47 protein-coding genes and 1 riboswitch (1 of these 48 only partly in view) are annotated in these 56,490 nt (G+C 72.4%); of the genes, 35 read left to right on the plus strand and 12 right to left on the minus strand.

Annotation, left to right across the window (positions count from 1 at the left end; all coding sequences use genetic code 11):
• Positions 1–364: 364 nt before the first annotated feature.
• The 8 genes from D6B71_RS19410 (at position 365) to pcrA (ending at position 7,616) form a co-directional block, all read left to right on the plus strand.
• Positions 365–1,252 (plus strand): hypothetical protein, encoded by an 888-nt coding sequence (locus D6B71_RS19410; RefSeq protein ID WP_121258179.1) that lies wholly within the window; start codon positions 365–367, stop codon positions 1,250–1,252.
• Between the two features lie 155 nt (positions 1,253–1,407).
• Positions 1,408–2,547: a protein-glutamate methylesterase/protein-glutamine glutaminase gene (locus D6B71_RS19415; RefSeq protein WP_121258180.1), complete on the plus strand. Its 1,140-nt coding sequence runs from the start codon at positions 1,408–1,410 to the stop codon at positions 2,545–2,547.
• The gene (locus tag D6B71_RS19420; protein ID WP_121258181.1) at positions 2,544–3,383 is read left to right on the plus strand and encodes a CheR family methyltransferase; all 840 of its coding nucleotides are present in this window, start codon (positions 2,544–2,546) and stop codon (positions 3,381–3,383) included. Before D6B71_RS19415 ends, D6B71_RS19420 begins: the two co-directional genes overlap by 4 nt.
• Positions 3,368–3,760: a response regulator gene (locus D6B71_RS19425; RefSeq protein ID WP_121258182.1), complete on the plus strand. Its 393-nt coding sequence runs from the start codon at positions 3,368–3,370 to the stop codon at positions 3,758–3,760. Before D6B71_RS19420 ends, D6B71_RS19425 begins: the two co-directional genes overlap by 16 nt.
• Positions 3,757–4,200, plus strand: a complete 444-nt coding sequence (locus D6B71_RS19430; RefSeq protein ID WP_121258185.1) for a chemotaxis protein CheX — start codon at positions 3,757–3,759, stop codon at positions 4,198–4,200. Before D6B71_RS19425 ends, D6B71_RS19430 begins: the two co-directional genes overlap by 4 nt.
• Before the next feature lie 58 nt (positions 4,201–4,258).
• Positions 4,259–4,618, plus strand: coding sequence for a response regulator (locus tag D6B71_RS19435; protein ID WP_121258187.1), 360 nt, complete (start codon positions 4,259–4,261; stop codon positions 4,616–4,618).
• A gap of 7 nt (positions 4,619–4,625) precedes the next feature.
• Positions 4,626–5,102 (plus strand): hypothetical protein, encoded by a 477-nt coding sequence (locus D6B71_RS19440; RefSeq protein WP_121258189.1) that lies wholly within the window; start codon positions 4,626–4,628, stop codon positions 5,100–5,102.
• 69 nt (positions 5,103–5,171) lie between these two features.
• A complete protein-coding gene (gene pcrA, locus D6B71_RS19445; protein WP_121258191.1) occupies positions 5,172–7,616 on the plus strand; it encodes a DNA helicase PcrA in 2,445 nt (814 codons plus the stop codon).
• A 166-nt stretch (positions 7,617–7,782) separates the two neighbouring features.
• On the opposite strand, the gene D6B71_RS23205 is transcribed toward pcrA, so the two are convergent.
• Positions 7,783–8,775 carry a M23 family metallopeptidase gene (locus tag D6B71_RS23205; protein ID WP_206051862.1) on the minus strand — a complete coding sequence of 331 codons (993 nt, stop codon included), beginning with the start codon at positions 8,773–8,775 and terminating at the stop codon, positions 7,783–7,785.
• Positions 8,776–8,978: 203 nt separating this feature from the next.
• Here D6B71_RS23205 and D6B71_RS22945 point away from each other — a divergent pair, with 203 nt between their 5' ends.
• The 3 genes from D6B71_RS22945 to sucD all read left to right on the plus strand — a co-directional run bounded on the left by D6B71_RS22945 (position 8,979) and on the right by sucD (position 11,657).
• Positions 8,979–9,425 carry a cobalamin B12-binding domain-containing protein gene (locus D6B71_RS22945; RefSeq protein ID WP_164519747.1) on the plus strand — a complete coding sequence of 149 codons (447 nt, stop codon included), beginning with the start codon at positions 8,979–8,981 and terminating at the stop codon, positions 9,423–9,425.
• A 176-nt stretch (positions 9,426–9,601) separates the two neighbouring features.
• Entirely contained in the window at positions 9,602–10,762 is a 1,161-nt protein-coding gene (sucC, locus tag D6B71_RS19460; protein ID WP_121258193.1) for an ADP-forming succinate--CoA ligase subunit beta, read from the plus strand.
• A gap of 13 nt (positions 10,763–10,775) precedes the next feature.
• The gene (gene sucD / locus D6B71_RS19465; RefSeq protein ID WP_121258195.1) at positions 10,776–11,657 is read left to right on the plus strand and encodes a succinate--CoA ligase subunit alpha; all 882 of its coding nucleotides are present in this window, start codon (positions 10,776–10,778) and stop codon (positions 11,655–11,657) included.
• Between the two features lie 148 nt (positions 11,658–11,805).
• Here the strand turns inward: sucD and D6B71_RS19470 are convergent, their stop codons facing one another.
• The 3 genes from D6B71_RS19470 to D6B71_RS19480 all read right to left on the minus strand — a co-directional run bounded on the left by D6B71_RS19470 (position 11,806) and on the right by D6B71_RS19480 (position 15,786).
• Positions 11,806–13,206, minus strand: a complete 1,401-nt coding sequence (locus tag D6B71_RS19470) for a hypothetical protein (protein ID WP_121258196.1) — start codon at positions 13,204–13,206, stop codon at positions 11,806–11,808.
• Positions 13,199–13,711, minus strand: coding sequence for an RNA polymerase sigma factor (locus D6B71_RS19475; protein WP_121258198.1), 513 nt, complete (start codon positions 13,709–13,711; stop codon positions 13,199–13,201). The genes D6B71_RS19470 and D6B71_RS19475 overlap by 8 nt, the downstream gene beginning before the upstream one ends.
• 140 nt (positions 13,712–13,851) lie before the next feature.
• On the minus strand, positions 13,852–15,786 hold the full coding sequence (locus D6B71_RS19480; protein ID WP_121258200.1) for a sigma-70 RNA polymerase sigma factor region 4 domain-containing protein: 1,935 nt from the start codon (positions 15,784–15,786) through the stop codon (positions 13,852–13,854).
• A 135-nt stretch (positions 15,787–15,921) separates the two neighbouring features.
• On the opposite strand from D6B71_RS19480, the gene D6B71_RS19485 reads away from it, so the two are divergent.
• From D6B71_RS19485 to D6B71_RS19505, 5 genes are all read left to right on the plus strand, one after another.
• Positions 15,922–17,211 carry a cell division protein PerM gene (locus D6B71_RS19485; protein WP_121258202.1) on the plus strand — a complete coding sequence of 430 codons (1,290 nt, stop codon included), beginning with the start codon at positions 15,922–15,924 and terminating at the stop codon, positions 17,209–17,211.
• Positions 17,212–17,233: 22 nt separating this feature from the next.
• Positions 17,234–17,851 (plus strand): phosphoribosylglycinamide formyltransferase, encoded by a 618-nt coding sequence (gene purN / locus D6B71_RS19490; protein ID WP_121258204.1) that lies wholly within the window; start codon positions 17,234–17,236, stop codon positions 17,849–17,851.
• 51 nt (positions 17,852–17,902) lie between these two features.
• Positions 17,903–18,003: riboswitch (ZMP/ZTP riboswitch) on the plus strand.
• A gap of 35 nt (positions 18,004–18,038) precedes the next feature.
• Entirely contained in the window at positions 18,039–19,634 is a 1,596-nt protein-coding gene (purH, locus tag D6B71_RS19495; RefSeq protein WP_121258206.1) for a bifunctional phosphoribosylaminoimidazolecarboxamide formyltransferase/IMP cyclohydrolase, read from the plus strand.
• A 308-nt stretch (positions 19,635–19,942) separates the two neighbouring features.
• Entirely contained in the window at positions 19,943–20,797 is an 855-nt protein-coding gene (locus D6B71_RS19500; protein ID WP_121258208.1) for a bifunctional methylenetetrahydrofolate dehydrogenase/methenyltetrahydrofolate cyclohydrolase, read from the plus strand.
• On the plus strand, positions 20,794–21,171 hold the full coding sequence (locus tag D6B71_RS19505; RefSeq protein ID WP_240641580.1) for a DUF3017 domain-containing protein: 378 nt from the start codon (positions 20,794–20,796) through the stop codon (positions 21,169–21,171). The genes D6B71_RS19500 and D6B71_RS19505 overlap by 4 nt, the downstream gene beginning before the upstream one ends.
• A 192-nt stretch (positions 21,172–21,363) precedes the next feature.
• Here the strand turns inward: D6B71_RS19505 and D6B71_RS19510 are convergent, their stop codons facing one another.
• Complete coding sequence (locus tag D6B71_RS19510) at positions 21,364–22,347, minus strand: malate dehydrogenase (protein ID WP_121258210.1); 984 nt, start codon at positions 22,345–22,347, stop codon at positions 21,364–21,366.
• 161 nt (positions 22,348–22,508) lie between these two features.
• On the opposite strand from D6B71_RS19510, the gene D6B71_RS19515 reads away from it, so the two are divergent.
• On the plus strand, positions 22,509–23,201 hold the full coding sequence (locus D6B71_RS19515; RefSeq protein WP_126688329.1) for a hypothetical protein: 693 nt from the start codon (positions 22,509–22,511) through the stop codon (positions 23,199–23,201).
• Between the two features lie 10 nt (positions 23,202–23,211).
• Here D6B71_RS19515 and D6B71_RS19520 read toward each other — a convergent pair whose 3' ends face one another.
• Entirely contained in the window at positions 23,212–24,390 is a 1,179-nt protein-coding gene (locus D6B71_RS19520; RefSeq protein WP_121258214.1) for an MIP/aquaporin family protein, read from the minus strand.
• A 218-nt stretch (positions 24,391–24,608) separates the two neighbouring features.
• Here D6B71_RS19520 and D6B71_RS19525 point away from each other — a divergent pair, with 218 nt between their 5' ends.
• Together D6B71_RS19525 and D6B71_RS19530 are read left to right on the plus strand one after the other, a co-directional pair.
• The gene (locus D6B71_RS19525; RefSeq protein ID WP_121258216.1) at positions 24,609–26,798 is read left to right on the plus strand and encodes an NADP-dependent isocitrate dehydrogenase; all 2,190 of its coding nucleotides are present in this window, start codon (positions 24,609–24,611) and stop codon (positions 26,796–26,798) included.
• Between the two features lie 123 nt (positions 26,799–26,921).
• Positions 26,922–30,527, plus strand: coding sequence for an ATP-binding cassette domain-containing protein (locus D6B71_RS19530; protein ID WP_121258218.1), 3,606 nt, complete (start codon positions 26,922–26,924; stop codon positions 30,525–30,527).
• Positions 30,528–30,535: 8 nt separating this feature from the next.
• On the opposite strand, the gene D6B71_RS19535 is transcribed toward D6B71_RS19530, so the two are convergent.
• The gene (locus D6B71_RS19535) at positions 30,536–31,147 is read right to left on the minus strand and encodes a TetR/AcrR family transcriptional regulator (RefSeq protein WP_121258220.1); all 612 of its coding nucleotides are present in this window, start codon (positions 31,145–31,147) and stop codon (positions 30,536–30,538) included.
• Between the two features lie 118 nt (positions 31,148–31,265).
• Between D6B71_RS19535 and D6B71_RS19540 the strand changes: the two genes are divergently transcribed.
• From D6B71_RS19540 to D6B71_RS19550, 3 genes are all read left to right on the plus strand, one after another.
• Positions 31,266–32,654 carry a cytochrome P450 gene (locus D6B71_RS19540; RefSeq protein WP_121258222.1) on the plus strand — a complete coding sequence of 463 codons (1,389 nt, stop codon included), beginning with the start codon at positions 31,266–31,268 and terminating at the stop codon, positions 32,652–32,654.
• A 67-nt stretch (positions 32,655–32,721) separates the two neighbouring features.
• Positions 32,722–33,558: an SDR family oxidoreductase gene (locus D6B71_RS19545; RefSeq protein WP_121258223.1), complete on the plus strand. Its 837-nt coding sequence runs from the start codon at positions 32,722–32,724 to the stop codon at positions 33,556–33,558.
• 125 nt (positions 33,559–33,683) lie between these two features.
• Positions 33,684–34,922, plus strand: a complete 1,239-nt coding sequence (locus tag D6B71_RS19550) for an MFS transporter (protein WP_121258225.1) — start codon at positions 33,684–33,686, stop codon at positions 34,920–34,922.
• On the opposite strand, the gene D6B71_RS19555 is transcribed toward D6B71_RS19550, so the two are convergent.
• On the minus strand, positions 34,883–36,004 hold the full coding sequence (locus D6B71_RS19555; RefSeq protein WP_164519748.1) for a GNAT family N-acetyltransferase: 1,122 nt from the start codon (positions 36,002–36,004) through the stop codon (positions 34,883–34,885). The two genes, D6B71_RS19550 and D6B71_RS19555, sit on opposite strands and share 40 nt — an antisense overlap.
• 91 nt (positions 36,005–36,095) lie before the next feature.
• Here D6B71_RS19555 and trpS point away from each other — a divergent pair, with 91 nt between their 5' ends.
• Both trpS and D6B71_RS19565 read left to right on the plus strand, forming a co-directional pair.
• Positions 36,096–37,151, plus strand: coding sequence for a tryptophan--tRNA ligase (gene trpS, locus D6B71_RS19560; protein ID WP_121258229.1), 1,056 nt, complete (start codon positions 36,096–36,098; stop codon positions 37,149–37,151).
• A gap of 9 nt (positions 37,152–37,160) precedes the next feature.
• Positions 37,161–37,673: a 2'-5' RNA ligase family protein gene (locus D6B71_RS19565; protein ID WP_121258231.1), complete on the plus strand. Its 513-nt coding sequence runs from the start codon at positions 37,161–37,163 to the stop codon at positions 37,671–37,673.
• Between the two features lie 111 nt (positions 37,674–37,784).
• Here the strand turns inward: D6B71_RS19565 and D6B71_RS19570 are convergent, their stop codons facing one another.
• Genes D6B71_RS19570 through D6B71_RS19580 form a run of 3 tightly spaced genes read right to left on the minus strand, consistent with a single transcriptional unit; the run spans position 37,785 to position 41,252 of the window.
• Positions 37,785–38,528, minus strand: a complete 744-nt coding sequence (locus D6B71_RS19570) for a succinate dehydrogenase/fumarate reductase iron-sulfur subunit (protein WP_121258233.1) — start codon at positions 38,526–38,528, stop codon at positions 37,785–37,787.
• Positions 38,525–40,534: a fumarate reductase/succinate dehydrogenase flavoprotein subunit gene (locus tag D6B71_RS19575; protein ID WP_121258235.1), complete on the minus strand. Its 2,010-nt coding sequence runs from the start codon at positions 40,532–40,534 to the stop codon at positions 38,525–38,527. Before D6B71_RS19575 ends, D6B71_RS19570 begins: the two co-directional genes overlap by 4 nt.
• Before the next feature lie 16 nt (positions 40,535–40,550).
• Positions 40,551–41,252 carry a succinate dehydrogenase cytochrome b subunit gene (locus tag D6B71_RS19580; RefSeq protein ID WP_121258236.1) on the minus strand — a complete coding sequence of 234 codons (702 nt, stop codon included), beginning with the start codon at positions 41,250–41,252 and terminating at the stop codon, positions 40,551–40,553.
• A 168-nt stretch (positions 41,253–41,420) separates the two neighbouring features.
• On the opposite strand from D6B71_RS19580, the gene D6B71_RS19585 reads away from it, so the two are divergent.
• From D6B71_RS19585 to D6B71_RS19635, 11 genes are all read left to right on the plus strand, one after another.
• A complete protein-coding gene (locus tag D6B71_RS19585) occupies positions 41,421–43,238 on the plus strand; it encodes a methylmalonyl-CoA mutase family protein (protein WP_121258238.1) in 1,818 nt (605 codons plus the stop codon).
• Positions 43,235–45,433: a methylmalonyl-CoA mutase gene (scpA, locus tag D6B71_RS19590; RefSeq protein ID WP_121258240.1), complete on the plus strand. Its 2,199-nt coding sequence runs from the start codon at positions 43,235–43,237 to the stop codon at positions 45,431–45,433. The genes D6B71_RS19585 and scpA overlap by 4 nt, the downstream gene beginning before the upstream one ends.
• 40 nt (positions 45,434–45,473) lie before the next feature.
• On the plus strand, positions 45,474–46,466 hold the full coding sequence (gene meaB / locus D6B71_RS19595) for a methylmalonyl Co-A mutase-associated GTPase MeaB (RefSeq protein ID WP_121258242.1): 993 nt from the start codon (positions 45,474–45,476) through the stop codon (positions 46,464–46,466).
• Positions 46,467–46,506: 40 nt separating this feature from the next.
• Positions 46,507–47,736 (plus strand): amidohydrolase, encoded by a 1,230-nt coding sequence (locus tag D6B71_RS19600; protein ID WP_121258244.1) that lies wholly within the window; start codon positions 46,507–46,509, stop codon positions 47,734–47,736.
• A gap of 297 nt (positions 47,737–48,033) precedes the next feature.
• Entirely contained in the window at positions 48,034–49,074 is a 1,041-nt protein-coding gene (locus D6B71_RS19605; RefSeq protein ID WP_240641581.1) for a BMP family lipoprotein, read from the plus strand.
• A 154-nt stretch (positions 49,075–49,228) separates the two neighbouring features.
• On the plus strand, positions 49,229–50,767 hold the full coding sequence (locus D6B71_RS19610) for an ABC transporter ATP-binding protein (protein ID WP_206051863.1): 1,539 nt from the start codon (positions 49,229–49,231) through the stop codon (positions 50,765–50,767).
• The gene (locus D6B71_RS19615; RefSeq protein ID WP_121258250.1) at positions 50,764–51,927 is read left to right on the plus strand and encodes an ABC transporter permease; all 1,164 of its coding nucleotides are present in this window, start codon (positions 50,764–50,766) and stop codon (positions 51,925–51,927) included. Before D6B71_RS19610 ends, D6B71_RS19615 begins: the two co-directional genes overlap by 4 nt.
• Complete coding sequence (locus tag D6B71_RS19620) at positions 51,924–53,189, plus strand: ABC transporter permease (protein ID WP_121258252.1); 1,266 nt, start codon at positions 51,924–51,926, stop codon at positions 53,187–53,189. The genes D6B71_RS19615 and D6B71_RS19620 overlap by 4 nt, the downstream gene beginning before the upstream one ends.
• Positions 53,186–53,608: a cytidine deaminase gene (locus tag D6B71_RS19625; RefSeq protein WP_121258254.1), complete on the plus strand. Its 423-nt coding sequence runs from the start codon at positions 53,186–53,188 to the stop codon at positions 53,606–53,608. Before D6B71_RS19620 ends, D6B71_RS19625 begins: the two co-directional genes overlap by 4 nt.
• Positions 53,580–54,743, plus strand: coding sequence for a cytochrome P450 (locus tag D6B71_RS19630; protein WP_121258256.1), 1,164 nt, complete (start codon positions 53,580–53,582; stop codon positions 54,741–54,743). The genes D6B71_RS19625 and D6B71_RS19630 overlap by 29 nt, the downstream gene beginning before the upstream one ends.
• Complete coding sequence (locus tag D6B71_RS19635; RefSeq protein ID WP_121258258.1) at positions 54,740–56,050, plus strand: thymidine phosphorylase; 1,311 nt, start codon at positions 54,740–54,742, stop codon at positions 56,048–56,050. Before D6B71_RS19630 ends, D6B71_RS19635 begins: the two co-directional genes overlap by 4 nt.
• Before the next feature lies 1 nt (position 56,051).
• Here D6B71_RS19635 and D6B71_RS19640 read toward each other — a convergent pair whose 3' ends face one another.
• Positions 56,052–56,490: the 3' portion of a MaoC family dehydratase gene (locus tag D6B71_RS19640; RefSeq protein WP_121258260.1), read on the minus strand. 17 nt of this gene lie beyond the right edge of the window; 439 of the gene's 456 nt are visible here — the last part of the coding sequence; its start codon lies beyond the right edge, outside the window — the gene reads right to left on this strand; it ends in the stop codon at positions 56,052–56,054.

A 56,490-nucleotide genomic window follows, 5' to 3' on the forward strand; every position in this document is an offset into this window, starting at 1 on the left:
AACGTGGCGGAGGCCTCGACGGGCTCGAGCGAGATCGCGGTGAACATCGCCGGCGTCTCGTCCGCCGCCGAGAGCACCACCCAGGCCCTGGCCCAGACGACCTCCGCGGTCAGCGAGCTGTCGGCGATGGCGCAGCAGCTGCGCAGCCAGGTCTCGCTGTTCAAGGCCTAGACGCCGACGAACCGATCCGCACCGGCCCTCCACGGGCCGGTGCGGATCGGTGCACCGGCGGAGAACAATCCCCCCACGCGTCGGCAACTCCCTGGTCGCGATCAGGGACACCGCGCTAACGTCGATCCCGTCCGGAGTGTCTCCGGGCGGGGTCGTGCGATTTCGGACCTCGACGCCGACGGGAGCGTGAGCGATGTACTCCGTGCTGGGGGCCTCCACCATCGGCTTCGACCTGGCGCGGCTCGCCGGGGGAGCCCAGACCGCCACGGTGCTGCGCACCGCCCTGGCCGCCGACAGCGATCTGCTGCTCCGGCTCGCCGCCCGCCACCCCGGCGACGAGGTCCGCGAGACCTGGCGGCGTGCCCGCGACGAGGCCGTCGCGAGTGGACGAAGCCGGCTCGGCGAGCTGCTTCCCCGGGCCGGCGAGGCCCTGGTGGAGGCCAGCCACGGCGAGGTGAAGCTGCTGCGTCGGCTCGAACAGAGTCCGCTCGGCGACGTCGCCGCCCTCGACCGCCTGGTGCGCAGCGAGCTCCTCGACTGGACCTGGCTGCACAGCGGCCCGCTCGCGGTGCAGGACCCCCAGGCATCCCTGGCCGCCGACGTGCTCGCCGACGCCGCCGCAGCGGCGTTCCTGCGCGGCGTCCTGCCCGACGACGTCCGGCGGCCGATGACGGTGCCCTTCCTCGCGGTGGCCGGCTCCGATCCCGTCCCCGAGACCGGCACCGGGCTGCCCGAGGTCGACCGGCGGCTCGGCGTCCTCGCCGACTCCGACTCCGAGGTGCGTCAGGCCTGGCGCCGCGTCGTCGACGAGCAGCGGGTGCACACCGCCGCCTGGGCGCCCGCGATGCACCAAGCCACCTGGGCGCTCTCGATCAGCGAGCGCCTCCGCCCGTCGTGCGACGCGCAGCTCGCCGCGGTCGGCGCCTTCAGCAAGGCCGGCTTCACCGGCCGCGACGCCGCGTACGGCGTGTGGAACGCGCTGTCGGGCGTGCTGGCGGCGTCCGCGGTCGACGACCTGCTCTCCGCCGCGGAGGCCGACGCGCTGTTGCGACCCTGGCGCGCGGTCTACGGCTGCGACTGACCTCGACCCGCCACCCGGTCCTGGGGAGAACCCCCCCGGAGTCGCCCTCGCCGCCGATCCCCTCCGGTCGGTGATTTCGGGCCTCAGGTCGCCTCGGTCGCTGCCGATGATGGATGCGTCAGCCACCCGGCCGGCACCGACCGTGAGGATCCTTGATGCAGCCCATCCGTGTGCTCGTCGTCGACGACTCCGTGGTGATCCGGCGCCTGGTGACCGGTCTGCTGGCGGAGGACCCTCGCATCGAGGTCGTCGGCACGGCCATCAACGGCCGCGCGGCGCTGCAGAAGGTGGCGCAGTTCCAGCCGGACCTGGTCACCATGGACATCGAGATGCCCGAGATGGACGGCATCGAGGCGGTGCGCCGGTTGCGCGCCTCCGGCAGCCGGATGCCGATCATCATGTTCAGCACGCTGACCGAGCGTGGTGCGGTCGCGACGCTGGACGCCCTCGCCGCCGGTGCCAGCGACTACGTCCCCAAGCCGGCCAACGTCGGCAGCGTGGGGCGTTCGATGGAGCAGGTCCGCGAGGCGCTGATCCCGCGCATCATGTCGCTCGTCCCGCGGGTCTTCCCGCGGCAGGCCGACCGGCCCGGCGCCGTCGCTGCGCCCGCGGCCCGGGCCGCGCAGGCGGTCACCTGCCGGCAGCCGCGCCAGCCGGCCGGTGGCTACCGGCTGCTGGTGATCGGCAGCTCCACCGGTGGACCCGAGGCCGTGAACACCCTGCTCGCGAGCCTGCCGCCGCTGCCGGTGCCGGTGGCGTTGGTCCAGCACATGCCCCCGCTCTTCACCCGGCAGTTCGCGGCCCGCCTGGACCGGCAGTTCCCCTTCTCGGTGGTCGAGGCCGGCCCGGACGAGGCGCTGGTGCCCGGCAAGGTCGTGATCGCACCCGGAGACCACCACCTCGAGGTGGTGGCCGCCGCGGGCGGCTTCCGCGGCCGGTTGACCCAGGGCCCACCCGAGAACTACTGCCGGCCCGCCGTCGACGTGCTGTTCCGCACCGCCGCGCAGGCGGCCGGCGGGGCGGTGCTCTCGGTGGTGCTGACCGGCATGGGCTCCGACGGCTGCAAGGGCGCCAAGGTGCTGGTCGACGCCGGGGGCAGCGTGCTGGCCCAGGACGAGGCCACCTCGGTGGTGTGGGGCATGCCCGGGGCGGTCGCGACCGCAGGACTGACCGAGGCGGTGCTGCCGCTCAAGGAGCTGGCAGCCGAGATCATGCGCCGGCTGAGCCAGCCGGCCCTCAGGAGCACCGGGCCGGTCCCGGTGCGGACAGGTGGAGCGGCGGTGACACAGCGATGAGCATCAGTCGGGACGCCTTCAACTTCGTGCGCGAACTGGTGCACGCGGAGAGCGCGATCGTCCTGGAACCCGGGAAGGAGTACCTCGTCGAGTCGCGGCTCCTGCAGCTGGCACGACAGGCCGGCCACGACGGAGTGGACGGCTACGTCGCCCACCTGTCGGAGCGCCGTCCGTCCGCGGGTCTGCGGCAGGTCGTCGAGGCGCTGACCACGAACGAGACCTCCTGGTTCCGCGACGTGGATCCGTTCAACACCCTCAAGAACACCGTCTTCCCGGCGCTGGCCGCCAACCGCACGGACCGGCGGCTGCGGGTCTGGGCCGCCGCATGTTCGAGCGGTCAGGAGCCGTACAGCATCGCGATGACGGCGAATGACACGCCGGCGCTCGCGGGCTGGAAGGTCGAGATCCTCGCGACCGACCTGTCGGAGGAGATGCTGACCAAGGCCCGGGCGGGGGAGTACTCCCAGCTCGAGGTCAACCGCGGGATGCCCGCCTCCTCCCTGGTGCGGCACTTCACCCGCAGCGGGCTGAACTGGCGGCTCAACCCGGCGATCACCCAGCAGGTGACGTTCCGCCAGCTCAACCTGGTCCGTCCCTTCCCGCCCATGGGCCGTTTCGACGTCGTCTTCCTGCGCAACGTGCTCATCTACTTCGACCTGCCCACCAAGCGGGACATCCTGCGCCGCGTGCGCCAGGTGATGGCTCCCGACGGCCACCTCTTCCTCGGCGCGGCCGAGATGACCATGGGCGTCGACGACGCCTGGGAGCGGGTGCCGGCCGGGCGGTCCTCGGTGTACCGGATACGAGAGGAACAGCGCGCATGCGTGCCCTGGTAGTCGACGATTCGAGAGCGATGCGCAGGATCGTCGGGCGCATCCTCACCGATGCCGGATTCGAGGTCCAGGAGGCCGGTCACGGCCAGGAGGCGCTCGACCTCCTGACCGAGCACGACACCCCTCCCGACCTGGCCTGCATCGACTGGAACATGCCGGTGATGGACGGCCTGGAGTTCGTCACCGAGGTGCGCAGCCGTCCCGAGTGGCGCTCGATCACGCTGATGATGGTGACCACCGAGAGCGAGCAGAGCCGGATCGTCCGCGCGTTGGCCGCAGGCGCCCACGAGTACCTCATCAAACCCTTCACCGCCGACGCCCTGCAGGAGAAGCTCGATCTGCTGGGGCTGGTGCCGCTGACCGCAGGAGACCTCGCATGACCGTCGAGACCCCGGACCAGGCCCTGGTCCGCGCCGCAATGGAGCAGGTGTGGGAGTCGATGCTGTACGCCGTCGCCGAACCCTGGGCGCCGGGCGACCATCCCGACTTCCGCAACGGGCTCCAGGCCCAGATCGCGCTCACCGGCGAGTGGAACGGTGAGCTGCGGCTGACCCTCGACGGCACGGTCGCCGCCGAGATCGCCGGCGCCATGCTCGGTGCCGACGAGGACGAGGAGCTGCCCGAGCTCGACGTCCACGACGCCGTGGGCGAGGTGCTCAACGTGGTCGGCGGCAGTGTCAAGGGCGCGCTGGGTGGAGCCACCGCCCTGGGGCTTCCGGGCGTCACCCCCGTGACCGTGGCGCCCGACCACGACGACTGTGTCGTCGTGGCCTGGCGCGGCTCCCCGGTCTATGTCCAGGTCGTGCCTGCCGCCGGCTGAGCCCGGCATCGACCGCGTGGACGCTCCCTCCACACCGACGAGACGAGAGAACAGAGAAATGAAGATCCTGATCGCCGACGACAGCCGGGTGATGCGCCAGATCGTGCTGCGCACGATGCGCCAGGCCGGGTTCGGACACCACGACTTCGTCGAGGCCACCGACGGTGCCGACGCGCTGGACAAGGTGGCCGCGGAGTCACCGGACCTGGTCCTGTCGGACTGGAACATGCCGAACAAGACCGGCATCGAGCTGCTGCGCGCCCTGCGCGGCAGCGGCTCGACCGTGCCGTTCGGGTTCGTCACCTCCGAGGGGTCCGACGAGATGCGGCAGACGGCTCAGGCGGCCGGGGCTATGTTCTTGATCGCCAAGCCGTTCACCCCCGAGTCCTTCTCCGACGCCCTCTCCGGGGTTCTGTGAGGTCGAGATGAGCATTCCGAACCGCAAGCAGATCCGAGACCTGTTCGAAGGCCTGCTCGGTCGCGACGTCGACGTCAGCGACGGGGCGCCGCCGCCGCTGGACGTCGTCCCGCGACCGCTGGTGGCCTCCTACATCGACGACGTGCACAACCTGTCCTCGGTCGTGGTCATGGACTTCGAGCTGGCCGCCTACTCCGCGGCCGCCCTCGCGCTGGTTCCCCGTGGCGGCGCCGAGGCGGCCATCGACGACGGCGTGCTGCCGCCGAGCCTGTTCGAGAACGCCTCCGAGATCCTGAACATCGTCGCGGGCATCATCAACGACTCCGGTGAGGTGCACCAGCGCCTGCAGGAGGTCTACGGGCCCTCTGACCCGATCCCGGGCAGCGTGGCCTCGTGGGCGGCGACGCTGGGCTCCCGTGAGGATGTCACCGTCGACATCCAGGGCTACGGCGAGGGCGTCATCGGGGTGGTCTCCACCCTCTGACGCCCCGCGGCGTCCGGGGATGCCGTCGAGGGTGGGCGGCGGCACCGGAGCACGTACGCTGGCCGCAGCATGTCCAGCCCCTTCCCGATCCCCGGCCTCGAGCACCTCGCGCCCGCAGCGGACCCCTCACCACCCCGCCGCGGCCCCTCACCCGAGGAGCTGCTCGACGGGCTCAACGAGCCGCAGCGCGCCGCCGTCGTGCACGAGGGGGCGCCGCTGCTGGTCGTCGCCGGAGCGGGGTCGGGCAAGACCCGGGTGCTGACCCGGCGGATCTCCTGGCTGATCTCCCAGCGCCAGGCCCACCCGGGCTCGATCCTGGCCATCACCTTCACCAACAAGGCCGCGGCCGAGATGAAGGAGCGGGTCGAGGAGCTGGTCGGCAAGCGCGCGCGGATCATGTGGGTCTCGACCTTCCACTCCGCCTGCGTGCGGATCCTCCGCAAGGAGGTCACCCGGCTGGGCTACAAGTCGAGCTTCTCGATCTACGACGCCGCCGACCAGAAGCGGCTGATGACCCTGGTCTGCAAGGACCTCGACCTGGACGCCAAGCGCTACCCGCCCGCGGCGGTGCTGAACTGGATCTCGAACCAGAAGAACGAGCTGCGCGACGAGGACGAGGCCGCGAAGGACGCCCGCAACGGGCTCGAGGAGTCGTACGCCGCGGCGTACCGGCTCTATCAGCGGCGGCTGCGCGAGGCGAACGCGCTCGACTTCGACGACCTGATCATGATGACCGTGCACCTGTTCTCGGCCTACCCCGAGGTGCGCGAGACCTACCGGCGCCGGTTCCGCCACGTGCTGGTCGACGAGTACCAGGACACCAACCACGCGCAGTACGCCCTGATCCACCAGCTGTGCGCCCACGACCCGGAGGGCGGGCCCGTCCATGACGTGGAGGCCGCCGAAGGCCCGGACGAGCGGGTGCCGCCGGCCGAGCTGATGGTCGTGGGCGACGCCGACCAGTCGATCTATGCGTTCCGGGGCGCGAACATCCGCAACATCCTCGACTTCGAGCAGGACTTCCCCGACGCCACCTCGATCCTGCTCGAGCAGAACTACCGCTCCTCGCAGACGATCCTCAGCGCCGCGAACGCGGTGATCGACCACAACCGGGGACGCAAGCCCAAACGTTTGTGGTCCGACGCCGGCGACGGCGCGCGGATCGTGGGCTACGTCGCCGACGACGAGCACGACGAGGCCCGGTTCGTCTCCGAGGAGATCGACCGGTTGGTCGACGAGGAGTCGCACCGGCCGGCCGACGTGGCGGTCTTCTACCGCACCAACGCCCAGTCCCGGGTGTTCGAGGAGGTCTTCATCCGCACCGGGCAGCCCTACAAGGTCGTGGGCGGGGTGCGCTTCTACGAGCGGCGCGAGGTGCGCGACGCGCTGGCCTACCTGCGGCTGCTGGTCAACCCCGCCGACCAGGTCTCGCTGCGGCGCATCCTCAACGTGCCCAAGCGCGGCATCGGCGACCGGGCGGTGGCGTGCGTGCAGGTGCTCGCCGAACGCGAGCGGCTCACCTTCTGGGAGGCGCTGCGGCGCGCCGAGGAGGCCCCCGGGCTGGCCACCCGGTCGCTGGGCGCGGTGCGCGGGTTCGTCGCGCTGGTCGAGGAGCTGCAGTCGATGGTGGCTGCGGGGGAGCGCGCCGACGTGGTGCTCGAGACCGTGCTCTCCCGCTCGGGCTACCTGGCCGAGCTGGAGGAGTCCGACGACCCCCAGGACGCCACCCGGGTCGAGAACCTGGCCGAGCTGGTGGCGGTCGCCCGCGAGTTCTCCGACGACCCCGTGGCGGGTCCCTCCGCCGACCCGGCCGACGTGGACGCCGGCACGCTGGCGCCGGGTCTCGGCGACTTCCTCGAGCGGGTGGCGCTGGTCGCCGACGCCGACCAGATCCCCGACGCCGGCGACGACGGCGGAGTGGTCACGCTGATGACGCTGCACACCGCGAAGGGGCTGGAGTTCCCGGTCGTCTTCCTCACCGGGCTCGAGGACGGCGTCTTCCCGCACGCGCGGGCGCTGGGCGACCAGCCGGAGCTGGAGGAGGAGCGCCGGCTGGCCTACGTCGGCATCACCCGCGCTCGCGAGCGGCTCTACCTCTCCCGGGCCGTGGTGCGGTCGGCGTGGGGTGCCCCGTCGCACAACCCCGGCTCCCGGTTCCTCGACGAGCTGCCGGTCGACCTGGTCGACTGGAGGCGCACCGAGGCCGCCCAGACGAGGTGGTCGCGCCCCGACGTCGCGAGCGGGTCGCCCGCGGCCCGGCTCGGTGCACCGACCGCGGCGGGCCGCCGCAACTTCTCCTCCGCCGCGCTGCGTGCCGACGCGGCGGCCAAGGCCAAGCCGGCTCGCGCGGTGCCGTCGCTCGAGCCCGGCGACCGGGTGGTGCACGACTCCTTCGGACTCGGCACCGTCGTCGCGCTGGAGGGCGTCGCCGAGAAGGCGGTCGCCTCGATCGACTTCGGCTCCCAGGGCGTGAAGCGGCTGCTGCTGCGCTACGCCCCGGTCGAGAAGCTCTGACGCCGAGCCGTCACTGATTCCCGCCGTTTCGCGGCGTGTCGCGGAAGGCTTGACGGGTCGTCGGTCTCGACACGGGTCGTCGGTCTCGACACGCCGGTCGCCGCTTCGCGGGCTCAGCGGCGCGGCTCGCTCGACCACCATCAGCGAGTCCGCTGACGCGTCCTCGCTAGGGCGTCAGCCCGTGGACCCGCATCGCCTCGTAGGGGTCGACCGGGTCGCCGCCGCCGGGGCGGACCTCGAGGTGCAGGTGCGGTCCGGTGACGTTGCCGGTCGAGCCGACGCTGCCGATGACGTCACCCGCCTGCACGACGTCACCCTCGGTGACGTTCATGGAGTTCTGGTGGCAGTACCACAGCTCGGTGCCGTCGTCGAGGGTGAGCACGGTCTTGTTGCCGTAGGCGCCGTCGTAGCCGACCGAGGTGACGGTCGCGTTGGCCATCGCCACCAGCGCGGTGCCGGAGGGGGCGGCGAAGTCGAGGCCGGTGTGGTAGCTGGACCACAGGCCGTACTCGCCGTAGGTGGCGGTGATGCGGTAGCCGGAGAGGGGCAGCACCCACAGGTTGAGCTCGATCTTCGCGGCCTGGGCCTCGACCTGGTCGCGGAGCTCGGCGAGGGCCGCGTTTCGCTGCCGGGTCTGCTGCTCGGCCTCGGCCACGAGCTCGGCCTCGGCGGCGTCGTCGAGGGCGTCGCGGCGCGAGTCGCGGCTGATCACTGCCTCGCGGTTGCTGAGCAGGTTGGCCCGGGCGATGCCGGTCTCGCCGCTCATCGCGCTGGCCGCGGAGACGCGGGTCGGCTCGGCGTCGACGAGGCCGGGGCTGGACACGGTCAGCGCGCCACCGGCGGAGACCGCCAGTGCGGCCACGCCGACGAGCACCGGGGCCGAGGGGAGGCCCTTGATCAGCGACCCTCGCGAGGCCGCGTGCTTGACGGCCTTGCGGCGCCCGGGGGGCTGGGCGGTGAGCAGCGGAAGCTCGGCGGTCGCGTCGAAGTCGTGGAACACGGTGGTCGCATCGGTGCGCACCGGGTTTGCGTCGGCGATCGCGGGGGTAGAGGTAGGGCGGCCCGCGACGCGGCGGCCCGAGGTGGCGCTCGCGGCCGGCTTCAGGGTCTCCGAGGGACGGCGGCGTACGCCGCGACGTTCCGCCCGGTGGCTACCCATGAATGGTGTCTCCGTTGCCTCGCGTGCCCCGCCCTCGGCTGAGAACGAGCGAAGTGGACTGTAACGGACTGGTCACGGCCGGGGAAATCCGGCCTGACCGATCTGTGGACGACCGCCGTGCCGCCCGCCTGGCTGCGCGGGCGGAAGTGGCCATCCTCACCTGCCCCACTTCTCCCATGCCCATCGGTCACTAGGGTGCCCGCATGAGTCGATCCAGGCTGCGCATCGTGCTCGCCGGCCCGGCCGGCGACGTCGTCGACGAGAGTCTTCACCTCGTCGAGGCGCTCGCGCGGGCCCTTCGCGATGCCGGCCACGAGGTGGTCTACGCCGGTGCGGCCGAGGACGCCGAGCGGCTGGCGGCCACCGCCGTGCAGGAGGACGCCGATCTGGTGGGTCTCTGCCTGGGCGCCGGTGACCGGAGCGGATCCCTGGCCGGCCGGGTGGCCGGTCGGCTGGCGGACGCGGGGGCGCCGGAGGTGTCGGTGTTCGAGGTCGGCGGTGCGCCGCTGGATGCGCCGGGGAGCGGCGCCGCCGACCGCCCCGGGTCGGCCACCTCGTTCGCCGCGGACGTGCCCGTCGGGGACGTCGTCGGCTGGGTGGCGGAGGTCGAGCGCAGCGCTGCGCAGCCTGCCGGCGACACGACCCCGTGAGGTCGTCGCCACGGGTTGAACCGGGCCGAATCGGTTACCGGCCGGTCGTATGGGCTGCGTCACGTCCGGCCCCCCAGCCCTCGTCGGCGACAGGGAAGCCGGACTAGGGTGCCCCCCGACATCGGCGGCTCCGCTGCGTCGCCGTACCTCTCGAGTAGGACGTAGGTGGATTCCTCGTGGACCTGATGGAGTACCAGGCGAAGGAGCTCTTCGCCAAGCACGGAGTGCCCGGCACTCTCGGTGTCGTCGCACACACGCCTGCCGAGGCGCGGGCGGCCGCCGAGAAGCTCGGTGTGGTCGTGGTGAAGGCCCAGGTCAAGGCCGGTGGCCGAGGGAAGGCCGGCGGCGTCAAGCTGGCCAAGACGCCCGACGAGGCCGAGCAGCACGCCGAGGCGATCCTCGGCATGGACATCAAGGGCCACACCGTGCACCGGGTCCTGGTGGCGCCGGGCGCGAGCATCGAGGAGGAGTACTACTTCTCCTTCCTGCTCGACCGGGCCAACCGCAACTACCTGTGCATCGCCAGCGTCGAGGGCGGGGTGGAGATCGAAGAGGTCGCCAAGACCAACCCCGACGCGGTGAAGAAGATCGCGATCGACCCCGGCACCGGCGTCGACGAGGCGAAGGCGCGGGCGATCGTAGCCGAGGCCAAGTTCCCCGAGGCACTGGTCGACCAGGCCGTGCAGACCGTGCTGGCGCTGTGGAAGGTCTTCGTCGAGGAGGACGCCACCCTGGTCGAGGTGAACCCGCTCGCGCGGCTCACCGGCGACAAGCTCGAGGCGCTCGACGGCAAGGTGTCGCTCGACGCCAACGCCGACTTCCGGCACCCCGACCACGAGCAGTTCGAGCTCGGCGACGAGACCGACCCGCTCGAGGCGGCCGCGAAGGAGAAGAACCTCAATTACGTCAAGCTCGACGGTCAGGTCGGCATCATCGGCAACGGCGCGGGTCTGGTCATGTCGACGCTCGACGTGGTGGCCTACGCCGGCGAGAAGCACGGCGGCGTGAAGCCGGCGAACTTCCTCGACATCGGTGGCGGCGCGAACGCCCAGGTGATGGCCGACGGGCTGCACATCATCCTCGGCGACGAGCAGGTCAAGAGCGTCTTCGTCAACGTCTTCGGTGGGATCACCGCCTGCGACCAGGTCGCCAACGGCATCAAGGGCGCCCTGGAGATCCTGGGCGACGAGGCCACCAAGCCGCTCGTCGTCCGTCTCGACGGCAACAACGTCGAGGCCGGCCGCCAGATCCTGCAGGACCTGGCACACCCGCTGGTGACCATGGTCGACACGATGGACGGTGCGGCCGACAAGGCCGCCGAGCTCGCGAACGCGTAAGGACGAAGAAGAGATGTCGATCTACCTCAACAAGGACTCCAAGATCATCGTCCAGGGCATGACGGGTGGGATGGGCTCCAAGCACACCACCCTGATGCTCGAGGCCGGCTCCCAGATCGTGGGCGGCGTGAACGCCCGCAAGGCCGGCACCTCGGTCGAGCTCGCCGGCAAGGAGCTGCCGGTGTTCGGCACCGTCGCGGAGGCGATGGCCGAGACCGGCGCCGACGTGTCGGTCGTCTTCGTGCCGCCGGCCTTCACCAAGGACGCCTGCATCGAGGCCATCGACGCCGGCATCGGCCTGCTCGTGGTCATCACCGAGGGCGTCCCGGTGCAGGACACCGCCGAGGTGTTCGCCTACCTCGACGGCAAGTCCACCCGGATGATCGGCCCGAACTGCCCGGGGATCATCACCCCCGAGGAGTCGCTGGCCGGCATCACCCCGCACACCATCGCGGGCAAGGGCCCGGTGGGTCTGGTGTCGAAGTCGGGCACGCTGACCTACCAGATGATGTACGAGCTGCGCGACTACGGCTTCTCGACCGCCATCGGCATCGGCGGCGACCCGGTCATCGGCACCACCCACATCGACGCGCTCGAGGCCTTCGAGAACGACCCGGAGACCAAGGCGATCGTGATGATCGGCGAGATCGGCGGCGACGCCGAGGAGCGGGCCGCGGCCTACATCAAGGAGCACGTCACCAAGCCGGTCGTCGGCTACGTGGCCGGCTTCACCGCCCCGGAGGGCAAGACGATGGGCCACGCCGGCGCCATCGTCTCCGGCTCCTCGGGCACCGCTCAGGCCAAGAAGGAGGCCCTCGAGGCGGTCGGCGTGAAGGTCGGCAAGACGCCGTCCGAGACCGCCGAGTTGATGCGCGAGGTCCTGAAGAACCTCTGAGGCCCCAGCCTTTGCAGCACCACGACCGGACCCCCCGCCTCCTGGGCGGGGGGTCTCGTCGCTCCTCGAGCTGCTTCGGCGGTGTCGGGGGCCGGACTTCACACGCGTTGCGGGAATCGCCGGAGATCCGGCGATCCTGCGCCCGGCCTCAGCCCGCCAGGCCGGCCGCCCCCCCCAGCACCGCCGCGTCCTGCTCGACCAGGTCGGCGAGCTGTGAGTCCAGCTCGGCCTCGGTGAAGTCGCCGCTGATGTAGGAGGCCAGCACGAGACCGCTGACGGCCACGAACCGGTAGACCGCGGCCAACTGGCCGCCCTGGGTGGTCATCGCGAACGACAGCGAGTCGGCGCCGGTGCCGTCGTCGAGGACCGTGTAGGCCTGGTCGGTGTCGGACTCCTGCCCGGGTGCGGACTCGACCGCTGGGCAGGCAGCGACCGCGCCGCGCAGCTGCTCGACGATCGCCGGAGCCTGGTCCGGGGAGGCGAAGGTGACCAGCTCGCGGCTGCGCAGGAAGTCACCGAGGGTGACGGTGACCGCCGACCGGTCGGCGAAGTCGCCCGGCCACACGTCGCGCATCGTCCCGCACATCGCCGAGAGGTCGATGCCGCCGGCGTCGGGAGCCGGGCCGATCACCTGGTCGCCCTCCGGCAGGCCCTCCGCGAGGGGGAATCCGTCCGGGATCGGCGCGGCGTCGGCGGCGGCCCGGGGCTCGCTGGGCAGCTCGGTGCACGGGCTCGCCGAGAACAGGCACATCGACGCGACCGGATAGGCCGACTCCTCGAGCACGTCGTCCAACGTCTGCGCGACCACGGCCTGGTCACCGGCGCCGCCGAAGAACGTCGACTCGTGCAGCACCGCGTTGCCGACCCGCACCAGCAGGTGGAGATAGCCGTCGGCGGTCAGCTCACCCTCGGAGCGCCACCGGTCGACGTAGACCAGCGTCTCGTCGCCGACAGCCGCGGAGAGCAGCGCAGACCCCGGTCCGTTCCTCGGCGCGGGGCACTCGCCCTCGAACCGGCCCTGGAACTCCTCGAGCACGGTCGCCGCGGCGTCGGCGTCCTCGTAGAGCAGCAGGTTCCGCTCGATGCCGCCCTCCTCCTGCCGGGCGGAGACCGACACCGCGTCCACCATCGCGACCGGGTAGTCCACGTCGAGGTTGTCGCCGCCGCACGGGGCCACGCCGCTCTCGATGCGGTAGCCGGGCACGCTCTTGACCTCGGAGCCGTCGTAGGCGTTGCGCTCCGGCATCCCGTAGGTCAGCGGGAACCCACCGGGGATCGAGGACCGCCAGCCCGTCTCCGAGCCGTCGCTGCCGTCGGTGCCCTGGGAGGCCGGAGGGATCGGCCGGTCGCTGCGGGATCCGCCGTCGGTGGCCAGCGCCAGCGGCGTGGCGACCAGGATCGTGGCGGCGGCGATGCCGCCGACCGCGGTGAGCGCGTTGTTGCGGCGCCGCATCCGGTCGCCGCGGCGGCGTACCTCGGTCGCGGGCAGGGGGTCCACGGGAAGTCCTCGCTGCTTGAAGGTCTCGAGCTCCTCGAACGGGTCAGGCATGGGTCGCTCCCTCCTGGTAGCCCCCGGGTGCGTCGTCGCTGAGCAGCGCGGCCAGCGCCGCGCGGCCGCGGCTGAGCCGGGCCTTGATGGTCCCCTCCGGTACGCCGACCTCCCGGGCCACGGCCTGGACCGGCAGGTCGGCGATGTGGTGCAGCACCAGCGCCTGGCGCTGTGCCTCGGGCAGCTGCTTGAGCGCCTCGACCAGCGCCACGTGCGACAGGCTCGGGGGAGCGGTCTCGGTGGCGGCGCCGACCGCCCGGTCGACGGGGCGCCGGCCACGCACGGTGCGGCGCCAGCGGCTCACCGCCAGCCGGTAGGCGGTGGTGCGCACCCACGCCTCGGGGTACTCCGCCTTGTCCAGCTTCCGCCGGTGGGCCCAGGCACGCACGAACGCCTCCTGGACGCACTCCTGCGCCTCGTCGCGATCCCCGATCATGGCGTAGAGCTGCCCCACGATCCGTTGGAACGACGCGGTGTAGAAGTCGTCGAACTCGCGTTCGTCCATGACCTCTCGTCCCGTCTCGTCTCTGTGCCCCGCGGTGTCATCGGGGCTCGGTCGGGAGGGATACGCCGCGACCTGCCCCACGGTTGCACGCCGGGGGCAGATTTCTGCGCAGCGCCGGCGGGGCCGGCACCGTGCCGCGGTCAGCCGCGCGGCTGCGGCCCCGGCAGCCGGTCCAGCCGGGCCAGCGCCCGCTCGGCCAGGGCCAGGAACGGCTCGTCGCCGAGGTCGGCGCCGGGAGCCGGGACGAAGCCCAGCTGGGCCACCGCGGTGCCGCGCCGCAGCAGCGCCATCAAGAAGCGCACCGACTCCTGGTCGGAGATCTCGGTGGTCACCTCCCAGACACTGAGGTCCGTCGCGTCCGTGGCGACCTGGCGAAGCTGTCGCACATCGGTGCCGAGCTGGTCCTCGGAGCAGTCGCCCATGCGGCCCCGGATCTGCGCCACGAACGCACGGGCCTTGGCGGCGGGCAGGGCGCCGACGGTCTCGGTGAGCCCGAACGCGTCGGGCAGCCGGGCCTCGGGGACCACGAACGTGCGGGTCAGGTTGCGCGACCACCGGACGCCCTCGAACCCGCCCGAGAACGACGCCTGGTCACAGGTGGTGGAGGCGTCGTTGGCGACGGCGCGGGCCGGCTCGTTGCCCACCCAGGGCCGGCGGACCTCGCCCGCCGGCGGCAGGTCGATCTCGGAGAGCATCGCGGCCACCTGCCCGGTCGGGACCGGCGGAGCGGGGCGCAGCCGCGGCCGCGTCGCACACTCGCCGCCGTCGGGGAGTCGGCACAGGGCGTCGACGGCCTCGGTGAGCAGGCGCAGCACCGGCTTCGGCTCGAGCGGACCGGTGCCCGGCACGCGGGTCAGCACGGTCGTCACCAGCCCCCCAGAGCGGGCCACGCCCGCGACCAGACCGTCGGGGCTCTCGGGCCCCTGGGCGCCCGCCCAGTCGCGCAGCGACACGATCGTCGCCTCGTCGCCGAGCCCCTGGCCCTGCCAGGTCGACAGCAGCTGGGCGCGCTCCTCCTGGCAGCCGGCGAACCACCCGACCGTGGCCCGGAAGGTCCGCTCTGCCCGCTCGGTGGAGACCGACGCCTCACTGAGCTGGTACGCCGCGGGGCCGGACGGTGCCGGCCGGGTGCCCGGCTGGGCGCTGGGCCGGCCACCTGGGCGGGTGCCCGGCCGATCCACCTGGCCCGCCAGCTCGCGCACGAGGGCCGCGCTGCCGCGCCGGTCGGCGTACCTCTCGGGCTGGCAGGGCAGCACCAGTCCGGTGCCCTCGGTGTTGGCGTGGGTGTCGGTGACGGTCCAGCGGGTGCCGGCGAGCGCCTCGTCGAAGGACGTGGCCGCGAGGAGCGACTCCTCGGGCAGCACCTCCTCCGGCTCGGGCGGGGTGGCCGGGCCGGCGCCGTTGCGGGTGGAGGCCGAGGGCTCGTGGCCGCCGTCGAGGGTGGGCTGCACCCCGGTGGTGTCGGTGACCACCACGCCGGTGACCAGCAGGGCGGCCACGGTCGCCGCGGCGCCCGCCGCGGTGTGGGTGCGCCGGCGCGCGGCGCCCGCGCGCCGCAGGATGGAGCCTCGTGGCCAGCGCACCTCCTCGGCGGCGGCGGCCAGCGGCTCCCACAGCGGCCGGATGGCCGTCGTCGGCACGTCGCGGTGCACGGCGAACTGGGCGGTGGCCAGCTGCAACTGGCGGGCCGCCTCCTCCGGCGGCAGGCCCACCTCGCGCGCCATCTGGTCCATCGACACCGTGGCCAGCTGGGTCAGCAGCAGCGCCTTGCGCTGCACGGTCGGCAGCTTCGCGAGGCCGTCGAGGGTGGCCCGGGCCTCGTCGGACAGGTCCTTGTCGCGGCGGCGCAGCCGGGCCGCGCTCCGGCGCAGCGCCCGCGACCAGGCGTGCTCACGGGCCCAGGCCTCGGGGTCGGGCGAGCGGGACACCTTCGGCCAGTGGTGCCAGGCGACCACGAAGGTGTCGCGCACCGCGGCCCGGGCGGAGGAGAGGTCGCCGGTGAGGGCGAAGGCCTGCAGCAGCAGTCGCCCGCGCACATCCTGGTAGAACGTGTCGAATCCGTCGGGGTCCCTCATGGCGCCGTCCACCGTAACCGGGCGCGACCGGGCGGGGCGAACCCGTCCGGACCCGTCTCGCCGGCGCGGACGATCGGTGGGTCCTCGGCGTGGCACCGCGGCGGGCACCGCAGGGTTGGCGATGATCGATGGACCATGACCTCGCTGCTGCCCTCCTCCGCCACCCGTGCGCGAGGTCCGCGGGGGACCGGAGAGGCTCGCCGCGACCTGCGGCACCGCCGGCCCCTGCTGCTGACGGCGCTGGCCGGCGGGGCGTCCGCGGCGGGCGCGACCCTGCTGCTGTGCCTGGCGACGGCCCTCGCCGGCTGGTTCCTCACCGACGCCGGCGCGCACGGTGCGCCGCGGGACGCGCTGCGCACCGGCGCGCTCGGCTGGCTGATGGCGCACGGCTCGGGCGTCCACGTCGACTCGGTCTCGGTGACCGTGCTGCCGCTGGGGGTGACGCTGCTGGCCGGCTGGGCCAGCTGGCGGCTGGGCCATCGGGTGGGTGCCGCGGTCTCCGGCCACGGCCCCGACGCCGACGCCCTCGCCGACGGGCAGCGCGACTGGACCGTCCCGGTCGGGGTCGTCGCTTTCGCCGCCGGCTACGCCGCGACGGCGCTGTCCACGCTCGCCCTCGCCGGCACCGAGGCCACCGCGCCGGCCGCCGGCGGGGTGCTGCGCTGGTCCCTCCTGCTCGCCGTCGCGATCGGCGGGCCGGCACTGGCGGTCGGCTCGGGGCGGGCCGCGATCTGGGCGCGGGTGGTGCCCGGCACCGTCCCGGGCGCGCTCGAGGTGTCTCGCCGGCTGCTGGTGTGGTGGCTCGCGCTGTCGGCCGCCGTCCTCGTCGTGGCCCTTCTCGCCGACCTCGGCACCGCCCTGAACGTGATGGCCCAGCTGCACACCGACGCCGGGGAGGCGACCGTGTTCACGGTGCTGACCGCCACGGTCGTGCCGAACGCGGTCGTCTTCGCCGGCTCCTACCTGCTCGGCCCCGGATTCACCGTCGGCGCCGGCACCCTGGTCGCGCCGACCGCTGTGGTGGTCGGTCCGCTGCCGATGTTCCCGCTGCTCGCCGCCCTCCCCGACAGCGGTCCGACCCCGGCCTGGGTGGCCTGGCTGATGCTGCTGCCCCCGCTGGTCGCGGCCGCGGCGACGGCCCGCACCCTGCTCCGTGGACCGGGCCGCCGAGCCCGGCTCGGGTGGGTCGAGACGATGGTCCGCGGCACGCTCGGCGGCGTGCTGGCCGGTGTGGCCTTCGGGGTGTCGGCCGCCGTGGCCGGTGGCGCCGTCGGCCCGGGCCGGATGCGCGAGGTTGGCCCGCTCGTCTCCGACGTGCTGGTGCACGGCGTGGCCACCTTCGGCGTCGGCGGACTGCTCGGTGCGCTGGTGGCCGTGCTGTGGCAGCGCCGGGCGGCCGCCCGGACACCGGCGGCGGGGCACTGACCCGCAGCCGTAGACTCCGGGCGTGCCCGCTGCCCCCGCTCGTCTGGTCGTCCTCGTCTCCGGCTCCGGCACCAACCTGCAGGCTCTGCTCGACGCCGCCGCCGACCCGGCGTACGGCGCTCGCGTGGTCGCCGTCGGCGCCGACCGTGAGGGCATCGAGGGGCTGCGGCGGGCGGAGCGGGCCGGGGTGCCGACGTTCGTCCGCAAGGTCGGCCAGTTCACCAGCCGTGAGCACTGGGACCGGGCGCTCGCCGACACCGTGGCCGCCTTCGAGCCGGACCTCGTGGTGCTGGCCGGGTTCATGAAGCTGGTGGGCCCCGAGTTCCTCGGCCGTCTCGGCGGCCGGGTCGTGAACACCCATCCGGCTCTCTCGCCGTCCTTCCCGGGCATGCACGGGCCGGCCGACGCGCTCGCCTACGGCGTGAAGGTCACCGGGGCAACGCTGTTCGTCGTCGACGACGGCGTCGACACCGGCCCGATCGTGGCCCAGGTGCCGGTGCCGGTCGAGGAGGGCGACACCGTCGAGTCGCTGCACGACCGGATCAAGGTGGCCGAGCGGGCGATGCTGGTCGACGCCGTCGGCCGGATGGCACGCGAGGGGTTCTTGGTCGACGGCCGCACGGTGCGCTTCGGGACCTGAGCCCGGATCCAGGCTGAGCCGGTCCGGAGCACCCTCCGGCGGCCCGTAGAATGGCGGCCACACGACTGGCGCAGGTGGGGAACCACCGGGGAGTGGCTCGACGGCCTCGAAGGTCTCGGGTAGCGAGCGCATCGAACGCCTGGGTGCCTCATCGAGAAGTCGACCGACCCCGATGAGGAGTGTCCCCATGAGCGAGCCCACACCCACCGCCGAGCACCGCGTGCCGATCCGCCGCGCCCTGGTCTCCGTCTATGACAAGTCCGGTCTCGAGGAGCTCGTGCGCGGCCTTCACGACGCCGGCGTCGCCCTGGTCTCCACCGGCGGGTCCGCCGCGCTGATCGAGGGCCTGGGCCTCCCGGTCACCAAGGTCGAGGACCTGACCGGCTTCCCCGAGTGCCTCGACGGCCGGGTCAAGACGCTGCACCCGCGGGTGCACGCCGGCATCCTCGCCGACCGCCGCCTCGACTCCCACGTGCAGCAGCTCGCCGACCTGGGCGTCGAGCCGTTCGACCTGGTGGTCTCCAACCTCTACCCGTTCACCCAGACCGTCGCCTCGGGCGCCGGACCCGACGAGTGCGTCGAGCAGATCGACATCGGCGGTCCGTCGATGGTCCGCGCCGCGGCCAAGAACCACCCGTCGGTCGCGATCGTCACCAGCCCCGAGCGGTACGCCGACGTGCTGGGCGCCGTGGCCGCCGGCGGCTTCACGCTGGCCGAGCGGCAGCGCCTGGCCGCCGAGGCCTTCGTGCACACCGCGACGTACGACGTCGCCGTGGCCTCCTGGATGGGCAACGTGCTCACCGACACCTCGGTCGTCGACGGGACGAGCACCGGCTTCCCGGCCTGGATCGGCGCGACCTGGGAGCAGGCGGCGGTGCTGCGCTACGGCGAGAACCCGCACCAGCCGGCCGCGCTCTACCGCAGCGGCCACGGCCCGGCCGGGCTGGCTGGCGCCGAGCAGCTGCACGGCAAGGAGATGTCGTACAACAACTACGTCGACACCGACGCCGCCCGCCGCGCCGCCAACGGCTTCGCGGAGCCGGCGGTGGCGATCATCAAGCACGCCAACCCGTGCGGCATCGCGGTCGGCGCCGACGTGGCCGAGGCCCACCGCAAGGCGCACGAGTGCGACCCGGTGTCGGCGTTCGGCGGGGTGATCGCGGTGAACCGGCCGGTGTCGGTGGCGATGGCCGAGCAGGTGGCCGAGGTGTTCACCGAGGTGATCGTCGCGCCGGGCTACGAGGACGGCGCCGTCGAGGTGCTGGCTCGCAAGAAGAACATCCGGATCCTGGTCTGCCCGGTCGACGAGCAGCCGGCCCGGGTCGAGGCCCGACCGGTCAGCGGCGGCCTGCTGGTGCAGCACGTCGACCACGTCGACGCCGCCGGCGACGACCCCGCCACCTGGACCCTCGCCTCGGGCGAGCCGGCCTCGCCCGAGGTGCTCGCCGACCTGGCCTTCGCCTGGCGTGCCTGCCGGTCGGTGAAGTCCAACGCGATCCTGCTCGCCAAGGACGGTGCCTCGGTCGGCGTCGGCATGGGCCAGGTCAACCGGGTCGACTCCTGCAAGCTGGCGGTCAGCCGGGCCGGCGAGCGTGCGGTCGGCTCCGTGGCCGCCTCGGACGCGTTCTTCCCGTTCGAGGACGGCCCGCAGATCCTCATCGACGGTGGCGTCACCGCGATCGCCCAGCCGGGCGGGTCGGTGCGCGACGAGCTCACCATCGAGGCCGCGAAGGCCGCCGGCGTGACGATGTACCTCACCGGCACCCGCCACTTCGCGCACTGAGGCGCCCCGGGCGCCGAAGGGAGCGGAGTCGGCGCTCGCCCAGACTGCGCGAGTTGCCCAGCGGCGGTAACTCACAGGGGGTTGGTCTGAACCCCAGCCACCGGCAGCAGCCTCATGCCCACCGAGAGTCGCCAGACTGCGGGCCCGATGTCTCACCACGAGTGGCGGGTCACCCGCGGTCGAGCGACCACGAGTGGCGGGTCGACGCCGGAACGCCCACCACGAGTGGCAGGTCAGCGGGGAAACACCCACCACAGACCGACCCCCGCGACCTCCACCCACCCACCCACCAGTGACAGGATGACCACGTGACCGCACAGAAGCTCGACGGGACCGCGACCGCTGCTGCGATCAAGGAGGAGCTGAAGGGCCGGGTGGCCGCGCTGCGCGAGCGAGGCGTCGTCCCCGGGCTCGGCACGGTGCTGGTCGGCGACGACCCGGGCTCGCGGTGGTACGTGAACGGCAAGCACAAGGACTGCGCCGAGGTCGGCATCGAGTCGATCCGGGTCGACCTGCCCGCCACCGCCACCCAGGACGAGATCGAGTCCGCGGTCCACGCGCTCAACGACGACCCGGCCTGCACCGGCTACATCGTGCAGCTGCCGCTGCCGAAGGGGCGCGACGAGAACCGCGTGCTGGGACTGATCGACCCGGCCAAGGACGCCGACGGCCTGCACCCCACGAACCTGGGGTGGCTGGTGCTGGGCGAGGAGGCGCCACTGCCCTGCACGCCGTACGGCATCGTCGAGCTGCTGCGCCGCCACGACGTCGCCATCGCGGGCGCCGAGGTGGCCGTGGTCGGCCGCGGGGTGACCGTGGGCCGGCCGCTCGGGCTGCTGCTCACCCGGCGCTCGGAGAACGCCACCGTCACGCTGTGCCACACCGGCACCCGCGACCTGGCCGCCCACGTGCGCCAGGCCGACATCGTGGTCGCGGCGGCGGGGGTGCCCGGCATCGTCACCGGCGACATGGTCAAGCCCGGCGCCGCGGTGCTCGACGTCGGGGTCTCCCGCGTCGACGGCAAGCTCGCCGGCGACGTCGCCCCCGACGTCTGGGACGTCGCCGCCTGGGTCTCGCCCAACCCCGGCGGGGTGGGTCCGATGACCCGGGCGATGCTGCTGTCCAACATCGTCTCGATCGCAGAGAAGTCGCTGGGCGTGTGAGCGAGCACGACCCCCAGCAGGACCCCGACCGCCCGCCGGTCCCGTCGCCGGAGGAGGTGGCGGCCGAGCTCGCCGGGGCGCCGGCGGGGGAGGAGCGCCGCTATCCGTCGACGATCGGCGGCGCGGTCTACATCGCGGTGCTGGTCGTCACCGCCGTCGGCATCGGCATCGTGGTCACCGGCGACTGGAGGGTCGGGATCCGCTGGGTGGCCGGGGCGGTGCTCGGTGCCTCGCTGCTGCGGCTGCTGCTGCCCGCCAAGGACGCCGGGATGCTCGCGGTGCGACACCGGCTCTTCGACTCGCTGCTCTATGCCGGGATCGGCGCGGCACTGATCGCGCTCACGGTCTCGATCCCGGACCAGCCGCTGCTGTAGGCCCCTGCTGGTCGAGCGGCCCGGTGGTCGAGCTTGCCGAGACCCTCCACGCGACAGGGCGGTGACCCTGGCTCTCGCCTGGGGTCACCACCCTGCACAGCTCACCGGGTCTCGACACGCGGGTCACGGCTTCGCAAGCTCAGCCGTGCCGCTCGCTCGACCACCAACAGTCGGTCCGCTGGCGCGTCCCGACTAGATGAGACCCAGCTCCTTGACCGCGTCGCGCTCCTCGGCGAGCTCGGCGACCGAGGCGTCGATGCGCCCACGGGAGAACTCGTCGACGTCGAGGCCCTGCACGATGCTCCAGTCGCCGCCGGAGGTGGTGACCGGGAACGAGGAGATCAGACCCTCGGGCACCCCGTAGGAGCCGTCGGAGGCGACCGCCATCGACACCCAGTCGCCCTCGGCGGAGCCGTAGAGCCAGTCGCGGGCCGCGTCGATCGTCGCCGAGGCGGCGGACGCGGCCGAGGAGGAGCCGCGGGCCTCGATGATCGCCGCACCGCGCTTGGCGACGGTCGGGATGAAGTCGTTCTCGATCCAGGCCTGGTCGCCCACGACCTCGGCGGCGTTCCGGCCGCCGACCTCGGCGTGGAAGATGTCGGGGTACTGGGTGGCGGAGTGGTTGCCCCAGATCGTCATCTTCTTGATCTCCGACACCGAGGCGCCGGTCTTCGCCGCGAGCTGCGAGATCGCCCGGTTGTGGTCGAGCCGGGTCAGCGCCGAGAACCGCTCGCGCGGGATGTCGGGGGCGTTGGTCATCGCGATCAGCGCGTTGGTGTTCGCCGGGTTGCCGGTGACGCCGATGCGGATGTCGTCGGCGGCCACCTTGTTCAGCGCCTTGCCCTGGGCGGTGAAGATCGCGCCGTTCGCCTCGAGCAGGTCGCCGCGCTCCATGCCCTTGCTGCGGGGGCGGGCGCCGACGAGCAGGGCGAGGTTCGCGCCGTCGAAGATCTTCTCGGCGTCGTCACCGATCTCGACCCCGGCCAGCGTCGGGAACGCGCAGTCGTCGAGCTCCATGACCACGCCCTCGAGCGCCTTCAGCGCCGGGGTGATCTCGAGCAGCCGCAGCTCGACCGGGCGGTCGCCCAGGGCGCCGCTCGCGAGGCGGAACAGCAGGCTGTAGCCGATCTGGCCGGCGGCACCGGTGACGGCCACCTTGAGGGGGGATGAGCTCACGACGGGTCTCCTTGTCGATCACGTGAACGGGGTACGTCCCCGCTCGGGTGATCGGTCACGTTGGGGACGCGTGCCTGGGTCGTGCTTCCGGGAGCCGACGCTAGCAGCGCCCCGGGGGGCACCGCGCACGAGGCCCCGGGCGGTAGGGGATGCTGGCGCGCGTGAGTCTCCTGCCTCCACGGGTCGCCCGCCGTGCGACCGCCGCGGCCGTGGTGGCGCTGCTGCTGGCCGGCTGCGGGACGGCGTCGCCGCTGAGCCCACCGACCGGCGTGGACCAGCTCGCCGTCCCGACCCCGGCGCCGGAGGCGGACGACTTCGTGGCCGAGCTCGACAACCCGTGGCTCGCGCTCGAGCGCGGCACCACGATCGACCTCGCCAGCAGCACCGGCGGCGAGGTCACCGTGCAGGTCGCCGCGGACACCGTGCCGGTCGCCGGCCTGGACGCGACGGCGGTACGCCGCACGGGCGCCGGCCTCGCGCCGCACACCGACTACCTCGCCCAGGACGTCGACGGCAACGTGTGGTGGGTGGGCAGGCAGGGCGTGTGGGAGGCCGGCGTCGACGGGGCCCGGGCGGGGCTGGTGATGCCGGCGAGGCCGCGGGTGGGCGACGGGTGGGCGCAGGCGCACCTCGCCGACGTGGTCGAGGACCGGGCCGAGGTGGTCTCGGTGGGCGAGCCGCTGGCGCTCGAGGGGCGGGAGCACGCCGAGACGGTGGTGCTGGAGGTGACCGACCCGCTCACCGGCAAGGTGCGCCGGCGCACCTACGCCCGCGGGACGGGACTGGTGCTGGACCAGCCCGTCACCGCGGGCAGCGTGCCGGACCCGCTGGGCACTCTCGTGCGCCAGGGGTGATGCCGGGGGGCTACTGGCCCTCGGGTGGGCGGATCTGCGTCGCCGAGGTGTCGCCGGGCTGCGGGGTGTGCGGGTCGGTGCCGACGGCCGGCTGCTGGGAGGTCGGCTGGTCCTGTGCCGGGGCCGGGTAGCCCTGCTGCGCCTGCGGGGCGGCGTACTGCTGGGCCTGGTGGGGTGCCTGCGGCTGGAGGTACTCGGGGGGAGCCGGCACCCACTGCTGCCGGGCGGCCTCCCACATCCAGCCGTCCTGGATGATCGGCGCCGCGGCGGGCGCGGCCTGGCCGCCCCAGCCGCCACCGGACTGGTCCCAGGACTGCTGCTGGTTCCACTGCTGCTGGTACTGGTCGGGAGCGCCGTAGCCGGGGACCGCCGCGGGCGTGGCCCGACGCAGCACGAAGCCGGAGCCGGGCACCGGCTCGGCGCCCCGGCCGAAGAGCAGCGGGTAGAGCACGCCGGCGACCGCGGCGCCCACGAGCGGGGCGAGCAGGAACAGCCACAGCTGGAGGATCGCGTCGGTGCCGGCGAACAGCGCCGGGCCGATGGAGCGGGCCGGGTTCACCGAGGTGCCGGTGGCGGGGATGGCCACGAAGTGGATGGCCGCCAGCGTGAGGCCGATCGCCAGCGGGGCGAGCGCCGGGTGCTCGTTGCGGGAGTCGGTGACGGCCAGGATCACGGTCACGAACACGGCGGTCAGCAGGGCCTCGAGGAGGAAGGCCGCCCACCAGGCGTAGCCGGTGTACTCGTCGCCGAAGCCGTTCTGCCCCATGCTGCCCTCGGCGTCGAACCCGTCGAAGCCGTGCAGCAGCAGCCACAGGGTCAGTCCGGCGAGGACCGCGCCGAGGAGCTGCATCGCCATGTAGAGGAGCGCCTGGATCCAGGCGATCCGGCCGCCGAGCGCGGCCCCGACCGAGACGGCCGGGTTGAAGTGGGCGCCGGAGACGCGGCCGAAGGCGTAGGCCATGACGGCCACGGCGAGGCCGAAGGTGAGGCCAATCGTGGTGATCGAGCTGCCCCCGACCTCGGCGGCGAACGCCACCGAGCCGCAGCCGAAGAACACCAGCACGAAGGTGCCGACCGTCTCGGCCGCCAGCTTCTGCAGCGTGGTGGGCGGTGCCGGAGCCGCCGGCGTCTCCGTCGCGTCGTCGTCCGCGGTCGCCGCTGCGCTCGCATCGGTTGCTGGGTGAGTCATGGTCCCCCTCCGAGATCGTGTCCGGGCGCCCCGCTCGATCGCCGGGCAGCCACACCCTAGTGGTCAGGGGCGGGGTTGCCGAGGGGCGTGGTGCCGGTGACGTTGCCGGTGCCCCGCGCTGGTGCGAGGGTGAGCGGGTCGGGATCCGTCAGGTATCTTGATGTCAAGCAATCTCGGAGCCTTGCTCGCCGCCGACCGTTCAGGAGTCGCACCTTTCCATGGCCAAGATCATCTACACGCACACGGACGAGGCGCCGCTGCTCGCGACGTACTCCTTCCTTCCCATCGTCGAGGCGTACGCCGCGAAGGCCGGCGTGGAGGTCGAGACGCGCGACATCTCGGTCGCGTCCCGCATCCTGGCCCAGTTCGGGCTGGCCGACGACGCGCTCGGTGAGCTGGGCGACCTCGCCAAGACGCCCGAGGCGAACATCATCAAGCTGCCCAACGTCTCCGCCTCCATCCCGCAGCTCAAGGCCGCGATCAAGGAGCTGCAGGAGAAGGGCTACGACATCCCCGACTACCCCGAGAGCCCCTCGACCGACGCCGAGCGCGAGGCCCGCGCGAAGTACGACAAGGTCAAGGGCTCCGCGGTCAACCCCGTGCTGCGCGAGGGCAACTCGGACCGGCGGGCCCCCGCCTCGGTGAAGAACTACGCCAAGGCCCACCCGCACCGGATGGGCGCGTGGAGCGCCGACTCCAAGACCGCCGTCGCCACCATGGGCGAGCACGACTTCCGCGCCAACGAGAAGTCGGTCGTGCTGCCCGCCGACGACACCCTGACGATCAAGCTGGTCGGCGCCGACGGCACCGAGACCGTGCTCAAGGACGGCCTGGCCGTGCTCGAGGGCGAGGTCGTCGACGGCACCTACATGGACGTCGCGGCGCTGCGCCGCTTCCTGGTCGAGCAGGTCGCCCGCGCCAAGGCCGACGACGTGCTGTTCTCGGCCCACCTGAAGGCCACGATGATGAAGGTCTCCGACCCGATCGTCTTCGGCCACGTCGTGCAGGCGTTCTTCCCGACGCTGTTCGAGCAGTACGGCGAGCAGCTCGCCGCCGCGGGCATCTCGCCGAACGACGGCCTGGGCGCGCTGCTCTCGGCGGTCGACGAGCTCCCGGAGGGCGAGGCGATCAAGGCCGCGGTCCAGCAGGGCCTGGCCGAGGGGCCGGCCCTGGCGATGGTCGACTCCGACCGAGGCATCACCAACCTGCACGTGCCCAGCGACGTGATCATCGACGCCTCGATGCCGGCGATGATCCGCATCGGCGGCCACATGTGGGGTCCCGACGGCGAGGAGCACGACACCCTCGCGGTGATCCCGGACTCCAGCTACGCCGGCGTCTACCAGGCCGTCATCGACGACTGCAAGGCCAACGGCGCCTACGACCCGGCGACGATGGGGTCGGTCTCCAACGTCGGCCTGATGGCGAAGGCCGCCGAGGAGTACGGCTCGCACGACAAGACCTTCGAGATCCCGGCCGCCGGCACGGTGCAGGTGCTCAACAGCGCCGGCGAGGTGCTGATCGAGCACGACGTGCAGCCCGGCGACATCTGGCGCGCCTGCCAGACCAAGGACGCCCCGATCCGCGACTGGGTGAAGCTGGCGGTGACCCGTGCCCGCGCTGCCGGCGTGCCGGCGGTGTTCTGGCTCGACGAGACCCGTGCGCACGACCGCAACCTCATCGAGAAGGTGAAGACCTACCTCGCCGAGCACGACACCGACGGCCTCACCATCGAGATCATGCCGCCGGCCGAGGCGACGACGTACTCCGTCGAGCGGATCCGCCGCGGCGAGGACACCATCTCGGTGACCGGCAACGTGCTGCGCGACTACAACACCGACCTGTTCCCGATCCTGGAGGTCGGCACCTCGGCGAAGATGCTCTCGATCGTGCCGCTGATGAACGGCGGCGGCCTGTTCGAGACCGGCGCCGGCGGCTCGGCACCCAAGCACGTGCAGCAGCTGGTCAAGGAGAACTACCTGCGCTGGGACAGCCTCGGCGAGTTCTTCGCGCTGGTCCCGTCGCTGGAGCTCTACGCCGAGCAGTCCGGCAAGCCGGGCGCGAAGGTGCTCGCGGCGGCGCTGGACCGGGCCACCGAGACCTTCCTCAACGAGGACAAGTCGCCGACCCGCCGGGTGGGCGGCATCGACAACCGCGGCTCGCACTTCTACCTCGCGCTCTACTGGGCTCGGGAGCTGGCCGACCAGACCGACGACGCCGCTCTCGCCGAGGCGTTCGCCCCGCTGGCCGCGACGCTCGCCGAGAAGGAGCAGCAGATCGTCGAGGAGCTGATCGCGGTGCAGGGCCAGCCGGCCGACATCGGTGGCTACTACCAGCCCGACCCCGAGAAGGCCTCCGCGGTGATGCGTCCGTCGAAGACGCTCAACGAGTCGCTCGCGACCTTGTGACCTCTGTGACCCCGTGACGACAGGGGAGGGGGTGCCGGTGATCCCGGCGCCCCCTCCGCTGCGTCCTGCCCCTTCGAAAAACCAGATGAGGACCGTCGGCGCCCACCCCTAGCGTCGACACCGATGACCGTGACCACCACCCCTCCCTCGGCGACCCCACCGTCGCCGCCGGCCGCCGCGCCCAGCGCCGCGACCGGCGCCGCCCGACCCGATCCGGCGCGCACCGTCGACTGGCGCCGCCTGAAGCGGCCGGTCGCCGCAGTCGCCATGGTCGCCTCGTTCACCGCCGCGGTCGGACAGGCCCTCGGCACGGTGGTCGCGGGCCGGCTGGCCGCCGAGCCGGGCGTGGGCCTGGTGTGGCTGCTCGCCGCCTGCGTCGTGGGGGCCGCGCTGCTCGACTCCGCGGGGCGCGTCATCTGGGCCGGCGTCGCCGACCGGGCCGAGGGCCGGCTCCGGGCCGACCTGCTCGACGCCGCGCTCGCGCAGCCGCTCGGAGCGCTCTCCGAGCAGGCCGTCGGCGAGGTGATGGACCGCGTCGACGACGACACCTACGAGGTCGGCGTGTTGGTGCGCCGCCAGCTCTGGGACGCCCTGCGCACCCTCTTCGCGACCGTGCCGATGTGGGTCGTGGCCGGCCTCACCTGGTGGCCGGCGTGGCTGCTGCTCCCGGTCCTCACCGTGGTCACCGTGGTCGCGGTGCGCCCGCTGCTGCCCGAGGTTTCGCGACTCAAGGTCCTCGAGGAGATGGCCTGGACCGACCATGCGGCGGCCCTCGAGGAGGGCGTGGCGGGGCGCGACGACCTGCGCACCAGCCTTGGCCAGGCCCACGTCGTACGCCGGCTGGCCGGGCTCTCCGCCGAGGTGCACCGCCGGCTGGGCTCGGTGCTGGCGGCCGAGACCCGGCTGGCTCGACGGGCCGGGCTGCTGCTGCACGGGCTGCTGGCCGGGGTGGCCGTGGCGGGGGTGGCGCTGGCGGTGGCCGACGGGCTGTCGGTCGCCCGGCTGGTGACGCTGTTCCTGGTCACCTCGACGTTCGTGGGTCAGGTCAACAACCTCGCCCAGCACCTGCCCGACCTGCAGGCCGGGCTCGGGGCCCTGGTCAGGCTGCGCCAACTGCTGGAGTCGCCGGCCGAGCCGTCCGGAGGGCTCCCGGTGCCCGACGGCCCCCTCGACGTGGAGTTCCGCGACCTGCACTTCTCCTATCCCGAGGGCTCGTTCGCGCTGCGCGACGTCGACGTGGTCGTCCCGGCCGGTCACACCTGCGCCCTGGTGGGCCGCACCGGCTCGGGCAAGTCCACGTTGGCCGCGCTGGTCTCGCGGGCGGTCGACCCCGCGCCGGGCACGGTGTTCGTCGGCGGGGTCGACGTGCTCGAGCTCGACCTGCAGCAGCTGCGGGCCAGCGTCGGTGTGGTCACCCAGCGCACCGAGATCCTGGCCGGCACGCTCGCCCAGAACATCGCGCTCTTCGCTGACCTGCCGCGCGCCCGGGTCGAGGCCGCGGTGGACGAGCTCGGTCTGGGCTCGTGGGTGGCCGGGCTGCCCGACGGCCTCGACACCCGTCTCGGGCCGGGCGGCACCACGCTGAGCGCGGGGGAGGAGCAGCTGGTCGCCTTCGCCCGGCTCCTGGTCCGTGACGTGCGGGTGGTGGTGCTCGACGAGGCGACCGCGCGCATGGACCCGGTCACCGAGGCGCTCGTGGTGCACGCGGCCGACCGGCTCCTGGCCCGGCGCACCGGGCTGCTGGTGGCGCACCGGCTCGGCACGATCGAGCGTGCCGAGCTCGTCGCCCTGCTCGACCACGGCCGGGTGGTCCAGCAGGGTCCCCAACGGCAGCTGGCCGAGGCCCCCGGGCCGTTCCGCGACCTGCTGGACTCCGCCGCCGCCGAGGTGCCTCCGCCTGCAGGTGCCCTCCCCTCCCTCGACGCGCAGCCGACGACCCAGCCGACGACCCAGGCGACGACCCGGATGACCCCGTCGACGGGGCCCGGCCGGGCCGTCGGAGGTCTGCGGCGCAGCGGGCCGGCGCCGGAGCGACCCGAGGTCGGCTCCGGGCCGAGCCTCACGCGGGGCATCGCGCACGTGCTGCGCATCCACCCCGAGTGGGGGCTGACCGGGGCGGTGCTGTTCCTGCTGGTCTCGCTCACCGGTGCCTACGGCGCCCTCACCGGCTGGACCTGGGGCCGCATCGTCGAGGACCTCCAGCGCGGCGGCACTCCGGCCGGCCTCACCGTGCTCCTGGTGGCCAGCCTGCTGGTCTCCCCGATGCTGCTGGCGGCGGCCTTCCGCCGCTACCCGCACTGGTGGATCGCGGTGCGCCAGCGCACCCGCCTCGCGGTGCTCGTCGGCCAGACCTCGCAGCACCGGCTCAGCCGCACCCCTCCCGGCGAGGTGGTCTCGCGGGCGATGGACGCCGACCGCTATGCCCGCTACGCCGACCGCTGGGTCGACTTCGCCAACGGCCTGGTGATCGTGCTGGTGACCAGCCTGGCCGGCGGGAGCCTGCTCGCCGGTGGGGTGCTGCTGGCGGTGATGGTCGCCTCCGCGCTCGCCTCCTCCGTGGGGCGCCCGATCGCCGGGCGCTCCGCCACGGCCGCCTCGCGATCGCGGGCGCGCTTCGGCCGGTCGCTGGTCTCGGTGCTCGACAGCGTGCGCACGGTCAAGCTGGCCGCCGCCACCCCGGCGGTGCGGCGCCACCTGCGCGACGTCGACGGCGGGCGGGTCGAGGCGGCGGTGCGCGAGCACCGGGTGCAGGCCGCCCTCGACGGTGTCCCGGTGGTGATGGTGCAGGGCGGTGTGGTCGCCGCCTGGGCGGTGCTCGTCGCCGGCGGCTGGGATCTCGGCACGGCGCTGCTCGTGGCCAGTGCGGTCAACGGCTTCGACTGGTTCGGCCGGGTGGCGGGCGCGGTGATCACCGAGGCGCCGGGCACCCGCTCCTGGCAGCAGGCGACCAGCCGGCTCGCGGGTGGCACCGACCTGATGCGGCTGCCCGAGGGGGTCGACCTGGTCCGCGGTCAGGCGCCCGACCCGGCGCCGGCCCCCCGGGTGCCGCTGCGCCGGCTCGAGCTGCGCGGCGTCGACGCGGTCCACGACGACGGCACCCGCGGCGTCACCGGCGTCGACCTGAGCGTCGAGGCCGGTGAGCTGGTGCTGCTGCTCGGCCAGGTGGGCTCCGGCAAGTCCAGTCTGTTGGCCGCGCTGGCCGGCCTGGTCGACCACACCGGCTCGATCACCTGGAACGGCGTCGAGGTCACCGACGCCGAGGAGTTCCTGCGGCCGGGCCAGGTCGCGCATGTGGCGCAGGTGCCGAGGGTGCTCTCGGGCAGCTTCGCCGACAACGTGGTGCTGGGTCACGACCGCGGACTGGCCGATGCGGTCGCCGACGCCCGCCTGCACCGCGACGTCGAGGAGGCGGGCGGGCCGCACGCCCTGGTCGGCCACCGGGGGGTGCGGCTCTCGGGCGGGCAGGTGCAGCGGCTCGCCCTGGCCCGCGCGCTGGCCACCGAGGCCGAGCTGCTGCTCGCCGACGACGTGTCCAGCGCCCTGGACGCAGCCACCGAGGTCGAGCTCTGGTCGGCGCTGCGCGAGCGCGGGGCCACCGTGGTCGGCGCGACCTCGAAACGGGCCGCGCTCTCGCGCGCCGACCGGGTCGTGGTGCTGGTCGACGGGCGGGTCGCGGCGAGCGGGCGGTGGTCGGACCTGGCGGGCGACTGGGGCCACCTGGCCGGCTGAGCAGTGGCTCAGCCGTAGAGCCCGAGGAAGCTGCGGGAGGCGGCCTCCACGATCTGCTCCGGGCTGGCCTCGAGGGTGCCGTCCAGCCAGGCGGCGATCAGCTCGGCCATGCCGCCGACGAAGAGCAGGCCGGCCACCGCGTTCTCCCGCTCGCTGCGCCGCGGCAGGCCGAGCATCTCGTGGGCCTCCTCGGCGGCGCGGTGCGCGAAGTGGTGCAGCAGCTCGGTGCGGCGTCCGCGCAGCTTGGGCATCGCGCTCGCTTCGATGATCGCCACCCGGCCCTTGCGGGGGTCGGCGACGAGGAGTTCGACGAACGCCCGGATCGAGGCCTGCACGCGGGCCGAGGGGTCGGTGCCCGCCTCGTCGGCCGCCTGCCGGGTGCTCTCCTCGATGTCGGTGGCGATCTGGTCCATCACCGCGGTGAGAGCGTCGTCGAGGCTGCGGAAGCTCTCGTAGAAGTAGCGTTCGGTGAGTCCGGCGCTGGCGCACACCGCGGTCATCGTGGTGCGGGTCTCGGCGTCCGCCCACACCGCGAGGGTGGCCTCCATCAGCTGGGCGCGCCGCTGGGCAGCGCGGTCCTGCGCGCTGACGCCCCGGTAGACCCCCGACTGCACGGCCATGGCACCAGCCTCTCACGCACCACCTGCCCCGCGGCCGACCGCACCGCCGAAGGTTGACAGGACTCCCTTCCTGAATCAGGGTGGCATGACCCACGTCACCCGCAGAGGTTGGTGCTCCATGGCCGTTCAGTCGTCCCGCCCCTCCGAGCCCCGGCAGCAGCCGGTGCCGCTCGCACCCTCGCTCCCCGGCGACAGGGGGCTGCCGGTGGTCGGCCGGTTCTTCGAGTACTCCCGCGACCCGGTCGGCCTGATGCGCCACCAGTGGAAGGCCTACGGTCCGGTCTCGCCGTTCCGGGCGCTGGGCCGGACCCGGGTGATGCTGCTCGGGCCCGACGCCTGCGAGGCGGCCCTGCGCAACAAGGACAAGGCGTTCGCGAACGGTCCGGCCTGGTCGCAGCTCGTCGGGCCGTTCTTCCACCGCGGCCTGATGCTGCTCGACTTCGAGGAGCACCACGCCCACCGGCGGATCATGCAGGAGGCGTTCACCCGCGACCGGCTCGAGGCCTACACCGCGCGGATGCACCCCGCCGTCGAGCGCGGACTGGAGGGTTGGGACACCCAGGCGGGGTTCCGGGCCTACCCCGCGTTGAAGCAGCTCACCCTCGACATCGCCGCCGACATCTTCATGGGCGGCGCCGAGGACACCTCGCGTGAGGAGATGGACCGCGTCAACCGCGCCTTCATCGCCTGCGTCCAGGCGGCCGCGGGCGTGGTGCGCGCCGACGTCCCGTTCACCCGGTGGGGCCGTGCCTACCGCGGCCGGCGGGTGCTCGAGGAGTTCCTGCGGCACTACCTGCCGACCAAGCGCGCCACCCGCACCGACGACATCTTCTCGGTGCTGTGCCACATCGAGACCGAGGACGGTCGCCGGTTCAGCGACGACGACGTCGTCAACCACATGATCTTCCTGCTGATGGCCGCCCACGACACCTCGACGATCACGGTCTCCACGATCCTGCAGCATCTCGGCCAGCACCCCTCGTGGCAGCAGCGCTGCCGAGAGGAGTCCCACGCCGCAGTCGACCGGCCGTCACTGGGCGAGCTCGAGGGCCTCGAGTCGCTCGACCTCGTGATGAAGGAGTCCTTGCGGCTGCGGGCGCCGGTGCCGACCCTGGTGCGCCGCGCCGTCAAGGACACCGTCGTCGAGGGGGTCCGCATCCCCGAAGGCGCCGACGTCGTCGTCGGGGTGCAGTTCTCCCACCTGATGGACGAGCTGTGGAGCGACCCCACGACCTTCGACCCCGACCGATTCTCCGCCGAGCGGCGCGAGGGCCGCTCGCACCGCTATGCCTGGGCGCCGTTCGGCGGCGGGGTGCACAAGTGCATCGGCCTCTACTTCGCCGGCGCCGAGGTCAAGGCGATCATGCACCGGCTGCTGCGCGACTTCGCCTGGTCGGTCGACCCCGGCTACGTCGCCCCGCTCGACTTCCACTCGCTGCCGTTCCCCACCGACGGGCAGCCGGTCGACCTGGTCCGCACCCGTGAGACGGAGCGGCTCGTCCCTTGACAGCGACGCGCACCACTCCAAGACTGACAGACACTTCTGTCAGATAGTCCTACAGCGAGGTGCCGTCATGGCTCGTCAGATCAGTGGAATGTCGATCATCGTGACCGGCGGTGCCCGCGGCATCGGCCGCGCGACCGTGGAGCGGTTCGCCCGGCAGGGCGCGCGGGTCGCCATCGGCGACCGCGACGCCGACCTCGCCGCCGAGGTGGCCGCGTCGTTCGGCGACCGGGTCGCCGCCGCCCCCCTCGACGTCACCGACCCTGCCTCGTGGCAGGAGTTCCTCGGCGCCGTCGGCCACCTCGGCCCGTTCGACGTGCTGGTCAACAACGCCGGCATCATGCCGCTGGGCTCGGTGCTGAAGGAGTCCGACGACGTCGCGCGGGCCATCGTCGACGTGAACCTGCACGGGGTCATCAACGGCACCAAGGCCCTCGCCCCCGGCATGAGCGATCGCGGGCGGGGCCACATCGTCAACGTCGCCTCCGCGGTCGGGCGGGTGGCGGTCGCCGACGGCGCCACCTACTCGGCCTCGAAGTTCGCCGTGGTGGGCTTCAGCGAGGCGCTGCGCTCCGAGCTCGCCCCCAGCGGCATCGACGTCACCGTCGTGCTGCCCACCGTCGTCCAGACCGAGCTCGCCGCCGGCGTGCCGACGGCGCGTGGCGTGAAGGCCGTCACCGCCGAGGACGTCGCCAAGGTCATCGAGTCGGCCCTGCGCCGGCCACGCGCCGAGCTGTGGGTCCCCCGGTGGGTCCAGGGCCCCACCAAGGCGATCCAGGCGATGCCGCGTCCGGTCCAGGACCTGCTGGCGCGGGCGTTGGCCGCCGACTCCGTGCTCCGGCACGCCGACCCGGCCGCCCGCGCGGCGTACGAGGACCGCGCTCGGCGCGCGAACGCGGCCGACTGAGACCCGAGTGAGAGACGCGTCTCAGGAATAGCGGACGGGGCCCTCCCGGTTGGAGGATGGGAGTGCTGCGCACGGTCCTCGGGGCCGTGCCCCGGCGTCTTGTCGACCGAAAGCGATCCCCTCGCATGACCCTGACCGCCCCTGGCGCGTCCGATACGCCTCCGCACACCCGCGAACCGGAGCCGGCCGACCATGCCGGGCTGGCCATCCTCGCTCTCTCCGTCGGGGGCTTCGCGATCGGCACCACCGAGTTCGTGACGATGGGGCTGCTGCCCCAGATCGCCGAAGGCGTCGACATCTCGATTCCCACCGGCGGACACGTGATCTCGGCCTACGCGCTCGGCGTGGTGATCGGCGCCCCGGTCCTGGCCTACTTCGGCGCCCGCTGGCCACGACGCGGTCTGCTGATCGCCTTGATGAGCGCGTACGCCGTGTTCAACCTGGCCAGCGCGGCCGCCGGCAGCTACGGCGTGCTGATGGCGGCCCGGTTCCTCGACGGGCTGCCGCACGGCATCTACTTCGGGGTGGCGTCGTTGGTGGCCGCGAGCCTCGTGCCGCCCGAGCGCACCGGCCGCGCGGTCGCCAGCGTGATGCTCGGCCTCTCGGTGGCCAACGTGGTGGGGGTGCCCGCCGCGACCTGGCTCGGACAGAACCTCGGCTGGCGGGCGGCGTACGTCGCCACCGCCATGATCGCGCTGCTCACGGTGGCGATGGTGCGTCTGTTCGTGCCGGCGACACCCGCCGACCGCGAGGCGAGCGGGCGCCGCGAGCTGGGCGCGTTCGGCAGCCTCCAGGTCTGGCTGACCCTGGCCGCGGGAGCGGTCGGCTTCGGCGGCATGTTCGCGGTCTACTCCTACATCAGCCCCACCGTCACCGACGTCGGCGGGCTGCCGGAGGCCACCGTGCCGGTCTTCCTGCTCTCGTTCGGCCTCGGGATGGTGGTCGGCACCTGGCTGGCCGGCGAGCTCGCGGCCCGGTCGGTCTTCGGCTCGCTGCTCGGCGGAGCGATCGGCACGATGGCCGCGATGCTGGTGTTCTGGGCGGTCGCACCCTACGGCTGGTGGCTGCTGCCGGTGGTGTTCGCCATCACCACTCTCGGCTCGGTGCTGGTGGTCAACCTGCAGCTGCGGCTGATGGACGTCGCCGGCGAGGCCAAGACCCTGGGGGCCGCGATGAACCACTCCTCGCTCAACGCCGCCAACGCGCTCGGCGCCTGGCTCGGCGGTGTGGTCATCGCGGCCGGCTACGGCTACCGGTCACCGGCGCTGGTCGGCGCAGCCCTGAGCGTGCTCGGCATCGCCGTGCTGCTGTGGTCGGCCGCGGTTCACCGCCGCGACGACCATTCATCCGCCAGCAGGTCGTAGAGCGCCAGGTCCGCGCGGCCCTCGCGCACGTTCGCGCCCAGCCGCTCGACGCCGAACTGCCGGAACCCCGCCGACTCGATGACGTGCCGGGACGCCGTGTTGTCGACCGCGGCGTACGCCGTCACGCGGCGTACGCCCAGCTCGCCGACCACGTGGCCGGTGACCAGCCGCATCGCCCGGCTCATCACGCCGCGGCCGCGCGCATCCGGGTGGGTCCAGTAGCCGATCTCGCACTGGACGCCCGGCTGCCAGTCGAACCAGCCGATCGTCCCGAGGATCGCGTCGTCGCCCTCGGTGACCGCCCAGGTCACCCCGGTGCCCTCGGCGAGCTGCTGGGTGCGCGACTCGATATAGGTGTGGGCGTCGTCGAGGGAGTAGGGGGAGGGCAGCTGGCCCAGCCAGCGCTGGGTCCGCTCCTCCGAGCACGCCTGCTGGATCCGCTCGGCATCGCCGGCCCCGATCGCGCGCAGCCGCAGCCCCTCGCCCTCCAGGAGCGGCACCGAGAGCCACGGCGTCCGAGGCTCGCGCGGGTCGTCGCGCAGCAGTGTCCCCACCCAGCCGTCGCGCAGCTCGCCGCGCTGGGCCAGCCAGCTCCGCACGGTCCCTTCGACGGTGAAGCCGAGCCGCCAGGCCACCTTCCGTGAGGCCCAGTTGCCGCGGTTGGCGCGCCACAGGACCGTGTGCAGGTCGCGCTCGGCGAAGCCCCATTCGAGCAGCAGCCGCAGGCCGCGCTCGACCGCTCCGGTGCCGCGCACCGTGGGGTGCGAGCCGTAGGCGACCTCGGCCAGCCCGTCACCCTCGTTGCGCAACGACATGAGCCCGCCGTAGCGCCCCTCGTGTTCGAGGACGAAGCTCCACTCGCGGTCCTCGGCCCAGCCGCGGGGGAGCACCTCGCCGAGGTAGCTCTCGGCGTCAGCCATCGAGTAGGGGACCGGCACCCGGGTCCACCGCTGCGAGAGAGGGTCCTGGCACTGCTCGTAGGAGCCGCGGGCGAAGGCGAGGCTGGGCGGGCGCAGCGTCACGACGCCGTCGGTGAGGGTGGGAGCGGTAGCGGGCTGGCGGTCGTCGCCGAGGACGGTCATGGCAGCGAGGCTCTCATCCCGAGCCGCCGGGCGCCTCCGGGTTTCGGGCGGGTGCCCCCCGTTTCGGAGCAGCGCCCCCTCGTCGGGGAGAATGGCCGCCGTGTCGACTGCTCCCGCCGCCCGTCCCCGTGTCCTCTCCGGCATCCAGCCGACCGCCGACTCCTTCCACTTCGGCAACTACCTCGGCGCCCTGCGCCAGTGGGTGCACCTGCAGGAGGAGCACCAGCCGTTCTTCTTCATCGCCGACCTGCACGCGATCACCGTCGAGCAGGACCCCAAGCTGCTGCACCAGCGGTGCCTGCGCTCGGCCGCGCAGCTGCTCGCGATGGGCATCGACCCCGACCGATCGGCGATCTTCATCCAGTCGCAGGTGCCCGCGCACGCTCAGCTCGGCTGGGTGCTGCAGTGCCTGACCGGCTTCGGCGAGGCCCGGCGGATGACCCAGTTCAAGGACAAGTCCGCCAAGGGAGGGGAGGGCGCCGCCTCGGTCGGCCTGTTTACCTACCCGATCCTGCAGGCCGCCGACATCCTGCTCTACCGCCCGGCGTACGTGCCGGTCGGGGAGGACCAGCGCCAGCACCTCGAGCTCACCCGCGACCTCGCCCACCGGTTCAACACTCGTTACAAGAAGACCTTCCGGCTGCCCGAGCCCTACATCCTCAAGGAGACGGCGAAGATCGCCGACCTGCAGGAGCCCACCCGCAAGATGTCGAAGTCGGCCTCCTCGCCCGCCGGCATCGTCGAGATGCTCGACGACCCGAAGAAGAGCGCCAAGAAGATCCGCTCGGCGGTGACCGACTCCGAGACCGAGATCCGCTTCGACCCCGAGACCAAGCCCGGGGTGAGCAACCTGCTGACGATCCACGGCGCGCTCACCGGTGACACCGTGGCCGACCTCGAGCAGCGGTACGCCGGGCGTGGCTACGGCGACCTGAAGAGTGAGCTCGCCGACATCGTGGTCGAGTTCGTCACCCCGTTCCGCGACCGCACGATCGAGCTGCTCGAGGACCCCGCCTACCTCACCCAGGTGCTGCGCCGCGGTGCCGAGCAGGCCATGGAGGTGGCCGAGGCGACGCTGCGCGACGTCTACGACCGGGTCGGCTTCGTGCCGGCCGTGCCCACCGGCGCGGCTGCGACGGCGAAGTAGGCTTCCCGCGTGGTCACCATCGGCGTCGCAGTCGCCATCCCCGAGCCGTGGGCCACCCAGCTCCGGGACTACCGCTTGGCGGTCGGCGACGAGACGGCCGAGATGATCCCCACCCACATCACCCTCGTGCCGCCGACCGAGATCGAGGACGAGCAGCTGCCCGATATCGAGGGGCATCTCGCGGAGGCCGCCGAGGCCGCCGGCCCGTTCCGGGTGCACCTGCGTGGCACCGGCACGTTCCGTCCGGTCTCGCCGGTGGTCTTCGTGACGCTCGTGGAGGGGATCTCCTCGTGTGAGCGGCTGGCCGCCGGCCTGCGCCGCGGGCCGCTCGACGTGGAGCTGCGCTTCCCCTACCACCCGCACGTCACCGTGGCCCACGAGGTGGACGAGGCCGCACTGGACCAGGCCTTCGCCGAGCTCGCCGACTTCGACTGCGTCTTCGAGGTCGGTCAGATCCACCTCTACGTCCACGACGCCGAGCGCGGTTGGCAGCCCACCCGCGAGTTCCCCCTGCGCGGCTGACCCCAGCGCCGAGCCGGCGAAATGCGACTCGGCGCCCCCGCCGAGGCAGGAGCGCCGAGTCGTAGGGCCTCGGGCAGGCGACCGACGGTCGCTAGGCCCGCGGCCGGTGGATCACAGGCCGTGACGCATCGCGGTGCGCAGGTCCTTGTTCAGCTGCGAGATCACGTCGAGCGGGATCTCCTTGGGGCAGGCCGCGGTGCACTCGCCGATGTTCGTGCAGCCGCCGAAGCCCTCGTGGTCGTGCTGGGCGACCATGTTGACCACCCGCGTGTCGCGCTCGGCCTGGCCCTGGGGCAGCTCGCCGAGGTGGGTGATCTTCGCGCCGAGGAACAGCGACGCCGACCCGTTGGGGCAGGCGGCCACGCAGGCACCGCAGCCGATGCAGGTGGCGACGTCGAACGCGCGGTCGGCGTTCTTCTTCGGCACCGCGGTGGCGTGGGCGTCCGGGGCGGAACCGGTGTTGACCGAGATGTAGCCGCCCTGCTGGATGATCCGGTCGAACGCGCCGCGGTCGACGATCAGGTCGCGCAGCACCGGGAACGCGTCGGCGCGCCACGGCTCGATCGTGATCGTGTCGCCGTCGGAGAACGAGCGCATGTGCAGCTGACAGGTCGTGGTGACCTCCGGGCCGTGGGCCTGGCCGTTGATCATCACGCCGCAGGTGCCGCAGATGCCCTCGCGACAGTCGGAGTCGAAGGCGACCGGCTCCTCGTCGGTGCCGGTCAGCTGCTCGTTGAGCATGTCGAGCATCTCGAGGAACGAGGTGTCCTCGGAGACGTCGTCGAGCTGGTAGGTGCGCAGCTCGCCCGCGGCAGCGGAGTTGGGCTGGCGCCAGATCTTCAGAGTGAGTCTCACTTGTAGCTCCGCTGCTTCATCTCGATGGCTTCGTACACCAGGTCCTCCTTGTGCAGCACCGGCTGGCCGCCGTCACCGCCCCACTCCCAGGCCGCGACGTAGGCGAAGTTCGCGTCGTCGCGCAGCGCCTCGCCGTCCTCGGTCTGCGACTCGGCGCGGAAGTGGCCGCCGCAGGACTCGCGGCGGTTCAGCGCGTCGATGCACATCAGCTCGCCGAGCTCGAGGAAGTCGGCCACCCGGCCGGCCCGCTCCAGCGACTGGTTGAGGGTGTCGGCAGCGCCCAGCACCTTCACGTTGCGCCAGAAGTCGTCGCGCAGCGTGCGGATCAGCTCGATCGCCTTGCGCAGGCCCTCGGCCGTGCGCTCCATGCCGCAGTACTCCCACATGATGTTGCCGAGCTCGCGGTGGTAGCTATCGACGCTGCGGGTGCCCTTGGTGTTCAGGAACGTCGCCACCCGGTTCTCCACCGACTGCCGGGCCTCGACCACGGCGGGGTGCGACTCGTCGATCTTCTCGAACGGTCCGTCGGCGAGGTAGTCGCGGATGGTGTTCGGGAGCACGAAGTAGCCGTCGGCCAGGCCCTGCATCAGCGCCGACGCACCGAGCCGGTTGGCTCCGTGGTCGGAGAAGTTCGCCTCGCCGGTGACGAACAGGCCGGGGATGGTCGACTGCAGGTCGTAGTCGACCCACAGCCCGCCCATCGTGTAGTGCACGGCCGGGTAGATGCGCATCGGCGTCTCGTAGGGGTTCTCCCCGGTGATCTGCTGATACATGTCGAAGAGGTTGCCGTACTTGTTCTCCACGGCCTTGCGGCCCAGTCGGCCGATCGCGTCGGAGAAGTCGAGGTAGACGCCGCGGCGCACCCCGTCGACCTCGGGGCCGACGCCGCGCCCCTCGTCGCACATGTTCTTGGCCTGCCGGGAGGCGATGTCGCGGGGGACCAGGTTGCCGAAGGAGGGGTAGATCCGCTCCAGGTAGTAGTCGCGGTCCTCCTCGGGGATGTCGCGCGGGTCCTTGTCGCAGTCGGCCTTCTTCTTCGGCACCCAGATCCGGCCGTCGTTGCGCAGCGACTCCGACATCAGCGTCAGCTTCGACTGGTGGCTGCCGGAGACCGGGATGCAGGTCGGGTGGATCTGCGTGTAGCAGGGGTTGCCGAAGTAGGCGCCCTTGCGGTGGGCCCGCCAGGTCGCGGTGACGTTGGAGCCCATCGCGTTGGTGGAGAGGAAGAAGACGTTGCCGTAGCCGCCCGAGGCGAGGACGACGACGTCGGCCAGGTGGGTCTGGATCTCGCCGGTCACCAGGTCGCGGGCGATGATGCCGCGCGCCCGGCCGTCGACCACGACCAGCTCGAGCATCTCGTGCCGGGTGAAGTCCTCGACGGTGCCGGCCGCGACCTGACGCTCCATCGCCTGGTAGGCGCCGATCAGCAGCTGCTGGCCGGTCTGCCCGCGGGCGTAGAAGGTGCGGGAGACCTGCACGCCACCGAAGGAGCGGTTGTCGAGCAGGCCGCCGTACTCGCGGGCGAACGGGACGCCCTGCGCCACGCACTGGTCGATGATGTTCGCGCTGACCTCGGCCAGACGGTAGACGTTGGTCTCACGGGCGCGGTAGTCGCCGCCCTTCACCGTGTCGTAGAAGAGGCGGAACGTGGAGTCGCCGTCCTCCTTGTAGTTCTTCGCGGCGTTGATGCCGCCCTGGGCGGCGATCGAGTGCGCCCGGCGCGGGGAGTCCTGGTAGCAGAACGCCTTCACGTGGTAGCCGGCCTCGCCGAGCGTGGCCGCGGCGGCGCCACCGGCCAGGCCGGTGCCGACCATGATCACCGACAGCTTGCGGCGGTTGGCCGGGTTGACCAGCCGCGCCTCGAACTTGCGGGTGGTCCACTTCTGGTCGATCGGGACGCCGCGGGGAGCCTTGGTGTCGGCGATCGGCTCGCCGAGGCGGAAGAAGCCCTCGGCGTCCGACGCGGCCGCGGTGGTGCCCTCGGTGGGGGGAGTGGTCTCAGTCATGAATATGCAGCCAGCCTTAGTCGACGATGCCGAAGAGCACGGAGATCGGGACGAGCGCGAACCCGACGGCGACGATCACGGCGAGCGAGATCCCGGCCAGGTTGGCGCGACGGCGCGAGGCCGCGGTGTTGGTGAAGCCGAGGGTCTGGCAGGCGCTCCAGACGCCGTGCCGCAGGTGCATCCCGAGCGCGACCAGCGCCACCAGGTAGATCAGCACCAGCCACCAGCGCTCCGGCTGGAACCCGGCGACCAGGCGCTCGTAGGGAGAGTCGGAGTTGCTGCCCGGCGTGATCGTGCGCGTGGTCAGGTGCAGGATGTGAAAGACGATGAACGCCAGCAGCGTGACGCCGCCCCAGCGCATCGTGCGCGAGGAGAGCGTCGACTTAGCGACGCGCCGTGCGGAGTACTTCTCCTTGCGGGCCACCGCGGCGCGGTGCCACAGCTTGAAGGCGGAGTACGCGTGGCCGATCACGGCCAGGATCAGCACCACACGCGCGATCCACAAGAAGCCCTCGTAGGGCAGGATCGGCTCTCCGAACTCACGGAGATGGTGGGCGTACTCGTCGAAGGAGTCCTGCCCGGCGAAGACCTTGAGGTTGCCGTACATGTGCGCCAGCACGTAGCCCACGAAGATGAGGCCGGTGACGGCCATCAACAGCTTCAGGGCGATCAGTGATCGCGTCGACCGGCTGCTGGGTGCGAGAGTCGGGGTTGCCACGGGAGGTCACGCTATACCGACCGACGGTCGGCAGAGCACCCCTCGGGGCCCCGGTGTGACCTATCCCCGGTTACTGACGAGTTCACTCAGGACGAAGTTCCCCCGGCTCCCATGCCGAAGGTCACACAGGGTGGTGAGGGCTTCACCACTCCTCCTATGGTTCGGCCTATGACTGTCGAGGGTGGGCTGGACGAGCCCCAGGAGCTCGAGGTCGAGCAGGGATCGCTCGACCTCACGGGACCACAGGACCGGCACGCGGTCGCCGAGTGGGAGGCCGCCGCGGCGGCCGTGCTGCGCAAGGCGCGCCGGCTCGGCGACGACGACCCCGACTCGCTGGTGTGGCAGAAGCTGACCCGCACCACCGTCGACGGTCTCGCGATCACTCCACTGGGCCTCCCCAGCGACCTCGAGGGGCTGGCCACCGCCGGTCGCCCGACCCGCTCCGGTGAGTGGGACGTGCGCGCCCACCTGGCCGGTCCGGACGCGGCCGACCTCAACCGGGCGGCCCTGGTCGACCTCGACAACGGCGTCACCTCGCTGTGGCTCGAGCTCGGGGCCGGCGTCACCGCCGACGAGCTGCCGACGATCCTCGGCGGTGCTCTCGAGGGCGTGCTGCTCGACCTCGCGCCCGTGGTGCTCGACGCGCCCGAGCAGCCGGTGGCCGCGGCCGAGGCCCTGGCCGGGCTGCTGCGCAGCCGGGGGCTCACCCCCGCCCCGGGCACGAACCTGGGGGCCGACCCGGTCGCCGCGCAGCTACGCGGCCTCGCGGACACCGACCTCGACGCGCTGGTCCAGGTGGCCCGGCTGGCGGTGGACGCCGGAACCCTTGGCGTCGTCGTCGACGCCACCGCCGTGCACGACCTCGGCGCCTCCGACGCCCAGGAGCTCGGCTACTCCCTCGCCGTCGGCGCCGCCTACCTGCGGGCCCTGACCGAGGCCGGTCTCGGCGTCGAGGAGGCCCTGGGGCTGATCGAGTTCCGATACGCGGTGACCGACGAGCAGTTCCCCAGCATCGCCAAGCTGCGCGCCGCCCGCCGGCTCTGGGCCCGCGTCGGCGAGCTCAGCGGTGCCGGAGTGGAGGCCCGTGCGCAGCGCCAGCACGCGGTCACCAGTCGACCGATGATGAGCAAGTACGACCCCTACGTGAACATGCTGCGCACCACCGTCGCCGCGTTCGCCGCGGGCGTCGGCGGCGCGGACGCGGTCACCGTGCTGCCCTTCGACACGCCCCTGGGACGACCCGACTCGCTCGCCCGGCGGATGGCCCGCAACACCTCCGCGTTGCTGATCTCGGAGTCCCACATCGCCCGCGTGACCGACCCGGCCGGCGGCGCCTACGCCGTCGAACGGCTCACCGACGACCTCGCCCAGGCCGGCTGGGCCGAGCTCGGCCGCATCGAGGAGGCGGGCGGCGTGCTCGCCGCCCTGGCCGAGGGCTCTCTGCAGGCCCGGATCGACGAGGTGGTCGCCAAGCGCGAGACCGACGTCGCGCGACGCAAACGCCCGATCACCGGCCTCAGCGAGTTCCCGAACCTCGCCGAGGAGCTGCCCGCGCGCGAGCCGGACACCTCCGCGGTTCGGGTCCGCCGCTACGGAGCCAGTTTCGAGGCGCTGCGCGACGAGCCGGTCGCCCGACCGGTCTTCCTCGCGACGATGGGACCGATCGCGGCCCACACGGCGCGCGCGACGTTCGCCACCAACCTCTTCGCCGCCGGCGGCATCGCCGTCGAGGCCGCCGGTGCCACCGCCGGCGTCGACGAGGTGCTCGCCGCCTACTCCGGCCAGCCGGTGGTCTGCCTGGCCGGCAGCGACCCGACGTACGCCGAGTGGGCGGCCGAGCTGGTCGCGGCGCTCCGCGAGGCCGGTGCCCGCCGGGTGATCCTGGCCGGCAAGCCCACCGATGCCATGGGGGTCGACGACTCCTGCGCGATGGGCGTCGACGCCCTCGCGTTCCTGACCCGGACGAGGGAGAGCCTGAGCTCATGAGTGTTCCCAGCAGCTTCGCCGGCCTGCCGCTGGTCTCGGCAGGCTCGACCGCCGACGGTGCCGAGGCCGCACCACCGCCGGTGCCGGCGCCGGGCGTCGAGCCCTGGCTGGCGCCCGAGGGCGTCGAGGTGCTGCCGGTCTACGGGCCCGAGCACCTCGCCGGCCTGGACGGCCTCGACACCCTGCCGGGCCTGACCCCGTTCCTGCGGGGCCCCTACCCGACGATGTACACCACCCAGCCGTGGACCATCCGGCAGTACGCCGGCTTCTCCACCGCCGAGGAGTCCAACGCGTTCTACCGCCGCAACCTCGCGGCCGGGCAGAAGGGTCTCTCGGTCGCCTTCGACCTGGCGACCCACCGCGGCTACGACTCCGACCACCCGCGGGTGCGCGGCGACGTCGGCATGGCCGGCGTGGCGATCGACTCGATCTACGACATGCGCACGCTCTTCGACGGCATCCCGCTCGACACCATGTCGGTGTCGATGACGATGAACGGCGCGGTGCTGCCGATCATGGCGCTCTACATCGTCGCGGCCGAGGAGCAGGGGGTGAAGCCGGAACAGCTCGCGGGGACCATCCAGAACGACATCCTCAAGGAGTTCATGGTCCGCAACACCTACATCTATCCGCCGCTGCCGAGCATGCGGATCATCTCCGACATCTTCGCCTACACCGCCGAGAAGATGCCTCGGTTCAACTCGATCTCGATCTCGGGCTACCACATGCAGGAGGCCGGGGCGACCGCCGACCTCGAGCTGGCCTACACACTGGCCGACGGCGTCGAGTACATCCGCGCCGGCCTCGCCGCCGGCCTCGACATCGACCGGTTCGCGCCGCGGCTGTCGTTCTTCTGGGCGATCGGCATGAACTTCTTCATGGAGGTCGCGAAGATGCGCGCCGCCCGGGCCCTGTGGGCGCGGCTGGTGCGCGAGTTCGACCCGAAGAACCCCAAGTCGCAGAGCCTGCGCACGCACAGCCAGACCTCGGGCTGGTCGCTGACCGCTCAGGACGTCTTCAACAACGTCGGCCGCACCGCCATCGAGGCGATGGCCGCGACCCAGGGGCACACCCAGTCGCTGCACACCAACGCCCTCGACGAGGCCATCGCGCTGCCCAGCGACTTCTCCGCGCGCATCGCTCGCAACACCCAGCTGCTGCTGCAGCAGGAGAGCGGCACCACCGGCACCGTCGACCCGTGGGCCGGCTCCTACTACGTCGAGCGGCTCACCCACGACCTCGCCGAGCGTGCCTGGCAGCACATCACCGAGGCCGAGGCGGCCGGCGGCATGGCCAAGGCCATCGAGCAGGGCATCCCGAAGATGCGCATCGAGGAGGCCGCCGCGCGCACCCAGGCCCGCATCGACTCCGGCAGCCAGAGGGTGATCGGCGTCAACACCTACCGGCTCGAGACCGAGGATCGACTCGACGTGCTGCGCGTCGACAACGACGAGGTCTACCGCCAGCAGATCGCCAAGCTCGAGCGGCTGCGCGCCGAGCGCGACGACGACGAGGTACGCCGCACGCTCGACGCCCTCACCCGCTCCGCCGAGGCGGGCTCCCAGCACGGCAGCATGGACGGCAACCTGCTCGCCCTGGCCGTCGACGCGGCGCGGGCCAAGGCCACCGTCGGCGAGATCTCCGACGCGCTGGAGAAGGTGTGGGGCCGCCACCAGGCGACGATCCGTACCATCAGCGGCGTGTTCAGGGACGAGTCCGGGAGTGCCGGCGCCGAGAAGGTGCAGCAGGTCATCGCTGCGACCGAGACGTTCGAGGAGGACGAGGGGCGCCGCCCGCGCATCCTGGTCGCCAAGATGGGCCAGGACGGCCACGACCGCGGCCAGAAGGTCGTGGTCAGCGCCTTCGCCGACATGGGCTTCGACGTCGACGTGGGCCCGCTGTTCTCGACGCCCGAGGAGGTCGCCCAGCAGGCGGTCGACGCCGACGTGCACATCGTCGGGGTCTCGTCGCTGGCCGCCGGCCACCTCACGCTGCTCCCGGCGCTGAAGCAGGCGCTCGCCGAGCAGGGCCGACCCGACATCATGATCGTGATCGGTGGCGTCATCCCGCCCGACGACGTGGACACCCTGCGCGAGATGGGTGCGGCCGAGGTGTTCCTGCCCGGCACGGTGATCGCCGACTCGGCGTTGAACCTGCTGGCCAAGCTGCGCGAGCAGCTCGGGCACGCGGCTTGAGCCCGGTGCGTCTCCCCGCCTGGGCCGCCGGGGCCGCCTGATGGCGGCTGTCGACGTCGCCGCCCTCGTCGAGGGCGTGCGCGCCGGCCGGCGCGCCTCGGTGTCGCGGGCGATCACGCTCGTCGAGTCGTCCAAGCCCGCGCACCGGACGGCGGCCCGCGAGCTGCTCACCGAGCTCACCGGTCACTCGGGGCACACCGGTGGCGGAGCAGTGCGGGTCGGGATCTCGGGGGTGCCCGGCGTCGGCAAGTCGACGTTCATCGAGGCGCTCGGCACCCGGCTGGCCGCGGACGGTCACCGGGTGGGCGTCCTCGCGGTCGACCCCTCCTCGGTGCGCACCGGCGGGTCGGTGCTCGGCGACAAGACCCGGATGGCCCGCCTCGCCGCCGACCCGCGCGCCTACATCCGCCCCTCGCCGTCCGCGGGCACCCTCGGCGGCGTGGCCCGGGCCACCGTGCAGGCGATCACCGTGCTCGAGGCCGCCGGCTTCGACGTGGTCCTGGTCGAGACCGTGGGCGTGGGCCAGTCCGAGGTCACCGTGGCCGGCATGGTCGACACGTTCCTGTTCCTCACCCTGGCTCGCACCGGCGACCAGCTGCAGGGCATCAAGAAGGGCATCCTCGAGATCGCGGACCTGATCGCGGTCAACAAGGCCGACGGCGACCGCGAGGGGGAGGCCCGGGCCGCGGCGCGCGAGCTGGCCGGCGCGCTGCGACTGGTGCACGGCAAGGGGGAGTGGGCCCCGCCGGTGGTCACCTGCTCCGCGCTCACCGACGTCGGCGTCGACGACCTGTGGCGCCGGGTCATCGACCACCGGGACCACCTCGGCCCCGACGGCCTGGCCGCGAAGCGGGCCCGCCAGCAGCTCGACTTCACCTGGGCACTGGTGCGCGACGAGCTCGAGCAGCGGCTGCGCACCTCGCCGCGGGTCAAGGAGATCCGCGGACAGGTCCGCGAGGCGGTGCTTGCCGGGCGGCTGCCGGCGACGGTCGCGGCCGACCGGATCCTCGCGGCGTACGACGCCCGCGACTGAGTCCGGTCCTGTCTCGGGGGTCGACTACCCTGGGCAGGCCATGGCTGTCCCCTCCGATGAACCCACGCCCCTCGCCTCGCCGCTGCTCTCCTCCGTCGTCGACGCCCACCTCGAGGAGCTCGTCGCGCTGCGCCGCGACCTGCACGCCCACCCGGAGCTCTCGTGGGCCGAGCACCGCACCACCGAGGTCGTCGCGGCCCGGGTCGAGGCGGCCGGCTGGCAGGTGACGCCGCTGGCGCGCACCGGCTTCGTCGCCGACCTCGGCGCCGCCGGCCCCCGGGTCGCGCTGCGGGCCGACCTCGACGCGCTCCCGGTGCCCGACGAGACCGGCGACCCGTGGGCGAGCACGGTCGAGGGGGTCACCCACGCCTGTGGCCACGACGTGCACACCTCGGCGCTGGTCGGGGCCGCGCTCGCGCTGTCGGCGGCCGAGCAGCAGGGGCTGCTCCCGGGCCGGGTGCGGCTGCTGTTCCAGCCCGCCGAGGAGGTGATGCCCGGTGGCGCGTTGTCCCTGCTGGACGCCGGCGCCCTGCGCGACGTCGAGCGGGTCTTCGGCATGCACTGCGACCCCAGCCTCGACGTCGGCCGGATCGGCCTGCGCGAGGGGCCGATCACCGGTGCGGCCGACCACCTCGACGTGAGACTGACCGGCTCCGGCGGGCACACCTCCCGACCGCACCTGACCGAGGACCTCACGTTCGCGATCGGCAAGGTCGTCACCGAGCTGCCCGCGATCCTGTCGCGGCGCCTGGACCCGCGGGCGGGCGTCAGCGTCGTGTGGGGCCGGCTGCACGCCGGGTCGGCGCACAACGTCATCCCCAGCACCGGCCGCCTCGGCGGCACCGTGCGCATGCTCGACGCGATCGCCTGGTCCGACGCCGAGAAGCTGGTGCCCGACCTGATCCAGCAGATCGTCGCGCCGTACGGCGTACACGCCGAGGTCGCCTACCAGCGCGGCGTCCCGCCGGTGGTCAACGAGCAGCGCTCCATCGACCTGCTCACCCAGGCCGTCGACCGGGTGCTCGGCCCGGAGGGGCCGGTGACCACCCAGCAGAGCCTGGGCGGCGAGGACTTCGGGTGGTATCTCGACGTCGTCCCCGGGGCGATGATGCGCCTCGGCACCCGCACCCCCGGCGGCCCCACCTACGACCTGCACCAGGGCAACCTGCGCATCGACGAGCGGGCCATCGGCATCGGGGCCCGGGTGCTCGCGGAGGCCGCCGCCGGGGCGCTGCACGACCTGGCCCCTGGTTCGACTCATCCGGGTTAGTCATGCCCGTGGTGCAACTCGTCGGGACCGGCGGGGGAGAAAGTCCCGTGCAGTCGGTCCTCCGGACCGCTTTACGCACCCGCCCACGGCCTGTTGACTGTGGGCGTCCCGGCACCCGTCGGGGCCCTGAAGGTCCTCCCCATTCGTCGGCGCGCAATCGTTTACGCTCGGGAGGCGCCGAACAGGTAACAACCTCGTCACGGCACCATCCCCACGGCGTAGAAGGCTCTAGGGTCGAATCGGTTCGCGCCCGCGCGGGGCGCCCGTTTTACATGAGGAGGCGTCTTGCGACGCAGCATGAAACTCGCAGCTCTGCTTACTGCCGGAGTCCTCTCGCTGACCGCGTGCGGCAGCGACGACGACGGTGAGAGCACCAACGAGGGGAACGGCGGAGACGCCCCCCAGTCCGACGTCAAGGTCGGCATGGCCTACGACGTGGGCGGCCGCGGCGACCAGTCGTTCAACGACTCCGCCGCCGCCGGTCTCGACAAGGCCGTCGAGGAGTTCGGCGTCGACTCCCAGGAGTCCGAGGCTGAGGACGGCGAGGCCGAGACGGCCCGCGAGGAGCGCCTGCGCACCTTCGCCGACGCCGGCTACAACCCGATCATCGCGGTCGGCTTCGCCTACGCCGCGTCGGTCGGCAAGGTCTCCGAGGAGTACCCCGACGTCAACTTCGCGATCATCGACGACTCCAGTCTGGCCGACTCCTCCAACGTCGCCTCGCTCGTCTTCGCCGAGCACGAGGGCTCCTTCCTCGTCGGCGCGGCCGCCGCGCTGAAGACCGAGGCCGACCACATCGGCTTCGTCGGTGGCGTCGAGACCCCGCTGATCCAGAAGTTCGAGGCCGGCTACGTCGCCGGCGCCGAGGCCGTCAACCCCGACATCAAGGTCGACGTGACCTACCTGACCCAGGTGCCGGACTTCTCCGGCTTCGCCGACCCGGCGAAGGGCAAGACCGCCGCGACCGGCATGTTCGACAACGGCGCCGACATCGTCTACCACGCCGCCGGCGGGTCCGGTGGCGGCGTCTTCGAGGCCGCGGCCGAGGCGGAGGGCTGGGCCATCGGTGTCGACTCCGACCAGTACAACACCGCCGACCCGTCGGTCCAGGACGTCATCCTGACCTCGATGCTGAAGAACATCGATGTCGCGGTGTACGACTACATCACCGGCGTCGTCGAGGGCGAGACCCCCACCGGCGTGACCACCTACGACCTGTCGGTCGACGGTGTGGGCTACTCCACCAGCGGCGGCTTCGTCGACGACATCGCCGAGCAGCTCGACGAGTACAAGCAGCAGATCGTGGACGGCGAGCTCGAGGTCCCCGAGGCCCCGTGAGCCTGACCGCTCGCGGTCTGCACACAGCAACTGCACCACCCCAGCTGCTCCGCAGCTGACCCATCGGGGTCGCGGGCACGCGTTCCGCGCGTGCCTGCGACCCCGGTCCGCTCTCCGGGTCGTGAGGACCCGGACCGAAGGAGGTCACAGCGCCGTGTCCACCCCCGCACCCGCCAGGGCCGGCACCGCCGAAATCGCGGTCCGCCTGCGCGGCATCGGCAAGCGGTTCCCGGGCGTCATCGCCAACGACGACATCAACATCGACGTGCGCCGGGGAACGATCCACGCGATCGTCGGCGAGAACGGCGCCGGCAAGTCGACGCTGATGAAGATCCTCTACGGCGTTCAGCCGCCCGACTCCGGCACGATCGAGATCAACGGCGAGCAGGTCGCCCTGTCGAGCCCCGCGGACGCGATCAAGCACGGCGTCGGCATGGTGTTCCAGCACTTCATGCTCGCCGACAACCTGACCGTGCTCGAGAACGTCGTCCTCGGTGCCGAGAAGCTGCACGGCATCGGTGGCGCCGCTCGCGACGAGATCCGGCGGCTCTCCGACGCCTATGGCCTCGACATCGAGCCCGACGAGCTGGTCGAGGACCTCGGTGTCGGGCAGCGCCAGCGGGTCGAGATCCTCAAGGTCCTCTACCGCGGCGCCCGGGTGATCATCCTCGATGAGCCGACCGCGGTCCTCGTCCCCCAGGAGGTCGACGAGCTGTTCGGCAACCTGCGCGGGCTCAAGTCCGAGGGCTTCTCGATCATCTTCATCTCCCACAAACTCGACGAGGTGCTCGCGGTCGCCGACGAGATCACCGTGATCCGCCGGGGCACGACGGTCTCGACCGTGCAGCCGACCGACGTGACCTCGCGTCAGTTGGCCGAGCTGATGGTCGGCTCCGAGCTGCCCTCGCCCAGCACCGAGGCGTCCACGGTCACCGACGAGGTGCTGATCTCGGTCCAGGACCTCACGCTCACCAACGCCGACGGCCGCAGGCTGCTCACCGACATCTCCTTCGACATCCACCGCGGCGAGGTCCTCGGCATCGCGGGGGTCGAGGGCAACGGCCAGGAGGAGCTCGTCGAGTCGCTCATGGGCATGCGGCACGGGGCGCGGGGCACGATCCGTCTCCGGGGCGACGACCTCACCTCGATGTCGACGCGCGACCGGCGGCAGGCCGGCGTCGGCTACATCCCGGCCGATCGCCACCGCCATGGCCTGTTGCTCGAGTCGCCGCTGTGGGAGAACCGGGTGCTCGGCCACCAGTTCCGCGCCCCCAGCGTGAAGCACGGGATGATCGACAAGACCGCCGCCCGGGCGGACACCGAGCGGATCATCACCGAGTACGACGTGCGCACGCCCGGCCCGGACGTGCTGGCCGCGTCGCTGTCCGGCGGCAACCAGCAGAAGCTGATCGTCGGCCGCGAGATGAGCTCGGAGCCGATCCTGCTGATCGCCTCGCACCCCACCCGTGGTGTCGACGTCGGTGCCCAGGCCGCGATCTGGGACCACATCAAGAGAGCCCGTCGGGAAGGACTGGCAGTGCTGCTGATCTCCGCCGACCTCGAGGAGCTGATCGGCCTGTCCGACCGCATCGAGGTCATCCTCCGCGGCCGCCTGGTCGGCACCTTCGACCCGGGCGCGGTGACCCCCGAGCAGCTCGGCTCGGCGATGACCGGAGCGGAGGCCCAGGCATGACCCCGCGTCTGACCCGGATCGCCCTGGGCGTCAGCGCACCGATCCTGGCGCTACTGGCCGCGTTCGCCATCACCAGCCTGGTGCTGATCATCGCCGGCGACCCGGTCGGCGACGTCTGGAACACGATCCTCACCTGGCCCGAGACGCGCAACCAGTCGAACATCATCGACAACGGCACCGTCCTCTACCTCTCCGGCCTGGCCGTCGCGGTCGGGTTCAAGATGAACCTGTTCAACATCGGTGTCGACGGCCAGTACCGCGTGGCCGGCTTCGCCGCCGCGGTCGTGGCGGGCGAGGCGTGGCTCCCGGGCTACCTCAACACCGTGCTGGCGATCATGGCCGCGATGGCGGTCGGTGCGCTGTGGGCCGGCATCGCCGGCGTGCTGCGGGCCACCCGGGGCGTGAGCGAGGTGATCGCGACGATCATGCTGAACGCGATCGCCACCAGCCTGGTCGCCTACCTGCTGCGCAAGGTGGCGGTGCGCGAAGAGGGCAGCAACATCATCGCGACCAAGGAGATCCCCGAGGGCAGCCGGATCCCGAACATCTCGATCGGCGAGGGCGCCACCGCGGAGATCTATGGTTTCGTGTTCATCGCGGTCCTGGCCGGCGTGGCCTACTGGTTCCTGCTGAACAAGACCCGTTTCGGCTTCGACCTGCGCGCCACCGGCCAGTCCACGACCGCCGCCGTGGCCAGCGGCATCTCGGTGAACAAGATGATCGTCACCGCGATGCTGATCTCGGGTGCGGCCGCCGGTCTGGTCGGCCTGCCGATCATCTTCGGCGACTCCTTCTCCTACGGCTCCACGTTCCAGTCCGGGCTCGGTTTCGCCGGCATCGCGGTCGCCCTGCTGGGTCGCAACCATCCGTTCGGGATCGCGATGGGCGCCCTGCTCTTCGCCTTCCTCGACGAGCAGTCGAACCGGCTGCAGATCCTGGTGGGCGTGGCGCCCGACATCGTGGCGATCACTCAGGGCGTCATCGTGATCACCGTGGTCATCTCCTACGAGCTGGTGCGCCGCTACGGCGTCCGGCTCGAGCAGCGGCGGGTGGCCCAGGCCCTGGTCGGCGCTGGCGCTGAGCCGCAGCGTCCGCTGGACGGTAGCCAACAGCCCCCCACCGACGGCCCCAGTGACCAGAACGAGGAGACCAAGGCATGAGCGCCTCGGACACCGCAAGCCACGTCGCCGCGCCCGCCGCGAAGTCCGGACGGGGCCGGCTGCCCCGCTACTGGATCGTCGTCGCCCTGCTGGCGGTCGTGTTCATCCTCTCCGTGCTCAAGCTGGTCACCGGTGCCGACGACCTGCTGTCCTCCGGCACGGTCGCCGCCACCCTGATCGCGACCGTCCCGATCATGCTCGCCGGTCTCGGCGGTCTGTGGTCCGAGCGCGCCGGCATCGTCAACATCGGTCTCGAGGGCATGATGATCCTCGGCACGTACGGCGCCGGCTACTTCGGCTACAACTACGGCCCGTGGATGGGTGTGGCCGGAGCGATCCTGATGGGTGTGCTCGGCGGACTGATCCACGCCGTCGCCACCGTGGTCTTCGGCGTCGACCACATCATCTCCGGCGTCGCGATCAACATCATCGCGCTCGGTGCCGTGCAGTACCTCGCGTCGCTGACCTTCGTCGGCCTGCCCGGCGGTGGCCAGACCCAGTCGCCGAAGATCGAGGACGTCCAGACGATCACGATCGGACCACTGGCCGACGCGCTGGACAAGATCGAGGACAAGGACGTCTTCTTCGTCTCCGAGCTCGCGGGCGTGTTCGAGGCGTTCGTCTCGAACCTCTCGATGCTCGTGGTGCTGGCGCTGGTGCTGCTCGTGCTCACCTGGTGGCTGCTGTGGCGCACCCCGTTCGGGCTGCGGCTGCGCTCCTGCGGCGAGAGCCCGGCGGCCGCGGAGTCGCTGGGAGTCAAGGTGCTGCGGTACAAGTTCGCCGCGGTGCTGATCTCGGGCGGCCTCGCCGGCCTCGCTGGCGGCTTCCTGGCCATGGTGGCGTCGAGCAACTACCGCGACGGACAGACCGGCGGACGAGGCTACATCGGCCTGGCCGCCATGATCTTCGGCAACTGGCGCCCGGGTGGGCTGCTGGCCGGCTCCGGCCTGTTCGGCTACACCGAGACGCTGGGCCTGCGGCAGGGCGGCTCCTCGGTGCACGCGTTGCTGCTGGCCATCGCGATCCTCGCTCTGGCCTTCGCCATCTGGCAGTTCCGCTCCGGCGCGGTGATCACCGGCTCGGTCATGGTCGCGGCGGGCGTCGCGATCGGCGCGGTGTACCTCGCGATCGAGGAGGTCCCCGGCGACTTCACCCGGATGACGCCCTACGTGATCACGCTGTTGGTGCTCGCGTTCGCCTCGCAACGACTACGGATGCCTGCCGCCGACGGCGTCATCTATCGCAAGGGCAGCGCCGGATGACCGGCGCCGCTCCTGCGGGGGCCGAGCTCGACCCGGGGTTCGACTGGGAGGCGCTGCGGGCCGAGGCGGTCGCGGTCCTGGACCGTGCCTACGTGCCCTACTCCGGCTACCCGGTCGGGGCCGCGGCGCGCGTCGACGACGGCCGGCTGGTCACGGGCTGCAACGTCGAGAACGCGTCGTACGGCGTGGGGCTGTGTGCGGAGTGCGGACTGGTCAGCCAGCTGCACCTGACCGGCGGCGGCCGGTTGACGCACTTCGTGTGCGTCAACCGCGACGGTGCGGTGATCATGCCGTGCGGCCGCTGCCGGCAACTGCTGTGGGAGAACGGCGGCCCGTCGCTGCTCGCGATGACGGTGTCGGGCGTGAAGAGGATGGATGAGGTGCTGCCGGATGCGTTCGGTCCCGACGACCTCGCTTGACCTGACCTCGCCCCAGGTGGTCGCCGACCCCTACCCGTTCTTCGCCGCGGAGCGCGCTCGGCACGGCGTCGCCTGGCACGAGGCGTCGGGGATGTACCTCACGTTCTCGCACGCCGCGGTGAGCGCCGTGCAGCGAGACCGCCGGCTCGGCCGGATCTGGCGGGACCGGCAGCCCGAGGACTACCTCGAGCCGTTCAACCTGCTGCACCGCAACCAGATGATGGAGAACGAGCCGCCGGAGCACACCCGGCTCCGGCGGCCCGTCGCCCGCGCGTTCAACCGCGGCCACGTCGAGCGGCTGCGACCTCGCGTGCGCGAGATCGCCACACAGCTGCTCGACGAGGTCGACCCGGCCGGCTTCGACGTGATCGGCGACTACGCCGAGCCGCTTCCGGTGCTGGTCATCGCCGAGCTGCTCGGTGTCCCGTCGTCCCACGCCGGCGACCTGCGCGACTGGTCGCAGGCGATCGTGCGGATGTACGAGGTGGCGCCGAGCCAGCAGGTCGTCGACGACGCCGTGCGCGCGGCGTCAGACTTCGCCGGGCTGGTGCGCGAGCTGGTGGGGGAGCGGCGGGCCCGGCCGGCCGACGACCTCATCACGCACCTCGCCGAGACCGAGCTCTCCGAGGACGAGGTCGTGGCCGCGGTCGTGCTGCTTCTCAACGCCGGCCACGAGGCGTCGGTCAACGTGTTCGGCAACGGCCTGGTCGCGATGCTGCGCCGCGGGCTGCGGCCGGGCGCCGACGTGCCGCTCACCGTGGAGGAGATGCTGCGCTTCGACTCGGCGCTGCAGCTGTTCGAGCGCACCGCGACCGAGGACGTCGAGGTGGGCGAGGTCGTCGTCCGCGCGGGCGAGAAGATCGCGGCGCTGCTGGGCGCCGCCAACCGCGACCCGGCCGTGTTCGACGACGCCGACACCTTCCGGGTCGACCGTGACCCCAACCCGCACCTGGCCTTCGGCGTCGGCGTGCACTTCTGCCTGGGGGCGCCGCTGGCCCGGATGGAGCTGGCCGAGTCCGTCACGGCGCTGTGGTCGCGGTTCCCCGACCTGGCGCTGGCGGGGGAGCCCGAGACCCGGGGAACGTTCGTGCTGAGGGGCTACCACTCGGTGCCCGTAGGAGGAGAGCCGCAGTGACCGCTTCGCCGGAGCCCACGTCCGAGCGTCATGACGCCGTCGAGGTGATCGTGGCCAAACGCGACGGAGGCACGCTCACCGACAGCCAGATCGACTGGGTCGTCGACGCCTACACCCGCGGCGCCGTCGCCGACGAGCAGATGTCGTCGCTGGCGATGGCGATCCTGCTCAACGGCATGGACCGACGCGAGATCGCCCGGTGGACCGACGCGATGATCGCCTCGGGGGAGCGGATGGACTTCTCCTCGCTGTCGCGGCCCACCGCCGACAAGCACTCCACCGGCGGGGTCGGCGACAAGATCACCCTGCCGCTCGCGCCGCTGGTCGCCGCCTGCGGCGTCGCGGTGCCGCAGCTGTCCGGGCGGGGCCTCGGCCACACCGGAGGCACCCTCGACAAGCTCGAGGCGATCCCGGGGTGGCGGGCCGCGCTGTCGAACGAGGAGCTGATGGCTCAGCTGGAGTCGGTCGGCGCGGTGATCTGCGCCGCCGGCGACGGGCTCGCCCCGGCCGACAAGAAGCTCTACGCGCTGCGCGACGTCACCGGCACCGTCGAGGCGATCCCACTGATCGCCTCCTCGATCATGAGCAAGAAGATCGCCGAGGGCACCGGCTCGCTGGTGCTCGACGTCAAGGTCGGCACCGGCGCGTTCATGAAGTCGCTGGACCGGGCCCGCGAGCTGGCCGAGACCATGGTCGCGCTCGGCACCGGAGCGGGCGTGCACACCGTCGCGCTGCTCACCGACATGTCCACGCCGCTGGGGCTCACGGCCGGCAACGCGATCGAGGTCGCCGAGTCGGTCGAGGTGCTCGCCGGCGGGGGGCCCTCCGACGTGGTCGAGCTGACCCTGGCCCTGGCCCGCGAGATGCTCGCCGGCGCCGGCCGTGACGACATCGACCCCGCCGAGAAGCTGGCCGACGGCTCCGCGATGGACGCCTGGAAGGCGATGATCCGCGCCCAGGGCGGCGACCCCGACGCCGCGCTGCCGGTGGCCCGCGAGTCGCACGTGGTGGTGGCCCCGTCGTCGGGCGTGCTCACCCGGCTCGACGCGATGGCCGTCGGGCTCGCCGCCTGGCGCCTGGGCGCCGGCCGGGCCCGCAAGGAGGACCCCGTGCAGGCCGGTGCCGGCGTCGTCTGGCACGCCCGACCCGGCGACGAGGTGACCGCGGGGGCACCCTTGTTCACCCTGCTCACCGACGACGCCGGCCGCTTCGACCGGGCCCTGGCCTCCCTCGACGGGGGCTTCGACATCGAGCCTGCCGGCACGGCGTACTCGCCGGCGCCGTTGGTGATCGAGCGGGTGGGGTAGCTCACCCCGCCAGCAGCAGCACCACGGTCTCGGCCACGCACGCCGGCTTCGACTCGCCCTCGATCTCGACGACGTACTTCAGCGTGAGCTGCTTGCCGGCGGGGATGTCGACGATGTCGGCGATCGAGACGGTGGCGCGCACCCGGGAGCCGACCTTCACGGGGTTGGGGAAGCGCACCTTGTTCACGCCGTAGTTGAGCTTGGCGCCGGGGGTGTCGAGCTCGAAGACCTGGCTGCCGAGCCACGGCACGAGCGACAGCGTGAGGTAGCCGTGGGCGATGGTGCCGCCGAACGGACCGGTGGCCGCGCGCTCGACGTCGACGTGGATCCACTGGTGGTCGCCGGTGGCGTCGGCGAACCGGTTCACCCGCTCCTGGTCGATGGTCACCCACTCGGAGGTGCCCAGCTCCTCGCCGACCGCCGCCGCAACCTCGTCGAAG

Origin of the sequence: Nocardioides ferulae (assembly GCF_003660455.1) — a bacterium.
In the GTDB taxonomy this organism is placed as follows: Bacteria; Actinomycetota; Actinomycetes; order Propionibacteriales; family Nocardioidaceae; genus Nocardioides; species Nocardioides ferulae.

What these genes read in the sequence shown, in the direction of transcription:
- D6B71_RS19410 (WP_121258179.1), top strand. Translation starts at nt 365, where the DNA reads ATGTACTCCGTGCTGGGGGCCTCCACCATCGGCTTCGACCTGGCGCGG.
- D6B71_RS19415 (WP_121258180.1), top strand. Translation starts at nt 1,408, where the DNA reads ATGCAGCCCATCCGTGTGCTCGTCGTCGACGACTCCGTGGTGATCCGG.
- D6B71_RS19420 (WP_121258181.1), top strand. Translation starts at nt 2,544, where the DNA reads ATGAGCATCAGTCGGGACGCCTTCAACTTCGTGCGCGAACTGGTGCAC.
- D6B71_RS19425 (WP_121258182.1), top strand. Translation starts at nt 3,368, where the DNA reads ATGCGTGCCCTGGTAGTCGACGATTCGAGAGCGATGCGCAGGATCGTC.
- D6B71_RS19430 (WP_121258185.1), top strand. Translation starts at nt 3,757, where the DNA reads ATGACCGTCGAGACCCCGGACCAGGCCCTGGTCCGCGCCGCAATGGAG.
- D6B71_RS19435 (WP_121258187.1), top strand. Translation starts at nt 4,259, where the DNA reads ATGAAGATCCTGATCGCCGACGACAGCCGGGTGATGCGCCAGATCGTG.
- D6B71_RS19440 (WP_121258189.1), top strand. Translation starts at nt 4,626, where the DNA reads ATGAGCATTCCGAACCGCAAGCAGATCCGAGACCTGTTCGAAGGCCTG.
- pcrA (WP_121258191.1), top strand. Translation starts at nt 5,172, where the DNA reads ATGTCCAGCCCCTTCCCGATCCCCGGCCTCGAGCACCTCGCGCCCGCA.
- D6B71_RS23205 (WP_206051862.1), bottom strand. Translation starts at nt 8,775, where the DNA reads ATGGGTAGCCACCGGGCGGAACGTCGCGGCGTACGCCGCCGTCCCTCG.
- D6B71_RS22945 (WP_164519747.1), top strand. Translation starts at nt 8,979, where the DNA reads ATGAGTCGATCCAGGCTGCGCATCGTGCTCGCCGGCCCGGCCGGCGAC.
- sucD (WP_121258195.1), top strand. Translation starts at nt 10,776, where the DNA reads ATGTCGATCTACCTCAACAAGGACTCCAAGATCATCGTCCAGGGCATG.
- D6B71_RS19470 (WP_121258196.1), bottom strand. Translation starts at nt 13,206, where the DNA reads ATGCCTGACCCGTTCGAGGAGCTCGAGACCTTCAAGCAGCGAGGACTT.
- D6B71_RS19475 (WP_121258198.1), bottom strand. Translation starts at nt 13,711, where the DNA reads ATGGACGAACGCGAGTTCGACGACTTCTACACCGCGTCGTTCCAACGG.
- D6B71_RS19480 (WP_121258200.1), bottom strand. Translation starts at nt 15,786, where the DNA reads ATGAGGGACCCCGACGGATTCGACACGTTCTACCAGGATGTGCGCGGG.
- D6B71_RS19485 (WP_121258202.1), top strand. Translation starts at nt 15,922, where the DNA reads ATGACCTCGCTGCTGCCCTCCTCCGCCACCCGTGCGCGAGGTCCGCGG.
- purH (WP_121258206.1), top strand. Translation starts at nt 18,039, where the DNA reads ATGAGCGAGCCCACACCCACCGCCGAGCACCGCGTGCCGATCCGCCGC.
- D6B71_RS19520 (WP_121258214.1), bottom strand. Translation starts at nt 24,390, where the DNA reads ATGACTCACCCAGCAACCGATGCGAGCGCAGCGGCGACCGCGGACGAC.
- D6B71_RS19525 (WP_121258216.1), top strand. Translation starts at nt 24,609, where the DNA reads ATGGCCAAGATCATCTACACGCACACGGACGAGGCGCCGCTGCTCGCG.
- D6B71_RS19530 (WP_121258218.1), top strand. Translation starts at nt 26,922, where the DNA reads ATGACCGTGACCACCACCCCTCCCTCGGCGACCCCACCGTCGCCGCCG.
- D6B71_RS19535 (WP_121258220.1), bottom strand. Translation starts at nt 31,147, where the DNA reads ATGGCCGTGCAGTCGGGGGTCTACCGGGGCGTCAGCGCGCAGGACCGC.
- D6B71_RS19540 (WP_121258222.1), top strand. Translation starts at nt 31,266, where the DNA reads ATGGCCGTTCAGTCGTCCCGCCCCTCCGAGCCCCGGCAGCAGCCGGTG.
- D6B71_RS19545 (WP_121258223.1), top strand. Translation starts at nt 32,722, where the DNA reads ATGGCTCGTCAGATCAGTGGAATGTCGATCATCGTGACCGGCGGTGCC.
- D6B71_RS19550 (WP_121258225.1), top strand. Translation starts at nt 33,684, where the DNA reads ATGACCCTGACCGCCCCTGGCGCGTCCGATACGCCTCCGCACACCCGC.
- D6B71_RS19555 (WP_164519748.1), bottom strand. Translation starts at nt 36,004, where the DNA reads ATGACCGTCCTCGGCGACGACCGCCAGCCCGCTACCGCTCCCACCCTC.
- trpS (WP_121258229.1), top strand. Translation starts at nt 36,096, where the DNA reads ATGGCCGCCGTGTCGACTGCTCCCGCCGCCCGTCCCCGTGTCCTCTCC.
- D6B71_RS19575 (WP_121258235.1), bottom strand. Translation starts at nt 40,534, where the DNA reads ATGACTGAGACCACTCCCCCCACCGAGGGCACCACCGCGGCCGCGTCG.
- D6B71_RS19585 (WP_121258238.1), top strand. Translation starts at nt 41,421, where the DNA reads ATGACTGTCGAGGGTGGGCTGGACGAGCCCCAGGAGCTCGAGGTCGAG.
- scpA (WP_121258240.1), top strand. Translation starts at nt 43,235, where the DNA reads ATGAGTGTTCCCAGCAGCTTCGCCGGCCTGCCGCTGGTCTCGGCAGGC.
- meaB (WP_121258242.1), top strand. Translation starts at nt 45,474, where the DNA reads ATGGCGGCTGTCGACGTCGCCGCCCTCGTCGAGGGCGTGCGCGCCGGC.
- D6B71_RS19600 (WP_121258244.1), top strand. Translation starts at nt 46,507, where the DNA reads ATGGCTGTCCCCTCCGATGAACCCACGCCCCTCGCCTCGCCGCTGCTC.
- D6B71_RS19605 (WP_240641581.1), top strand. Translation starts at nt 48,034, where the DNA reads ATGAAACTCGCAGCTCTGCTTACTGCCGGAGTCCTCTCGCTGACCGCG.
- D6B71_RS19615 (WP_121258250.1), top strand. Translation starts at nt 50,764, where the DNA reads ATGACCCCGCGTCTGACCCGGATCGCCCTGGGCGTCAGCGCACCGATC.
- D6B71_RS19620 (WP_121258252.1), top strand. Translation starts at nt 51,924, where the DNA reads ATGAGCGCCTCGGACACCGCAAGCCACGTCGCCGCGCCCGCCGCGAAG.
- D6B71_RS19625 (WP_121258254.1), top strand. Translation starts at nt 53,186, where the DNA reads ATGACCGGCGCCGCTCCTGCGGGGGCCGAGCTCGACCCGGGGTTCGAC.
- D6B71_RS19630 (WP_121258256.1), top strand. Translation starts at nt 53,580, where the DNA reads ATGCGTTCGGTCCCGACGACCTCGCTTGACCTGACCTCGCCCCAGGTG.